Origin of the sequence: Kitasatospora sp. NPDC059599 (assembly GCF_042735125.1) — a bacterium.
GTDB lineage: Bacteria > Actinomycetota > Actinomycetes > Streptomycetales > Streptomycetaceae > Kitasatospora.
Window position 1 is genome coordinate 23,790 of the sequence record NZ_JBHWCL010000014.1, and the last position, 56,769, is coordinate 80,558.

Annotated in this window: 49 protein-coding genes; 28 read left to right on the forward strand and 21 right to left on the reverse strand. The window is 74.0% G+C overall.

Annotation, left to right across the window (positions count from 1 at the left end; genetic code table 11):
• Positions 1–463 precede the first annotated feature (463 nt).
• Positions 464–2,443 carry a hypothetical protein gene (locus ACFV04_RS07705; RefSeq protein WP_380527515.1) on the reverse strand — a complete coding sequence of 660 codons (1,980 nt, stop codon included), beginning with the start codon at positions 2,441–2,443 and terminating at the stop codon, positions 464–466.
• A 329-nt stretch (positions 2,444–2,772) separates the two neighbouring features.
• Here ACFV04_RS07705 and ACFV04_RS07710 point away from each other — a divergent pair, with 329 nt between their 5' ends.
• From ACFV04_RS07710 to pth, 4 genes are all read left to right on the forward strand, one after another.
• Entirely contained in the window at positions 2,773–3,339 is a 567-nt protein-coding gene (locus ACFV04_RS07710; protein WP_380527517.1) for a hypothetical protein, read from the forward strand.
• A 102-nt stretch (positions 3,340–3,441) separates the two neighbouring features.
• The gene (locus tag ACFV04_RS07715; RefSeq protein WP_380527519.1) at positions 3,442–4,107 is read left to right on the forward strand and encodes a DUF3105 domain-containing protein; all 666 of its coding nucleotides are present in this window, start codon (positions 3,442–3,444) and stop codon (positions 4,105–4,107) included.
• A gap of 122 nt (positions 4,108–4,229) precedes the next feature.
• Positions 4,230–4,859, forward strand: coding sequence for a DUF305 domain-containing protein (locus ACFV04_RS07720; protein ID WP_360264939.1), 630 nt, complete (start codon positions 4,230–4,232; stop codon positions 4,857–4,859).
• 136 nt (positions 4,860–4,995) lie between these two features.
• A complete protein-coding gene (gene pth / locus ACFV04_RS07725; protein WP_380527521.1) occupies positions 4,996–5,622 on the forward strand; it encodes an aminoacyl-tRNA hydrolase in 627 nt (208 codons plus the stop codon).
• Here pth and ACFV04_RS07730 read toward each other — a convergent pair.
• A complete protein-coding gene (locus ACFV04_RS07730; RefSeq protein WP_380527523.1) occupies positions 5,619–7,253 on the reverse strand; it encodes an MFS transporter in 1,635 nt (544 codons plus the stop codon). The genes pth and ACFV04_RS07730 overlap by 4 nt on opposite strands.
• A 144-nt stretch (positions 7,254–7,397) precedes the next feature.
• Here ACFV04_RS07730 and ACFV04_RS07735 point away from each other — a divergent pair, with 144 nt between their 5' ends.
• On the forward strand, positions 7,398–7,922 hold the full coding sequence (locus ACFV04_RS07735; RefSeq protein WP_380527525.1) for a MarR family winged helix-turn-helix transcriptional regulator: 525 nt from the start codon (positions 7,398–7,400) through the stop codon (positions 7,920–7,922).
• A 127-nt stretch (positions 7,923–8,049) separates the two neighbouring features.
• Positions 8,050–8,634, forward strand: coding sequence for a GNAT family N-acetyltransferase (locus tag ACFV04_RS07740; RefSeq protein WP_380345490.1), 585 nt, complete (start codon positions 8,050–8,052; stop codon positions 8,632–8,634).
• Positions 8,635–8,746: 112 nt separating this feature from the next.
• Here ACFV04_RS07740 and ACFV04_RS07745 read toward each other — a convergent pair whose 3' ends face one another.
• Complete coding sequence (locus ACFV04_RS07745; protein ID WP_380345492.1) at positions 8,747–9,328, reverse strand: methylated-DNA--[protein]-cysteine S-methyltransferase; 582 nt, start codon at positions 9,326–9,328, stop codon at positions 8,747–8,749.
• The gene (locus tag ACFV04_RS07750; protein ID WP_380527528.1) at positions 9,325–10,893 is read right to left on the reverse strand and encodes a DNA-3-methyladenine glycosylase 2 family protein; all 1,569 of its coding nucleotides are present in this window, start codon (positions 10,891–10,893) and stop codon (positions 9,325–9,327) included. The genes ACFV04_RS07745 and ACFV04_RS07750 overlap by 4 nt, the downstream gene beginning before the upstream one ends.
• Positions 10,894–11,078: 185 nt before the next feature.
• Here ACFV04_RS07750 and ACFV04_RS07755 point away from each other — a divergent pair, with 185 nt between their 5' ends.
• Entirely contained in the window at positions 11,079–11,558 is a 480-nt protein-coding gene (locus ACFV04_RS07755; RefSeq protein WP_380527529.1) for an ASCH domain-containing protein, read from the forward strand.
• A gap of 163 nt (positions 11,559–11,721) precedes the next feature.
• Here the strand turns inward: ACFV04_RS07755 and rsgA are convergent, their stop codons facing one another.
• Complete coding sequence (gene rsgA / locus ACFV04_RS07760; protein ID WP_380345497.1) at positions 11,722–12,867, reverse strand: ribosome small subunit-dependent GTPase A; 1,146 nt, start codon at positions 12,865–12,867, stop codon at positions 11,722–11,724.
• A 310-nt stretch (positions 12,868–13,177) separates the two neighbouring features.
• The gene (locus ACFV04_RS07765) at positions 13,178–14,269 is read right to left on the reverse strand and encodes a cytochrome c oxidase assembly protein (RefSeq protein WP_380527531.1); all 1,092 of its coding nucleotides are present in this window, start codon (positions 14,267–14,269) and stop codon (positions 13,178–13,180) included.
• A 224-nt stretch (positions 14,270–14,493) separates the two neighbouring features.
• On the opposite strand from ACFV04_RS07765, the gene ACFV04_RS07770 reads away from it, so the two are divergent.
• Positions 14,494–16,188, forward strand: coding sequence for an FtsW/RodA/SpoVE family cell cycle protein (locus ACFV04_RS07770; protein WP_380527533.1), 1,695 nt, complete (start codon positions 14,494–14,496; stop codon positions 16,186–16,188).
• 221 nt (positions 16,189–16,409) lie between these two features.
• Here ACFV04_RS07770 and ACFV04_RS07775 read toward each other — a convergent pair whose 3' ends face one another.
• Entirely contained in the window at positions 16,410–17,756 is a 1,347-nt protein-coding gene (locus tag ACFV04_RS07775) for a YihY/virulence factor BrkB family protein (protein ID WP_380527535.1), read from the reverse strand.
• 177 nt (positions 17,757–17,933) lie between these two features.
• Here ACFV04_RS07775 and ACFV04_RS07780 point away from each other — a divergent pair, with 177 nt between their 5' ends.
• The 11 genes from ACFV04_RS07780 (at position 17,934) to ACFV04_RS07830 (ending at position 27,787) form a co-directional block, all read left to right on the forward strand.
• Positions 17,934–18,017 (forward strand): putative leader peptide, encoded by an 84-nt coding sequence (locus tag ACFV04_RS07780; protein WP_318264789.1) that lies wholly within the window; start codon positions 17,934–17,936, stop codon positions 18,015–18,017.
• A gap of 197 nt (positions 18,018–18,214) precedes the next feature.
• Positions 18,215–19,939, forward strand: coding sequence for a nitrite/sulfite reductase (locus ACFV04_RS07785; RefSeq protein WP_380345504.1), 1,725 nt, complete (start codon positions 18,215–18,217; stop codon positions 19,937–19,939).
• Positions 19,940–19,987: 48 nt separating this feature from the next.
• Positions 19,988–20,170, forward strand: coding sequence for a hypothetical protein (locus ACFV04_RS07790; protein WP_380527538.1), 183 nt, complete (start codon positions 19,988–19,990; stop codon positions 20,168–20,170).
• Complete coding sequence (locus tag ACFV04_RS07795; protein ID WP_380527540.1) at positions 20,151–20,852, forward strand: phosphoadenylyl-sulfate reductase; 702 nt, start codon at positions 20,151–20,153, stop codon at positions 20,850–20,852. Before ACFV04_RS07790 ends, ACFV04_RS07795 begins: the two co-directional genes overlap by 20 nt.
• A 47-nt stretch (positions 20,853–20,899) precedes the next feature.
• Positions 20,900–21,481 carry an adenylyl-sulfate kinase gene (gene cysC / locus ACFV04_RS07800; RefSeq protein WP_360264930.1) on the forward strand — a complete coding sequence of 194 codons (582 nt, stop codon included), beginning with the start codon at positions 20,900–20,902 and terminating at the stop codon, positions 21,479–21,481.
• Entirely contained in the window at positions 21,478–22,434 is a 957-nt protein-coding gene (cysD, locus tag ACFV04_RS07805) for a sulfate adenylyltransferase subunit CysD (protein ID WP_380345508.1), read from the forward strand. The genes cysC and cysD overlap by 4 nt, the downstream gene beginning before the upstream one ends.
• Positions 22,434–23,762, forward strand: coding sequence for a sulfate adenylyltransferase subunit 1 (locus ACFV04_RS07810; RefSeq protein WP_380527543.1), 1,329 nt, complete (start codon positions 22,434–22,436; stop codon positions 23,760–23,762). The genes cysD and ACFV04_RS07810 overlap by 1 nt, the downstream gene beginning before the upstream one ends.
• 245 nt (positions 23,763–24,007) lie before the next feature.
• Entirely contained in the window at positions 24,008–25,183 is a 1,176-nt protein-coding gene (locus tag ACFV04_RS07815; protein WP_380527545.1) for an aliphatic sulfonate ABC transporter substrate-binding protein, read from the forward strand.
• Positions 25,184–25,331: 148 nt separating this feature from the next.
• A complete protein-coding gene (locus ACFV04_RS07820) occupies positions 25,332–26,135 on the forward strand; it encodes an ABC transporter ATP-binding protein (protein ID WP_360264831.1) in 804 nt (267 codons plus the stop codon).
• Positions 26,122–27,048 (forward strand): ABC transporter permease, encoded by a 927-nt coding sequence (locus ACFV04_RS07825; RefSeq protein ID WP_360264828.1) that lies wholly within the window; start codon positions 26,122–26,124, stop codon positions 27,046–27,048. Before ACFV04_RS07820 ends, ACFV04_RS07825 begins: the two co-directional genes overlap by 14 nt.
• A 10-nt stretch (positions 27,049–27,058) precedes the next feature.
• Positions 27,059–27,787, forward strand: coding sequence for a sirohydrochlorin chelatase (locus tag ACFV04_RS07830; RefSeq protein ID WP_380527547.1), 729 nt, complete (start codon positions 27,059–27,061; stop codon positions 27,785–27,787).
• Positions 27,788–27,791: 4 nt separating this feature from the next.
• On the opposite strand, the gene ACFV04_RS07835 is transcribed toward ACFV04_RS07830, so the two are convergent.
• The 5 genes from ACFV04_RS07835 to ACFV04_RS07855 form a co-directional block, all read right to left on the reverse strand.
• The gene (locus ACFV04_RS07835) at positions 27,792–28,103 is read right to left on the reverse strand and encodes a hypothetical protein (RefSeq protein ID WP_380527549.1); all 312 of its coding nucleotides are present in this window, start codon (positions 28,101–28,103) and stop codon (positions 27,792–27,794) included.
• Positions 28,104–28,112: 9 nt separating this feature from the next.
• On the reverse strand, positions 28,113–28,331 hold the full coding sequence (locus ACFV04_RS07840; protein ID WP_380345518.1) for a hypothetical protein: 219 nt from the start codon (positions 28,329–28,331) through the stop codon (positions 28,113–28,115).
• A gap of 186 nt (positions 28,332–28,517) precedes the next feature.
• Positions 28,518–29,267, reverse strand: coding sequence for a ricin-type beta-trefoil lectin domain protein (locus tag ACFV04_RS07845; RefSeq protein WP_380527551.1), 750 nt, complete (start codon positions 29,265–29,267; stop codon positions 28,518–28,520).
• Between the two features lie 53 nt (positions 29,268–29,320).
• The gene (locus ACFV04_RS07850; protein WP_380345521.1) at positions 29,321–30,088 is read right to left on the reverse strand and encodes a ricin-type beta-trefoil lectin domain protein; all 768 of its coding nucleotides are present in this window, start codon (positions 30,086–30,088) and stop codon (positions 29,321–29,323) included.
• Positions 30,089–30,384: 296 nt separating this feature from the next.
• The gene (locus tag ACFV04_RS07855) at positions 30,385–31,398 is read right to left on the reverse strand and encodes a hypothetical protein (RefSeq protein ID WP_380527555.1); all 1,014 of its coding nucleotides are present in this window, start codon (positions 31,396–31,398) and stop codon (positions 30,385–30,387) included.
• 113 nt (positions 31,399–31,511) lie between these two features.
• On the opposite strand from ACFV04_RS07855, the gene ACFV04_RS07860 reads away from it, so the two are divergent.
• Complete coding sequence (locus ACFV04_RS07860; protein ID WP_360264812.1) at positions 31,512–32,384, forward strand: helix-turn-helix transcriptional regulator; 873 nt, start codon at positions 31,512–31,514, stop codon at positions 32,382–32,384.
• Between the two features lie 52 nt (positions 32,385–32,436).
• Here ACFV04_RS07860 and ACFV04_RS07865 read toward each other — a convergent pair whose 3' ends face one another.
• From ACFV04_RS07865 to ACFV04_RS07880, 4 genes are all read right to left on the reverse strand, one after another.
• Positions 32,437–33,150 (reverse strand): ricin-type beta-trefoil lectin domain protein, encoded by a 714-nt coding sequence (locus ACFV04_RS07865; protein ID WP_380345525.1) that lies wholly within the window; start codon positions 33,148–33,150, stop codon positions 32,437–32,439.
• 348 nt (positions 33,151–33,498) lie between these two features.
• Positions 33,499–35,262, reverse strand: a complete 1,764-nt coding sequence (locus ACFV04_RS07870) for a DEAD/DEAH box helicase (RefSeq protein ID WP_380527556.1) — start codon at positions 35,260–35,262, stop codon at positions 33,499–33,501.
• A 68-nt stretch (positions 35,263–35,330) separates the two neighbouring features.
• A complete protein-coding gene (locus tag ACFV04_RS07875; RefSeq protein ID WP_030060364.1) occupies positions 35,331–35,537 on the reverse strand; it encodes a cold-shock protein in 207 nt (68 codons plus the stop codon).
• 340 nt (positions 35,538–35,877) lie between these two features.
• Positions 35,878–38,073: an MMPL family transporter gene (locus ACFV04_RS07880; protein ID WP_380345530.1), complete on the reverse strand. Its 2,196-nt coding sequence runs from the start codon at positions 38,071–38,073 to the stop codon at positions 35,878–35,880.
• Positions 38,074–38,656: 583 nt separating this feature from the next.
• Here ACFV04_RS07880 and ACFV04_RS07885 point away from each other — a divergent pair.
• From ACFV04_RS07885 to ACFV04_RS07905, 5 genes are all read left to right on the forward strand, one after another.
• Complete coding sequence (locus tag ACFV04_RS07885; RefSeq protein ID WP_380527624.1) at positions 38,657–40,894, forward strand: MMPL family transporter; 2,238 nt, start codon at positions 38,657–38,659, stop codon at positions 40,892–40,894.
• A gap of 118 nt (positions 40,895–41,012) precedes the next feature.
• On the forward strand, positions 41,013–41,906 hold the full coding sequence (locus tag ACFV04_RS07890) for a phosphotransferase enzyme family protein (protein ID WP_380345532.1): 894 nt from the start codon (positions 41,013–41,015) through the stop codon (positions 41,904–41,906).
• Between the two features lie 172 nt (positions 41,907–42,078).
• The gene (locus ACFV04_RS07895) at positions 42,079–43,122 is read left to right on the forward strand and encodes a polysaccharide deacetylase family protein (protein ID WP_380527558.1); all 1,044 of its coding nucleotides are present in this window, start codon (positions 42,079–42,081) and stop codon (positions 43,120–43,122) included.
• 100 nt (positions 43,123–43,222) lie between these two features.
• Positions 43,223–44,092 (forward strand): DUF3592 domain-containing protein, encoded by an 870-nt coding sequence (locus ACFV04_RS07900; protein ID WP_380527559.1) that lies wholly within the window; start codon positions 43,223–43,225, stop codon positions 44,090–44,092.
• 16 nt (positions 44,093–44,108) lie between these two features.
• Positions 44,109–45,065 carry a hypothetical protein gene (locus ACFV04_RS07905; protein ID WP_380345538.1) on the forward strand — a complete coding sequence of 319 codons (957 nt, stop codon included), beginning with the start codon at positions 44,109–44,111 and terminating at the stop codon, positions 45,063–45,065.
• A gap of 4 nt (positions 45,066–45,069) precedes the next feature.
• On the opposite strand, the gene ACFV04_RS07910 is transcribed toward ACFV04_RS07905, so the two are convergent.
• From ACFV04_RS07910 to ACFV04_RS07925, 4 genes are all read right to left on the reverse strand, one after another.
• The gene (locus tag ACFV04_RS07910) at positions 45,070–45,540 is read right to left on the reverse strand and encodes a GNAT family N-acetyltransferase (RefSeq protein WP_380527561.1); all 471 of its coding nucleotides are present in this window, start codon (positions 45,538–45,540) and stop codon (positions 45,070–45,072) included.
• Positions 45,541–45,634: 94 nt separating this feature from the next.
• Positions 45,635–46,336 carry an exonuclease domain-containing protein gene (locus ACFV04_RS07915; RefSeq protein WP_380527563.1) on the reverse strand — a complete coding sequence of 234 codons (702 nt, stop codon included), beginning with the start codon at positions 46,334–46,336 and terminating at the stop codon, positions 45,635–45,637.
• 201 nt (positions 46,337–46,537) lie between these two features.
• Positions 46,538–47,476 (reverse strand): GNAT family N-acetyltransferase, encoded by a 939-nt coding sequence (locus ACFV04_RS07920; protein ID WP_380527565.1) that lies wholly within the window; start codon positions 47,474–47,476, stop codon positions 46,538–46,540.
• A gap of 58 nt (positions 47,477–47,534) precedes the next feature.
• Positions 47,535–48,809, reverse strand: coding sequence for an SAV2148 family HEPN domain-containing protein (locus tag ACFV04_RS07925; protein WP_380345544.1), 1,275 nt, complete (start codon positions 48,807–48,809; stop codon positions 47,535–47,537).
• Between the two features lie 441 nt (positions 48,810–49,250).
• On the opposite strand from ACFV04_RS07925, the gene glgX reads away from it, so the two are divergent.
• The 3 genes from glgX to treZ all read left to right on the forward strand — a co-directional run bounded on the left by glgX (position 49,251) and on the right by treZ (position 55,760).
• On the forward strand, positions 49,251–51,374 hold the full coding sequence (gene glgX / locus ACFV04_RS07930) for a glycogen debranching protein GlgX (RefSeq protein WP_380345545.1): 2,124 nt from the start codon (positions 49,251–49,253) through the stop codon (positions 51,372–51,374).
• A gap of 163 nt (positions 51,375–51,537) precedes the next feature.
• Positions 51,538–54,027 carry a malto-oligosyltrehalose synthase gene (gene treY, locus ACFV04_RS07935; protein ID WP_380527568.1) on the forward strand — a complete coding sequence of 830 codons (2,490 nt, stop codon included), beginning with the start codon at positions 51,538–51,540 and terminating at the stop codon, positions 54,025–54,027.
• The gene (gene treZ / locus ACFV04_RS07940; protein ID WP_380527571.1) at positions 54,027–55,760 is read left to right on the forward strand and encodes a malto-oligosyltrehalose trehalohydrolase; all 1,734 of its coding nucleotides are present in this window, start codon (positions 54,027–54,029) and stop codon (positions 55,758–55,760) included. The genes treY and treZ overlap by 1 nt, the downstream gene beginning before the upstream one ends.
• 16 nt (positions 55,761–55,776) lie before the next feature.
• Here treZ and ACFV04_RS07945 read toward each other — a convergent pair whose 3' ends face one another.
• Positions 55,777–56,670: a transketolase family protein gene (locus ACFV04_RS07945; RefSeq protein WP_380345550.1), complete on the reverse strand. Its 894-nt coding sequence runs from the start codon at positions 56,668–56,670 to the stop codon at positions 55,777–55,779.
• Positions 56,671–56,769: the final 99 nt, after the last annotated feature.

The window sequence follows — 56,769 nt, forward strand, 5'->3', positions numbered from 1 at the left end:
GACACACCCGCGCACAGGAAGTCGAACCGGCCGACTTCCCACGCAGGCCGCCCACCACGAGACCGGCAAGAAATATGGAGACCGGTCTACAGACTTACCCGCCAACGCGAGAGCTACGCCCGCACCCGCACCCGCCCCTGCCCCTGCACCAGAAGTCGATCGGGCCGACTTCCGGTGCAGCGCCGACGCTCGACAAAAGCCGAATATGCAGACCGGTCTACTGAATATGCCCCGCGCGACACACCCGCGCACAGGAAGTCGAACCGGCCGACTTCCCACGCAGGCCGCCCACCACGAGACCGGCAAGAAATATGGAGACCGGTCTACAGACTCACCCGCCAACACGAGAGCTACGCCCGCACCCGCACCCGCGCCTGCCCCTGCACCGGAAGTCGATCGGGCCGACTTCCGGTGCAGGGGTGGCCCGCACGGTGAGGAGCAAAATATTTAGACCGGTCTACATCTACTCGGTCCAGACGGCGGCGGCGGTGCGGTCGTCGGCGTAGCCCTTGGCGCGGACCTGCACCTGGCGCAGGAAGTCGACGGTGCCCGGCGGGTGCGGGTGCGCCCAGTGGGTGGAGAGGAAGTGGGCGACGGCCGGTTCGTCGGCGACCGGGCGGGCCAGTCCGGGAGTGCAGAGCAACAGGATGTCCCCCGGTGTGGCGGGGACCAACCGGAAGCGGAACGGGCGCGGCTCCGAGGCCGCAGCCCCCTCCGGCACCGGCGGCTGGCCGTCCGGGTGGTGCAGCAACCGGGCCCCGTACGCGTCGATCCAGTGACCGGAGCGCAGCAGGTAGAGGCCGCCCGGGCCGACGCCGAAGGCGGCGCGGTACCCCACCTCCGGGTCGAGCGACATCATCAGGCAGTGCAGCGAGGCCGGCGACGGGGTGTCGTCCCCCTCTGCCCGGGGCGCCAGCGCGCGCAGCGGAGCGGCGGCACCGGTGGCCAGCCGCTGCAGGCCGTAACGGAGCCGGTCCCGGGCGCCGTCGCGCAGGTCCGCGGCCAGCCCGGCCCGGCTGCGCCCGATCGCGGCGGCGAGCTGGCGGCAGGCCTCGCCCGTCCCGGTGGCGACGGCATCCGGCGTGACCGCGTCGTCCCCGGTGCCACCCACCCGGTCGAAACCGCCGAGTACGGCGAGCAGCAGTCCGTCCGGCCCGTCGCCGAAGCGGGTGACCAGCAGGGAGTCCTGGCGCGGTTCGCCCCGGTAGCGGGCGGAGTCGCCCCTTACGGAGGCGGCCCGCAGGACGGACGGCCCGTACTGCGCCCCCTCCAGCACGGTGTCCGGGACGAGCGCGCGGAGCGACGCCGGGTCCGCCTCCGGCAGGGCCGTCGGCTCGGGCCCGTACGTCGGGGGGCGTTCGCCGACGTGCGGGACGGCGACCCCGCCGTCGGCGAGCGGCGAGCGGCCAGCCGGACGGGGGTCGGGGACGGTCGCGGCGGGCGCCACCGGTTCCGGAGCGGGCTCGGGCGCCGGTCCGTGGTCGGGCTCCGGTTCGGGCGCCGGGACGGGGGTGGAGGCGGGGGCAGGGGTGGGGGCGGGAGCAGGGGTGGGGGCGGGGGCCGGCCGGCTGGCCGCTGCGGGGGCGTCGGGCGTCCCGGGGGCGTCGGCGGCTTTTGCGGCAGCGGCGGTGGCGGCGGCTTCCGACCGTTCGGATTCCTCGGCGGCTTCGGGCAGCTCGGAAACCTCCGGGACCTCGGCCGCGACGGGCTCGGGCTCGGGCTCGGGATCGACCACCGGGTCCGTCCCGGCCACGGGCTCCGGCTCAGGGGCGGACGGCGAGTCGGTCTTCTCCAGCGAGACCGGGTCGGCTTCCGACCTGGTCGCTGGCTCCGGCTGCGGCTCGGGCGCCGGCTCCGCCTTCGGTGCGTCATCGGCGAAGGCGGGCGCCGGGAAGCGGTGGGTCACCGCGGGCGTCCGCCACGACCCGGTCGTCTCGGTCGCCTCGGTCGCCTCGGTCGCCTCGACCGACCCGGTCGACCCCGTGCCGTCGATCACGCCGACCGCGGTGGCGAACCAGTCGTCGAGGCTGTCCCCGCTGCCCCCTTCGTCCTGCGCAGGCGGGCGAGTGGGCGCCTGCTCGGCTTCCGGCGCGGCCGCTTGCTCCGGTACCCGGGCCGGAGCCGGCCCGGCTTCCGGCGCCGCGGTCGGCACTGCTGTCAGGGGCACGGTCGGCTCCCTGGTCGGCTCCCCGGTCGCGGCCGGCTCCGCGGCCAGGGCCGGGGCCTCCTGCACCGTCGGCTCCGCCGTCGTCGCGGCCGCCGGCTCCGGCGGGCGCTGTTGCCCGATGAGCCCGACCGCCGTGTCGAACCAGTCGTCGACGCTGCCGTCCCCCGGGTCGGCGTGCGGGGTGTCGGGGAGGGTGCCCGCCGGGCCGTCGTAGACGGTGTCCCACCAGCCGTCGTCGGGCCGGTGCGGCTGTGCGGGTGCACCCTGCTTGCTCATCTGGCGGCTCCTGCTCGGGTCCGTGGTCGCGCCGCCCCCGGCGGGCCGGGCACGACGTCATTGTTCTCCACGTGCAACGACCCTGTCCGGGTTTCGGCGACAACCGGTCACCCAGCGGAGTATCCCGGCCACCGCGCCGACCAGCCGGTTCGCGGTCCGCGCCCCGGGTCCCGGCCGTGGGCGTCACCGCCCCGTCCGCTTCCGTTCCGTCCGTGCTTGCCGGATGTGCCCGGAGCAGGGTGTTTCCTGGACATCCGGGCGTGCTGATGCCCGAAAATCAGGGCCGATGGGGGGCATCGCTTCACACGTTCGGCTGATTAAATGTCCGCATGACCGCGTCGGCCCCCAGCTCACCCCGACCGGGGAGGGCCGCACCGGCGGGCCGCCCGGCGGGTGCGCTGTTGGTCCTGCTGCTCGTGGCCCTGCTGACGATGCTGCCCTGCGCGGGCCAGGCGAAGGCGTTGGACGGGCCCGCCCTTCCGGTGCCGGCCGCCGCCCCGGTCACTGCCGTCAGCGTCGTCAGCGTCCAGGTCGCGACGGGACAAACGCCCCACGCCGGCCACGCCGCGCAGGCCACCAGGCCCGCCAGGGCCGCGAAGATCGCCGAGGTCGGCAAGGCCCCGAACGCCTCCGACCAGCGCCGGATCGCCGAGGAGCAGGGGCACTGGATCCTCTGCACCGCCGACGGCGAGCCCCCGCGCAACAACGGCTGCTCCAGCCACCCGTACTGCCCGCAGGACGCCCAGCTGCCCAATCCGCCGCCGCAGCCGCAGCCCGCCGTGTCACCCGTGACCCCGGCCGCGCCCGAGGCGCCGCCCCGGGTGGTGCCCGCAGGCCTGCTGGACGGTTCGCACCCGGCGCCCGACCTGCACGAGCTCCAGGTCCACCGGTCCTGAGCGGAACCCACCGTCGGCCCAGCCGCCGACGGATCCGCCACGCCACACACTCCAGCTGACCGCCGCCACCGACCCGTGCGCGGCGGAGACAAGGACACCGTCATGGGTTCCGCTTCGAAGCAGTCCAACAAGTCCGGCGGCAAGCAGGCCGGCCTCGACCGCCGTGCCCGGATCGCCGAGCTGCGCGCCGCCGAGCAGCGCCGCGACCGCCGCAACAAGGTCGTCGCCTCGGTGGTGGCCGGTGTGCTGGTGATCGCCGCGATAGCCACCGGCACCTGGGTCGTCATGGACCAGAACCAGAAGAAGAAGGACAAGGAAGCCGCCGCCAACGCGGACATCCCCGGTGTGAAGACCTTCGGCGAGCTGACCCGCAACCACGTGAAGGAGAAGGTCACCTACCCGATGACCCCGCCCGTCGGCGGCGACCACAACGCGGTCTGGCTGGACTGCATGGGCCACGTCTACGACCAGCCGGTCGAGAACGAGCGCGCCGTCCACTCGCTGGAGCACGGCGCCGTGTGGGTGACCTACAACGGCAAGGCCACGCCGGACGACATCAAGACCCTCTCCGACAAGGTGAAGACCACCCAGTACTCGCTGATGAGCCCGTACCCGGACGAGCAGGGCACCATCACCCTGAACGCCTGGAGCACCCAGCTGGTCGTGGACAGCGCCAGCGACCCGCGGGTGAACGAGTTCTTCACCAAGTACGTCCAGGGCAAGCAGACCCAGGAGCCGGGCGCCTCCTGCACCATGGGGCAGATGTGACCGCCGACGCGGACCGCTCCGGGGGCGCCGCGGCCGAGGACGCCGTCGGGACGGCCGCGGAGGCCGTCACCGGAGCCGTCACCGCCGAGGACGGCGGAGCAGCGGCCCCGCGCCGCCGGCGCATGTGGTGGCCGGCCGCGCTGGCCGCCGCCGTGGCGCTGGCGCTGGGCGTGCCGGCGCTGGTCGCGAGCGGGACCTCCGCCTCCGGCACCTCGCTGTCCGTCCCGGCGGACGATTCGCCCGAGGCCGGCTTCGCCCGCGACATGGCGACCCACCACCAGCAGGCGGTGGACCTGTCGTTCGCAGTCCGGGACCGGACCGGCGACGAGCCGACCCGCACCCTCGCCTTCGACATCATCAACACCCAGGCCAACCAGCGCGGGATGATGATGGGCTGGCTGGACCAGTGGGGGCTGACCCAGCACTCGACCGCCAAGCCGATGGCGTGGATGAAGATGGGCCACGACTACCCGGCGCACGACGGTTCGCTGATGCCCGGCATGGCGACCAACACCCAGATCGCGAAGCTGCGTTCGCTCAGCGGGCGGGACGCCGAGGTGTTCTACCTGCAGCTGATGATCGAGCACCACAAGGGCGGCGTCGAGATGGCCCAGGGCTACGTGGACCTGGCCAGGAACGACACCGAGAAGCGGCTCGCGCAGTCGATGGTGGTCGCCCAGACCTCCGAGGTGCAGCTGATGACCGACATGCTCCAGGAGCGCGGCGCCGCCCCCGGCGTGCCCGCCTCCTGAGCCGGCTCCCCGACCGGCCTTCACCGCCTCGTTCCCCGGACGGCCGAGGCGCGGCCGACGGTCCCGTACCGTCACCACCGCGCCCCGGCCGTCCGCCGTTCCCACCCCCAGCCCCGCCCCCGCCCGGAGACCCCAGATGACCCCCGCCGCCCCCGACACCCCCGCCTCCGCCGGCGCTGGCGCCCCCGACACCCCCTGGCTGATCGCCGGACTCGGCAACCCCGGACCGTGGTTCCGGCAGACCCGGCACAACGCGGGCTTCCTCGCCGCCGACCGACTGGCCGAGCGGCACGGCGCCCGGTTCCGCCGGCGGGGGATCGCCACGCTGGTCGCGGAGATCGAGGTCGACGGCCGCCCGGTGCTGCTCGCCAAGCCGCTGTGGTTCATCAACCTGTCGGGCCGTCCGGTGGCCGCGCTGATGCGCCGGTACGGCGTGCCCGTGGAGCGGCTGGTGGTCGTGCAGGACGACCTGGACTTCGCGTTCGGCTCCGCCAAGCTGAAGCGCGGCGGCGGGCCCGGCGGCCACAACGGGGTGCGCTCGGTGGGCGAGGTGCTCGGCACCCGTGACTTCGTCCGGCTGCGGTTCGGCGTCGGGCGGCCGCCGAAGGGGCAGAGCGTCGGCGACTACGTGCTGAAGAGGTTCTCGGACGACGAACTGGCCGCGATGCCCGGCGAGTTGGACCGGTGCGCCGACGCCCTGGAGACCCTGGTGCGACTCGGCCTGAGCCGGGCCCAGGACGCCCTGAACGCCCCGGCCCGCTAGCGACGCTCCGCGCGGGGTGCGCGGGGTGCGCGGTCCGTCCGGGTGGCACGAGCCGTCCCGCCCGCGCGGACCGTACGGGCGGTGCCGGTCGCTCGGGCGGGCCGGGTGAGGACCGCGGCCGCCGCCGCGACCGCCGCGAGGAGCAGCAGCACCGTCCGCCCACCGGACGCGGCGCCCGCCAGGTGGACGCCGAGGACCGACAGTGCCATGCCGAGCGCCGTGCCGAGGCTGCGCGCCATGTTCACCATGCCGCCGCCGACCGCCGAGCACTCCGCCGGGATCGCCCGCATCACCAGCGCGTTGTTGGCGGGCAGCAGCAGGCCCAGCCCGTACCCGGCGACCAGCAGCGGGGCCGCCGACACGGCAGTGGCCGGCAGCAGCGCGAACAGCAGCAGCCCGGTGGCCGCGACGGCGGCGCCGGCCCGGCACCTGGTCACGTCCGACCAGCCTCGGGGCAGCAGCCCGCCGCCGACCGTCGCGGCGAAGGCGAACGCGGCGGGCAGCAGGGTGACCAGCAGGCCCGCGCCGGCGGTCGACACACCGGCGCCGGTGAGCAGCACGGGGCCCAGCACGAGCGGGCAGAACAGCAGCAGGTAGCCGATCAGCGCGACCACCAGGCCGGACCGCACGCCCGGGGTGTTGACCAGTCCGGGCGCCAGGATCGGCCGGGCCGCCCGCCGCTCCTGGCGCACCAGCGCCGCCGTGAGCGCCGCGGCGGCGAGCAGCAGGACGGCGGCGGCCCAGCCGGGCAGCGGCAGGCCGGAGGCGGTGGACAGCGCGAGCAGCAGTGCCGTGGTCGCGCCGCCGAGCAACAGCATGCCGGGCAGGTCGAAGTGGGCGTCGTCCCGGTGCGGGAGCACCGCAGCGGGCGCGAGGGGCTCCGGAACCGCTCGCCCCCGGGGCCCCGGTACCGCCCGCACCCCGAGCGTCGGCACGGCCCCCGGCCCGGGCGTCGCTACGGCCCCTGGACCGGGCGTCGCTACGGCGGCCGGGCCCGTCCGCTCCGTCCGGGTGCGCGGCAGCAGGTACCAGCCGGCCAGGATGCCGAACACGGCGATCGGCACGTTGACCCAGAACACCCAGCGCCACGAGGCGTGTTCGACCAGCAGTCCGCCGAGGCTCGGCCCGAGCGCCAGCCCGAGTCCCTGGGCGGAGGCCTGGATGCCGAGCGCCCGCCGCATCGCGTGCTCCGGGACGCCGCGCGCCACCAGCGCGACGCTGTTGGCCTGCATCATCGCGGCGCCGACGGCCTGGACGCCCCGGCAGCCGACCAGGATCCAGAGACTGCCGGCGAATCCGGCGCCGAGTGAGGACAGGCCGAACACGGCGAAGCCGCCGATGTACATCGTCTTGCGGCCCACCAGGTCGGACAGCCGGCCGATCGGGGCCAGCAGGGCGACCAGGACGAGCAGGTAGGCGAGGGCGACCCATTCGACGGCGGCGTAGCCCGCGTCGAAGTGGTGGCCGATGGCGGGGAAGACCAGGGCGATGACGCTGGCGTCGAGTTGGCCGAGGAAGGCGCCGAGGCAGACCGTGCCGACGGCCAGCCAGTGGGCGTGGCGCCAGCCGGCGATGCCGCGGGGCCGGGGCCGCTCGGTGAGCAGCCGTGCGGCAAGGGCGGTGGCGTTCATGGCGCAAATATATCGGATGCAGACATGTTCTTTCTACGAGCAGGTCGTCCTGCGATACGAAGCGTCTCGCAGGCTGTCCGCACCGCGTCCGAGGGACGGACCGCGCCCCCGGCACGCCCCGTACCAGGAGATACGCTGTCCGCCATGCCGTCGTCACCACACGTTCCCGACTCCGCCACCGCAAGCCCCGACCCGGCGGTCGAGCACGCCCGACGGCTGACCGACACCGTCACCCGGCTGCGCCGCGCACTGCGCAGCAGCATCCGCACCGACTACCCGTGGGAGTCCCTGCCGATGGCGCAGGTCGAACTCCTCCAGACCCTCGCCGCCGCGCCGCTGCGGGTCGGCGAACTGGCCGCCCGGCAACGGCTCGCCCCCAACACCGTCAGCGGACTGGTCGGCAAGCTGCTCGAAGCCGGCTTCGTGGACCGCCAGGCCGACCCCGGCGACCGCCGCACCGCCCGGATCGCCCTCACCCCGGCCGGCCGGCGCCAGCTGGACGACTGGCAACACGCCCACGAGCGCCGCATCGCCACCGCACTCGGCAGCCTCGACCCCGCCGACCGCGAAGCGGTCGTCGACGCCCTGCCCGCCCTGGAACAGCTCGCCCGCGCCCTCGCCCAGCCCGGGACCGGCACCGGCACCGGTACCGGCACCGAACAGGGCTGAGCCGACCGCCCGGGGCACCGGTCCCGATCCGGCGGCCCGATCCGACGGCCCGGCCCGACGGCCCGATCCGGCTGCGACGGGGAAAAGCACTGGTCCACGGCCCGGGAGGCCCGCTACCGTCCCCGGCATGACCACAGCGCGGACGGGCACCTCGGCACAGGTGCGGATCGAACCCTGGACGGACGCCGACCTCGCGCTGCTGCGCCGGGTGAACACTCCGGAGATGAAGAAGCACGTCGGCGGGCCGGAGACCGAAGAGCAACTGCTCGTCCGGCACGGCCGCTACCTGGACTTCGTCCCGTCCGGCCTCGGCTGCATGTACCGGATCGTGCTGCTGCCCGGGACCGAGGCGGTCGGTGGCGGGGCACCGAAGAACAGCGCCGCCGCGGACGAGGGCACCGCAGTCGGCACGGTCGGCTACGGCACCCGGACCTGGCGGGGCGGGACCGTCCACGAGATGGGGTGGAACGTGCTGCCCGACTTCCAGGGCCGGGGCATCGCCGTCGCCGCCACCCGCGCCGCGGTCGCGGCCGCCCGCCGCGAGGCCGCCCACCGCTACCTGCACGCCTTCCCGTCGGTGGACAACCCCGCCTCCAACGCGGTCTGCGCCAAGGCCGGGTTCACGCTGCTCGGCGAGACGGAGTTCGAGTTCCCGCCCGGGCGGTTCATGCGCAGCCACGACTGGCGGGTGGACCTGCGCGCTTCGGAGTGACCGGGGGGAAGCGGAGGAACCAGAGAAACCAGAGGAACCGGGGGAACCGGGGGAACCGGGGGAACCGGGGGAACCGGGGGAACCGGGGGAACCGGGGGAACCGGGGCGGCACTCAGAACAGCGTGCCGCTCTCCAGCTCCAGCAGCCGGCGCTTGCGGTCCACGCCCGCCGCGAACCCGGTGAGCGAGCCGTTGGCGCCGAGCACCCGGTGGCAGGGGCGCACGATGAGCAGAGGATTGGCACCCACCGCGCCGCCGACGGCGCGCACCATCCGCGGCTCCTGCCCGGCCAGCTCGGCGAGTTCGCCGTACGTCACGGTCGCCCCGTACGGGATCTCGTCCAGCGCGGCCCAGATCCTGCGGCGGAACTCGGTGCCCACGGGCGCGAGCGGCAGGTCGAACTCGGTGCGCTCGCCGGCGAAGTAGGCGGTCAGCTGGGCCACCGGCTCGGCGAGCGCCTCCGGGTCGAGGACCCAGTCGTCGGCGGGCTCGGCCAGCGCGTACTTCTGGCCCGGCGCCGTGACGGTGGCCAGCGCGGCCGGCCCGCCGTCCTCGGGCAGGACGCCGCTGAGCAGCAGCGGGCCGAAGGGGCTCTCCATCGTCGTGTAGACGGTGGCGGGGTGGGCCGCGGTGGGGTGCGCCGTGTCGGCGGGAGCCGCGGTGGGGGCGGTGGCGGGGTGGGTGGTGGTGCTCATGCTCGTTCGTTCTCCGTTCCGGTGCTGGTGATCGCGGGGCCGGCCCACAGTCGGTGGACCGCGTAGGAGCGCCACGGCGCCCAGGCCTCGGCCGCGCGGCCGGCGGACGTCGGGTCGCCGGGGGCGCCGAGCCGGACGAGGCCGTGCTTGACGCCCACGTCGCTCGGCAGGAAGACGTCGGGGTCGGCGAGGGCCCGCATCCGCAGGTAGCCGACCGTCCAGGGGCCGATGCCGGGCAGGGCCAGCAGGCGGGCCGCGGCCTCCTCCCGGTCGACCCCGCTGTCGAGGCTCACCACGCCCTCCGCCAGTGCGGCGCACAGTCCGGTGAGCGCGCGGCGGCGGGCGGCGGGCATCGCGAAGTCCTCCGGGTCCGCGGTGGCCAGCGCGGCCGCGGTCGGGAAGAGCAGCCGCAGACCCCCGCTGGGCTGGGGCAGCGCGGTGCCGTACTTCTCGGTGAGTCGGGCCGCCAGGGTGCGGGCGGCGACCACGCTGACCTGCTGGCCGAGGACGGCCCGGACGGCGAGCTCGTGCGGGTCCACGTGGCCGGGCGAGCGCAGGCCGGGACGCTCCCGGACCAGCGGGCCGAGCACCGGGTCGGCGCCGAGCTGGTCGTCGACGGCGAGCGGGTCGGCGTCCAGGTCGAAGAGGATGCGCAGCCGCTGGACGGCGGTCGGCAGGTCGCGCAGGTCGGCGAGGAACAGCCGGCAGTCCAGCCAGCCGCGGGTGCGCGGCTCGCCCGGCGCCAGGCCGTCGACCTCGGCGATGCCGTGCCCGTACGGGAGCGCGAGGGTGCGCCGGTAGGTGCGCACGCCGGGGCGCTCGCCCTGGACGACCTCCTCCACGCCGGGGACGGCGCGCAGGGCGAGGAAGTCGATCAGGTGGTCGCTGTCCAGCGGTCCGCGGTAGGCGAGACGCAGGGTCAAGCCACCGGCCGGGGTCCCGGTGCGACGACCGGCGGTGACCTCGGCGCGCAGGCCGCTGGGAGTGCGGTCGTAGACCTCGCGGACGGTGTCGTTGAACTGGCGGACGGAGGCGAAGCCGGCCGCGAACGCGACGTCGGTGACGGGCAGTTCGGTGGTCTGCAGGAGGAGCCGGGCGGTCTGGGCGCGACGGGCGCGGGCCAGCGCGATCGGGCCGGCGCCGAGCTCGGCGATGAGCTGGCGCTGCAGCTGGCGGGAGCTGTAGCCGAGTCGGCCCGCCAGGCCCGCGACGCCCTCGCGGTCCACCACGCCGTCGCCGATCAGCCGCATCGCGCGGCCGACCAGGTCGGCCCGGTGGTTCCACTCGGGCGAGCCCGGCACGGAGTCGGGGCGGCAGCGGCGGCAGGCCCGGAAGCCCGCGCCCTGGGCGGCCGCGGCGCTCGGGTAGAAGACGCAGTTGACGCGCTTGGGGGTCACGGCCGGGCAGCTCGGTCGGCAGTAGATGCCGGTGGAGGTGACGGCCGTGAAGAAGACGCCGTCGAAGCGGGCGTCGCGGCTGTCCACAGCTCGGTACCGGATGTCGTCGTCGATCACGTTGTCCAGTTTGCGGGATCGGACGGGGGGTGACTGGCGGGAATCGGACATCGCCGTTCGGCGGCCCTCCCCTCCCCCGGCCTGCGGCCCACGGAGCCGTCCCCCGCCACCCGTCGGCCCACAGCCATGCACGCCCACCGTCCGCAGCCACGCCGGCCCCGGGCCCACCGCCCCGGCCCGCCGCCCGGGCCTGAAATTCGCGGGCCGTTCGGCCACGCCCCGGATACGCTCGGCCCATGATCGAGCAGCCGGGCGGCCAGCCCTCCGACCACCCGTACGCCGGCCCGGACGACCCGCGCGTGGCCGCCCTGCCCCCGGAGGAGTTCGCCTTCCCCGGCCCGCTGCGCGACCAACTGGTCGCGGCCGTCCTCAGCGGCGCCAAGACGAGCACCACCGGTCTGATCGCCGACTACGAGCACGAGGGCGAGCCCCTGCCGCAGCCCGGCGAGCGGGCCGCCGTCCTCGATTCCGACGGCCGCCGGGTCGCGGTGATCGAGACCACGGACGTCCGTGTGGTCCCGCTCGCCGAGGTCGACCTGCAGCACGCCCTGGACGAGGGCGAGGGCTACGGGAGCGTGGCCGACTGGCGTGCGACGCACGAGGGGTTCTGGCGCAGCCCGGAGATGCTCGCCGCCCTCGACGACCCGGACTTCGCCGTGGACGACGCCACCCCGGTGGTCCTGCAGCGCTTCCGCCTGGTGGCCGACCTGCGCTGAGTTCGACGGCCCCGGCGGAGGCCGACCCCGGAGGCCGACCCCTTTGGTGGTCGTCCGGCCGTGGTCGTCCGGCCGTGGTCGGTCAACCGTCGTCGATCGATCGTCGTCGTCGACCGGCCACCGGCGCCGCAGCGCGACGACGGTGGCCGACGACGCCTGCGGATCAGCGCTTCACCGGACCTCCCGTGGCACGCATCGACTTGGTGATCGTCTTCCACTTCTGCAGCCGGGCCTTGGCCACCCGGGCGTCCGACCGCGAGGCGATCCACTCGTTCTCGCGCTGGAGCTTGAGGTAGCTGTCCATCCGGCGCTGCGGCAGGGTGCCGTCGGCCAGCGCCGCCCGCACCGCGCAGCCCGGCTCGGTGTGGTGGCCGCAGTCGTGGAAGCGGCATTCCTCGGCCAGTTCGGCTATGTCGGCGAAGGCCAGGTCCACGCCCTCACCGCCGTAGAGACCGACCTCGCGCAGCCCGGGAGTGTCGATCAGCACGCCCCCGCCGGCCAGCGGGATCAGCTCGCGGGTGGTCGTGGTGTGGCGGCCCTTCTGGTCGACCTCGCGGGCCTCCTGGACGGTCATCACCTCGGCGCCGGCCAGCGCGTTGGTGAGCGTGGACTTGCCGACGCCGGACTGGCCGATCACCGCGGTGGTGCCGGGGGTGCAGGCGCGGAGCACGTCCATGCCCTCGCCGGTCTCGGCGCTCACCACGACCACCGTCACCCCGGGCGCCACGGCCTCGACGTCGGCCCGGATGAACTCGGCGTCGTCCACCAGGTCGGCCTTGGTGAGGGCGACCAGCGGTTCGGCGCCGGACTCCCAGGCGAGGGCGAGGAAGCGCTCGATCCGCCCGAGGTCGGGGTCGGTCGCGAGCGAGGAGGCGATCAGGACGGTGTCGACGTTGGCGGCCAGCACCTGGCCGTCGGAACGCTTGCCGGCCACCTTGCGGATGATCGCGGTGGAGCGCGGCAGCAGCGCGACGACGGTCGCCATCGGCCGGGCATGGAGGTCCACGGCCGCCCAGTCGCCCGTGCACGGGCAGTTGATCATGTCGGCGTCGCCGACCGGCCGGGTGTCGAACCGAACGGTGCGCGGCTCGCCCGTCTCCGGGTCGGCGATCACCGCGTCGCACTGGCCGCGGTCGACCCGGACGATCCGGGCCGGGAGCAGCCCGGCCTCACCGAACGGGGCGAAGAGCTCGGCGAGCTCAGCCGTCCAGCCGTAGCCCGTCAGCGCGGAGCCGGCGTCGGGGAGGGAAGAAGAAGAGGGGGAGAAAGAAGGGGTGGAGAAAGACGGAACGGAGGCAGCGTCGAACAACGCAGTGGCCCTTCGGGAGGAAATGGTCCCGGCGGGCTACGGCTGGCGCGAAGGGCTCAGCCGGCGGCCGGGAAGAGGAGGTGAACGCGCGTGCTGCCCTGGGCAGCTATCGGGGCGACAACGACCACGGGGGTCACCTCCTGCTCTCTACTCCTCGGGCAGCCCAATGGCCCCCGAACTCCTCGGGCGGCCCAATGGCCTCCGAACCGGACACGTCACACGCTAGCGAAGCGGCCTACCCCCGCCAACCCATTTTTGACCTGTGGAAACGCGCTCCACGGACCGCCAGGAGGCCGAGGCAGGGCAAAAATCAGCCCCCGTACCGGTGCTTGAGGTTCGGGTCGTCCAGCCACCACGGCCGCATCCCCGTCTCCTCCTCCTCGGGCCGCCCCGCCGCCCGCGCCTCCTCGGCCGCCGCCTCGAAGCGCGCGTCCAGCTCGGCGTCCACGGCCCGGATCTCCTCCCGCCCCTGCACCACCATCCGCCGCACCAGCGCGGCCAGGAACGGCAGTCCGACCAGGTCCCCCAGCACCCAGAACGCGTTGCCGCCCCAGGTCTGGTCCTGCACCAGGCTCGGCCCCCACGGCCGCCCGAGCGCCACGTAGTGGTGCTCGGCGACCAGGTGACCGCCGTAGATCAGCACGATCCCGAGCCCCGCGTCGAAGATCACTTCGGCGAAGGTGATGAACAGCCCGACCAGGTGCGGGTACTCGTGCCCGACCGGGTCGATCTGCAGCCGCGGCCAGAAGTAGGCGAGCCCGAGCAGCACCAGCGCCAGGTGCAGCAGCACGTTCCCGGCCGCGCTGGACACCGACTCCTCGTACCAGGGCGTGAAGTACAGCAGCCACGGCGGCGCCATCAGCAGCGCGGTCGAGACGGCCGGGAACATCAGCACCTTCGACGGTCGACTGCGCAGCGCCCGCAGGATCCGCTCCCGCCGGGCCGGCGGCGCGGCCGCGACCAGCAGCGAGACCGGTGCGCCGAGCGCGAGCAGCAGCGGGACGACCATCAGCAGCAGCACGACCTGCACGGCCCGGTCGGTGAAGAGGATCCGCTCGTACACCCCGAGGCCGGAGCAGGTGCACCAGATCCACAGCAGCAGTCCGCCGAGAAACGCGGTGGTGCGGGTGGGCTGCCACCGCTCGCCGCCGGACCGGTGGACGGTGCGCACCGCGGTCAGGTACCAGGCGCCGAGCAGCACCGAGAGCGCGAGCACCAGCGGTTCGGCCGTCCAGGCGGTGGCCAGGTAGGACCACTGCCACGGGGGCGGGCCGTCGTAGGCGAGTACGGAGACCGCGCCGTCCACCGCGCCGTTCATCCGTCCGGTCACCTCGCTCGCACCCGTCGCCACCGAGGCGGGGCGGTCGTCCGCGCCGTCGCCGTCGGGCACCGCGGCGGACACCGCGGCGCCCGGCCATGATGTCGCCGCGCCACCGGCCCGGAGCGCGCGGGGCCCTCCTCTATACCCGGTTCTGAACAAAGCTTTACCGGGGCCCGGCAAAGCTTTGCCCAGGCAAAGTTCTGCCCCCGGAGCCCCTCCGTTCGCAACCGCGGCCACGACACAAACGTCTGGCAGGATGCCCGTCGGCGATACCCGCCACGTGGGTGACAAGGGGACGACACGAGGTGCACAGCACTGCACGCGGCGAGGGCCGCCGGCTGGCCGCGCGCCACCGCAACATCGAGCTGGGACTGCTGGCGCTCGCGGTGGCCGTCTGTCTGGCCGGACACATCGAGGCCGATCTGGCGCTGACCGGCAAGCTGCCGCCCGGGCTGCTGGTGCACGGTCTCTCGCTGGGCGCGCTCGCCGGGGTGGCGCACCTGGCGGTGCGGCGGTTCGCGCCGTACGCGGACCCGCTGATCCTGCCGCTCGGCGTCTTCCTGACCGGCTTCGGGCTGGTGCTGCTGGACCGGCTGGACATCAGCTACAAGGCCGCGCACAGCGCCAAGGGCGACTACCAGAAGCTCCCGGCCGCGCCCTCCCAGCTGATGTGGGTGTTCCTCTCGGTGGCGGCGGCGATCGCGTTGATCGTGCTGGTCAAGCACCACCGCTTCTTCCAGCGCTACGTCTACCTGCTGATGGCGGGCGCGCTGATCCTGCTGGCCGCGCCGGTGGCCTCGCCCAGCGACAGCTTCGGCGCGAAGCGCTGGATCCGGCTGTTCGGGCTCTCCTTCGAGCCGGACGAGTTCGTGAAGGTCGCGATCACGATCTTCTTCGCGGGCTACCTGATGGCCTCCCGGGACGCGCTCGCGCTGGCCGGACGGAAGATCTGGGGAATGACCCTGCCGCGCGGGCGGCACGCCGGCCCGGTGTTGGCGATCTGGGTGGTCAGCCTGCTGGTGCTGATCTTCGAGCGCGACCTGGGCACCTCGCTGATCTTCTTCGGCGTCTTCATCGTGATGCTGTACGTGGCCACCGAGCGCACCAGCTGGGTGGTGCTCGGCCTGCTGATGGCGGTCGGCGGCGCGGCGGTGGTCGGCACCGTGGAGCCGCACGTGCACGGCCGCGTCGAGGCCTGGCTGCACCCCCTCGACTACTACAAGCCGGTGCACGACCAGGCGATCTCCGAGCAGCCCGCCGAGGCGCTGTTCAGCCTGGGCACCGGGCACCTGACCGGGACCGGCCTGGGATCGGGCCGGCCCTGGCTGATCGGGTTCGCCGGGCGCAGCGACTTCATCTTCACCACCATCGGCGAGGAGCTGGGCCTGGCCGGGGTGACGGCCGTGCTGATGGTCTACGTGCTGCTGATCCAGCGGGGCCTGCGCACCGCGGTCGGCCTGACCGACCCGTTCGGCAAGCTGCTGGCCACCGGCCTGTCGGCGGCGCTGGCACTGCAGATCTTCGTGGTCGTCGGCGGGGTGAGCGGGCTGGTCCCGCTGACCGGCAAGGCGCTGCCGTTCCTGGCCGCGGGAGGTTCCTCGCTGCTGGCGAACTGGCTGATGGTCGCGCTGCTGATCAAACTGAGCGACTCCTCCGGGCGCACCGCCCTGGAGCCGGCCCAGCCCTCCCCCGAGCCGCTGCCCGCCCGGGCCGCCCCGGCGCCAGCCGACCGGGCACCTGACGGTCCGGCACCGGCCTGGGCCCCGACGGACCCCGGCGCGACCGACCCCTCCGCCGTCACCGAGCTGCACCCCGCCCAGGGCCGCACTCCCGCCGCGTTCCGGCCCGCCACCCCGGGCGGGGCCGATCCCTCCGCCGTCACCGAGCTGCGCCCGGCGTACGGTCACACGCCCGCCGCCCCGCTGCCGTCCGGTCCACAGGGCGGTCACACGCCCGCCGCCCCGCAGTACGGCCACCCCCCGGGCCCGGCGACCACCTGACCCGTCCACCCCACCGCGGACCACCCGACGAGGGCCACCCACCGCGGACCACCCGACGCGGGCCGCCCCGACGGAGACCATCCCGAGGAAGACCCCCGCACCGAAGCCGACAGGGCCTCCCCCGCACCTCGGGGGAGGCCCTGCGCGTTCCACCACGGCCCGGCCGGCAGTGCCCGGCTACCGGTGCCCGGCCACCACGGCCCGCTTCGCCGCCGTCCGCGTCACCGCTGTTCCCACGGCGGCCGGGGCGGCCGCGGCGGGTACCCCGGCACCTCCTGCCCCGGCGGTCCGAGCGGTTCCGGGGGGCCCTCGGGCCCGGTGGGCTCCGGCGGCGGCCCGCTCGGCCGGTCGCTGTCCGGCGGCGGCGGGGCGGGCCGGTGGTGCGGCCCGCCGCGGGCGGTGAGCCGGCCGCGCACGTTGTCGGCGGCGAGCACGTCGGCCCACCGCTCCGGGTACTCGGAGGGCACGTCGACGTCCTCGCCCTCGTCCTCGCCCCACTCCTCCTCGACGCCCTCGGCGAGCCCGAGTGCGCGGGCGCGGCGGGCGCGTTCGACGGCCCGTCGGGCGGCGACCTCGCGGACCACGGCGGCGGCCGCCTCCTCGTGGGCCCGCTCGTTCTCGGCGCGGGCGTCGGCGGTCTCCAGGGTGGGCCAGCGCCGGTCTATCGCGGCGTTCATGGCGGCGCCGATGAGCACCGCCAGCGCCACCACGAAGATCCACAGCAGGACGGCCACCGGCGCCGCCAGCGAGCCGTACACCGAGGGACCCTCGACCGAGCTGACCAGGTAGAGCCGCAGGCCGACGCTGCAGAAGACCAGCACCACCAGGGCGACCAGGGCGCCGGGGATGTCCTCGCGCCACGGCGTCGAGACCGGGACGGCCAGGTGGTAGAGGGTGGTCAGGGAGACGATCAGCAGCACGATCGCGACCGGCCAGTAGGCGGCACCGACCAGTCCGGCGATGCCGGGCACGGCGTTCTCCACCAGTCCGGGCCCGGCCATCAGCAGTGGCAGCACCAGGGAGCCGATCACCAGGGCGCCGAGGTAGAGGCCGAGCGACATCAGCCGGGTCTTGACGATGCCCCGCTTGCCGTCGAGCCCGTACATGACGGTGATGGTGTCGATGAAGATGTAGAGCGCCCGGGAGCCGGACCACAGCGACAGCAGGAAGCCGATCGAGACGAGGTCGGGCCGGGTGTGGTCGAACACCTGGTTCAGCAGCGGGACCACGACCTCCTTGACGGAGGAGTCCGACAGGACCGTCCCGGAGGCCGAGACGATGTCGTGCTTGAGCCGGTCGATGGTGCCCGCGCCGAGGAACTTGTCGAGGTAGCCGAGGGTGCCGGCCAGGCCGAGCAGCAGTGGTGGGATCGACAGCAGGGTGAAGAACGCCGCCTCCGCGGCGAGACCGGTGACCCGGTACTCGACGCAGGTGTTGGTGGTGTCCCTGATCAGCTCCCACGCCGTGCGGCGCCAGGTGGCCTGTTTGGCCGCACGCCGGGCGCCCTTGCCCCGGCGCCGGGAGGGCCGCTCGGGGTTCGCTCTGCTCGTATCGCCTGCTGCTTGCACAGGGCTAACGGTATCGGGCCGGGACCCGCCGGTTGATCTCCCCGGGGTGCGGGGGCGTTCCCGGACACCCGGGCCGGGAGCGGCGGGAACCTCCAGGCGTCCCACATGACGAAACATCAGCGTCCAGTATCTGGATGTTAGTGGACCGCGAGTCCCGCGCCGTGCGAATCTCTTGCCATGTCTAGCGCCGGAACCACCCTAGTAGGTCGACTCCACGTCGATCTCCTTCGCGTGTCCAGCGCCATCTGTCCGGTGACCTGAGCCCATCCCGCCGCACCACCGCACCCGGCGCCACCCCTTCCCGCCATCCCCGCCGCAGCGGATGTGCAGGCGCCCGCCACGGCCTCGGTCACTGTCTTTCGGTCCTGAGAAACCCGCAGGTCAGAGCAGCACCGCACGGCTGAGCACGCCCCCGCGACCACCCGGCACCAGCGCCACCTGCCCCGAAGGACTTCACCATGGCCACCTCCCCCGAGACCGTCGAGCCCACGGCCGACAGCCCCGCCGCGCGCCGCCCCGCCGCGGCCCGCAAGGTGACCCGCCACCGTGGCGAGGGCCAGTGGGGCATGGGCCACCACACTCCTCTGAACGCCAACGAGCAGTTCAAGAAGGACGACGACGGTCTCAACGTGCGGACACGTATTGAGACGATTTACGCGCACCGCGGCTTCGACTCGATCGATCCCGCCGACCTGCGCGGCCGGATGCGCTGGTGGGGGCTCTACACCCAGCGCAAGGAGGGCATCGACGGCGGCAAGACCGCGATCCTGGACCCGCACGAGCTGGACGCCGAGTACTTCATGCTCCGCGTCCGCATCGACGGCGGCCGGCTGACGGTCGCCCAGCTGCGAGCGGTCTCCGAGGTCTCCGAGCAGTACGCGCGCGGCACCGCCGACCTGACCGACCGCCAGAACATCCAGTACCACTGGATCCGGATCGAGGACGTCCCGGCGATCTGGCAGAAGCTGGAGGCCGTCGGCCTGTCCACCACCGAGGCCTGCGGCGACACCCCGCGCGTCATCCTCGGCTCCCCGGTGGCCGGCATCGCCGAGGACGAGATCATCGACGGCACGCCCGCCATCGAGGAGATCCAGCGCCGCTTCATCGGCAACAAGGACTTCTCCAACCTGCCCCGCAAGTTCAAGTCCGCCGTCTCCGGCTCCCCGCTGCTGGACGTCGCGCACGAGATCAACGACGTCGCGTTCGTCGGCGTGGTCCACCCCGAGCACGGGCCCGGCTTCGACCTGTGGGTCGGCGGCGGACTCTCGACCAACCCGAAGCTGGGCGTGCGCCTGGGCGCCTGGGTCCCGCTGGACGAGGTCGCCGACGTCTACGGCGGCGTCATCGGCATCTTCCGCGACTACGGCTACCGCCGCCTGCGCAACCGCGCCCGGCTGAAGTTCCTGGTCGCCGACTGGGGCGTGGAGAAGTTCCGCCGGGTGCTGGAGGACGAGTACCTGAAGTACCGGCTGGTCGACGGCCCCGCCCCCGCCGAGCCCGCCGCCCGCTGGCGCGACCACGTCGGCGTCCACCGGCAGAAGGACGGCCGGTTCTACATCGGCTTCGCGCCGCGCGTCGGCCGGGTCGACGGCAAGCTGCTCGGCGAGATCGCCGACCTCGCCGCCGCCCACGGCAGCGACCGCCTGCGCACCACCGCCGAGCAGAAGATGCTGGTCCTCGACATCGCCGAGGAGCACGTCGAGTCCGTGGTGGCCGGACTGGAGGCGCTCGACCTGCGGGTCACCCCGTCGCCGTTCCGCCGCGGCACCATGGCCTGCACCGGCATCGAGTTCTGCAAGCTCGCCATCGTCGAGACCAAGGAGCGCGGCCGCACGCTCATCGACGAACTGGAGCACCGCCTGCCGGAGTTCGCCGAGCCGCTGACCATCAACATCAACGGCTGCCCGAACGCCTGCGCCCGCATCCAGGTCGCCGACATCGGCCTCAAGGGCCAGCTGGTCACCGACGAGAACGGCGAGCAGGTCGAGGGCTACCAGGTGCACCTCGGCGGCGCGCTCGGCCTGGAGGCCGGCTTCGGCCGCAAGGTCCGCGGCCTCAAGGTGACCAGCGCCGGCCTGCCCGACTACGTCGAGCGCCTGCTGACCCGCTACCAGGCCGACCGCACCGAGGGCGAGCGCTTCGCCCAGTGGACGGCCCGGGCGAGCGAGGAGCAGCTGTCGTGAACGGGCGACACCGGCGGACGGAGCGGGACGGACGGAACGGAGCCGGCCATGAGTGAGCGAGCAGCCCCCTTCTTCTGCCCCTACTGCGGGGACGAGGACCTGCGCCCGTCCGAGGCCGGGCACGGCGCCTGGGAGTGCCACGGGTGCCGCCGCGCCTTCCAGTTGAAGTTCCTCGGCCTGCTGTCACCGACCAACCACGGGGGTACGTCCGATGAGCGGCGCCACGACTGACCACGAGGCGGCGGCCGTCCGGGCCGGCCGCGAGCTGGAGGAGGCGACCCCGCAGGAGATCCTGCGGTGGGCCGCCGACACCTTCGGCAAGCGGTTCTGCGTCACCTCCTCCATGGAGGACGCGGTCGTCGCCCACCTCGCCTCCTCGGTGTTCCCCGGCGTGGACGTGGTGTTCCTGGACACCGGCTACCACTTCCCGGAGACCATCGGCACCCGTGACGCGGTGGCCGCGACCATGCCGGTCAACGTCATCACGCTCACCCCGCTGCGGACCGTGGCCGAGCAGGACGCCGAGCACGGGCCGCACCTGCACGACCGCGACCCGGACCTGTGCTGCTCGCTGCGCAAGGTCGAGCCGCTGAACCGCGGCCTCGGCGGGTACGACGCCTGGGCGACCGGGCTGCGCCGCGACGAGTCGCCGACCCGGGCGAACACCCCGGTGGTCTCCTGGGACCCCAAGCGCCGCAAGGTCAAGATCGCGCCGATCGCCCGGTGGACGCAGGAGGACGTGGACGCCTACGTCGCCGCCAACGGGGTGCTGCTCAACCCGCTGCTGTGGGAGGGCTACACCTCGATCGGCTGCTCGCCGCTGTCCTGCACCCGCAAGCCCGCCGAGGGCGAGGACGCCCGGGCCGGCCGCTGGTCCGGCTCCGGCAAGACCGAGTGCGGCATCCACCTCTGACCAGCCCCCACCCCCCACGTAAGGAAGAACCCGTGACAGTTCACGCCCTGGCAGCCGACGGGACCGCAGAGGCGGCCCCCGCGGTCGCCCCCTGCGAGCGCGGCGCCACCGTGTGGCTGACCGGGCTGCCGAGCGCCGGCAAGACCACGCTGGCCTTCGCACTGGCCGAGCGGCTGCGCGGCGAGGGCCACCGCGTCGAGGTCCTGGACGGCGACGAGATCCGCGAGTTCCTCTCCAAGGGCCTCGGCTTCTCCCGCGAGGACCGGCACACCAACGTCACCCGGATCGGCTTCGTCGCCGAGAAGCTCGCCGCCAACGGCGTCAAGGTGCTCGCCCCGGTGATCGCCCCCTTCGCCGACTCCCGCGCCGCCGTGCGCGAGCGGCACGCCGCGGCCGGCACCGACTTCCTGGAGATCCACGTCGCGACCCCGGTCGAGCTGTGCGCCGAGCGGGACGTCAAGGGCCTCTACGCCAAGCAGGCCGCCGGCGAGATCTCCGGTCTCACCGGCGTGGACGACCCGTACGAGGCTCCGGAGAACCCGGAGCTGCGGATCCAGACCCGGGGCCGCGAGGTGGCCGACTCCGCCGCCGAGCTGCACGCCTTCCTGACCGAGAAGGGACTCGCATGACCACCGCGACCGACCGTCCCGTCCGCACCGACGACCCCGACCGCACCTCCGGGGGGCCCTTCGCCCTGTCCCACCTGGACGCGCTGGAAGCCGAGTCGGTGCACGTCTTCCGCGAGGTCGCGGGGGAGTTCGAACGCCCGGTGATCCTGTTCTCCGGCGGCAAGGACTCCATCGTCATGCTGCACCTGGCGCTCAAGGCCTTCCACCCGGCGCCGGTCCCCTTCTCCCTGCTGCACGTCGACACCGGGCACAACTTCCCCGAGGTGATCGCCTACCGCGACCGCGTCGTGGCCGAGCACAACCTGCGCCTGCACGTCGCCCACGTCCAGGACTTCATCGACCGCGGTGTGCTCCGCGAGCGCCCCGACGGCACCCGCAACCCGCTGCAGACCGTCCCGCTGCTCGACGCCATCGAGAAGAACCGCTTCGACGCGGTCTTCGGCGGCGGCCGCCGCGACGAGGAGAAGGCCCGCGCCAAGGAGCGCGTCTTCTCGCTGCGCGACGAGTTCGGCGCCTGGGACCCCCGCCGCCAGCGCCCCGAACTGTGGTCGCTGTACAACGGCCGGCACGCGGTCGGCGAGCACGTGCGGGTCTTCCCGCTGTCCAACTGGACCGAGCTGGACGTCTGGCAGTACATCGAGCGCGAGGGCATCGAGCTCCCCGAGATCTACTACGCCCACGAGCGCGACGTCTTCGCCCGCAACGGCATGTGGCTGACCGCCGGCGAGTGGGGCGGTCCCAAGGACGGCGAGCCGGTCGAACGGCGGCTGGTCCGCTACCGCACCGTCGGCGACATGTCCTGCACCGGCGCCGTCGACTCCGACGCCACCACCATCCGGGCCGTGATCACCGAGATCGCCGCCTCCCGCCTCACCGAGCGCGGCGCCACCCGCGCCGACGACAAGATGTCCGAGGCCGCGATGGAAGACCGCAAGCGCGAGGGGTACTTCTAATGAGCACGACCATCGAGAACACCGCCACCTCGCTGCTGCGCTTCGCCACCGCCGGCTCCGTCGACGACGGCAAGTCCACCCTGGTCGGCCGCCTCCTGCACGACTCCAAGTCGGTCCTCGCCGACCAGCTGGAAGCCGTCGAGCACGCCTCCCGCAAGCGCGGCCAGGAGGCGCCCGACCTCGCACTGCTCACCGACGGCCTGCGCGCCGAACGCGAGCAGGGCATCACCATCGACGTCGCCTACCGCTACTTCGCCACCCCCCGGCGCCGGTTCATCCTCGCCGACACCCCCGGGCACGTGCAGTACACCCGCAACATGGTGACCGGCGCCTCCACCGCCGAACTCGCCGTCGTCCTCGTCGACGCCCGCAACGGCGTCGTCGAGCAGACCCGCCGGCACGCCGCCGTCGCCGCGCTCCTGCGCGTGCCGCACGTCGTCCTCGCCGTCAACAAGATGGACCTCGTCGGCTACGCGGAGCCCGTCTTCGCCGCCATCGCCGCCGAGTTCACCGCCTACGCCGCCTCGCTCGGCGTGGGCGACGTCCTCGCCGTCCCGATCTCCGCCCTCGCCGGGGACAACGTCGTCGAACCCTCCGCGCAGATGGACTGGTACGGCGGACCGACCCTGCTGGAACACCTGGAGACGGTGCCGGTCGGCAGCGACCCCAGCGCCGAACCGGCTCGCTTCCCCGTGCAGTACGTGATCCGCCCGCAGACCGAGGAACACCCCGACTACCGCGGCTACGCCGGCCAGCTGGCCTCCGGCGTGCTGCGCGTCGGCGACCCGGTCACCGTCCTGCCCTCCGGACACACCAGCACCGTCGCCGGCATCGACGCGCTCGGCCGCGAGACCGACATCGCCTGGGCCCCGCAGTCCGTCACCGTCCGGCTCGCCGACGACCTCGACGTCTCCCGCGGCGACCTCCTCGCCGCCGGCCCGGCCCCCGCGCCGACCAAGGACATCGAGGCCACCGTCAGCCACCTCAACGAGCGCCCCCTGCGCGCCGGGGACAAGGTGCTGCTCAAGCACACCACCCGCACCGTGCGCGCGCTCGTCAAGGAGATCTCCTACCGCATCGACATCGACACCCTCGAACAGCGCTCCGGCGCCGACGGGTTGAACGTCAACGACATCGGCCACGTGGTGCTGCGCACCGCCGAACCGCTGGCGCTCGACACCTACACCGACAACCGTCGCACCGGCTCGTTCCTCCTGATCGACCCGGCCGACGGCACCACCCTCACCGCCGGCATGGCGGGCGAGGCCTTCGAGACCGTACGCACCACCGACGCACCCGACGCACCCCAAGAGGAGGACTGGGTCTGATGCCCAGCGAGGCGTTCTCGGGCATGGACAAGGAAGGCGGCCGCATCGGCAGCGGCGTCCTCGGCAGCGGCCAGGGCGGCCTGACCCGATGTGCGGGCCGACAGGGCTGAGAACGCCCTGTCACCGGGCTGTCTTCCCCCACAGCCGCCCGGCTTGCCCCGGCACTCCGCTGCCGCGCGCACCACCTTCCGCACCTTCCGTCCCGAGACCGCCTCCTGACGGTCCGTCCGCGAACAGGACTCACCATGGCACCGAACCAGGCACCTTCGCGCCGCACCTCCTCCCATGGGCGCACCCGCCCCAACGCCGGCCGGATCAGACGCACCGCGGCGGCCGCCGCGGCCGGCCTGACCGCGGTGGCCCTGCTGTCGGCCTGCAGCTACGGCTCCAAGGCCGACAAGTCCGCCGACGGCAAGGCCGGCGCCGCCGCCACCGCCGGGGACTCCGGGACGAAGCTCTCCGCCGACTCCGTGAAGATCGGCTACTTCGCCAACCTGACCCACGGCACCCCGCTGGTCGGCCTCCAGGAGGGCTTCTTCCAGAAGGAGCTGGGCGCCACCCAGATCAAGACCCAGGTCTTCAACGCGGGCCCGGCCGAGATCGAGGCGCTCAACGCCGGTTCGATCGACATCGGCTGGATCGGCCCCTCCCCGGCGATCAACGGCTTCACCAAGTCCGACGGCAAGTCGCTGAAGATCATCGGCGGTTCGGCCTCCGGCGGGGTCAAGCTCGTGGTCAACCCGGACAAGGTCTCCTCCCTGGACGACCTCAAGGGCAAGAAGATCGCCACCCCGCAGCTGGGCAACACCCAGGACGTGGCACTGCTCAACTACCTTGCGGGCAAGGGCTACAAGGTCGACGCGGCCTCCGGCGCGGGCGACGTCTCGGTGGTGCGCACCGACAACAAGGTCACCCCCGACGCCTACAAGTCCGGCTCCGTCGACGGCGCCTGGGTGCCCGAGCCCACCGCCTCCAAGCTGGTCACGCTCGGCGCGAAGATCCTGCTCAACGAGAAGGACGTCTGGCCGGACAAGAAGTTCGTGATCACCAACATCATCGTCTCCCAGAAGTTCCTCAAGGAACACCCGGACGTGGTGGAGGCCGTACTGCGCGGCTCGGTGAAGACCAACGCCTTCATCAAGGCCGACCCGGACAAGGCCAAGGCCGACGCCAACGAGGCGATCAAGAAGGACGCCGGCAACGCGCTGGAGCCGGCCGTCCTCGACCCGGCCTGGGCCGACATCGACTTCCTGGACGACCCGCTGGCGAACACCCTGCAGGCCGAGGCCGACCACGCCGTCACCGCCGGGCTCCTCAAGAAGCCCAACCTGAACGGCATCTACGACCTCACCCTGCTGAACAAGGTCCTCGCCGCCCAGGGCCAGGCCGCCGTGGCGGACGCCGGTCTCGGCGCCAAGTAGCGCCCACCGAAAGGCCGTTCACCGACGACTCCGCGGTCCGGCCCCCGTCCTCCCGGTCGATCCCCGATCGATGCCCACCGGGACGGGCGGGGCCCGGGCCCCGGCCCCGACCCGCAGCCCCGCAGACCACTCACCAGGAGGTGCCCGGATGACCTCGGCACTGACCACCTCGGCGGACGCCCCCGGCGCCGACGCCCACGGCGGCGCGCCCGCCGTCCGGATCTCGCACGTGCACAAGTCCTTCGGCCGCCCCGGCGCGCAGACCCACGTCCTGGACGACATCACGCTCGACGTCGCGCCAGGCGAGTTCGTCACCCTGCTCGGCGCCTCGGGCTGCGGCAAGTCCACCCTGCTCAACCTGGTCGCCGGCCTCGACGAGCCGACCGCCGGCAGCATCGAGGTGCCCGGCGGCCGCCCCGCCCTGATGTTCCAGGAGCACGCGCTGTTCCCCTGGCTCACCGCCGGGAAGAACATCGAACTGGCCCTCAAGCTGGCCGGTGTGCCCCGCCCCGAGCGCCGCGCCGAGGCCGAGCGGCTGCTCGAACTCGTCCGCCTGAAGGGCTCGTACGGCAAGCGGGTGCACGAGCTGTCCGGCGGCATGCGCCAGCGCGTGGCGATGGCCCGGGCACTCGCCCAGGGCAGCAAGGTCCTGCTGATGGACGAGCCGTTCGCCGCGCTCGACGCCATCACCCGGGACGTGCTGCACGACGAGATCACCCGGATCTGGGCCGAGCGGCAGCTGTCCGTCCTCTTCGTCACCCACAACGTGCGCGAGGCCGTGCGACTGGCCCAGCGGGTCGTACTGCTCTCCTCCCGCCCCGGCCGGGTCGCCCGGGAGTGGCGGATCGACCTGCCGCAGCCGCGCCGCATCGAGTCCGCGGGCGTCGCCGACCTGTCCATAGAGATCACCGAAGAACTGCGTGGGGAGATCCGTCGCCATGGCCAGCACTGACACCACCCCCGTCCTGGACAAGACCGACGCGGCCCGCACCGGCGGGACGGGCACGAGCGACAGTGCCGACGTCGGTGCGGGCCTGGACGCGCTCGACTCCGTCACCGCGCAACGCGGCTCGCTCGGTGAGGCGCTGCGGACCAAGGCGCTGCCGCCGCTGATCGGCGTGCTCGTGGTGCTCGCGCTGTGGCAGGGCGCGTACAGCCTGCACGTCACCTCCTCGTACAAGCTGCCCAGCCCCGCGGACGTGTGGCGTTCCGCGCAGGACCTCTGGTACCAGGGCACGCTGTTCTCGATCATCTGGACCAGCGTCTGGCGCGGCCTGTCCGGCTTCCTGCTCGCCGTGGTGATCGGCACCCCGATCGGGCTGGTGGTCGCCCGGGTCCGGCCGGTGCGCACCGCGATCGGACCGGTGCTGCAGGGCCTGCAGTCACTGCCCTCGGTGGCCTGGGTGCCGGCCGCCGTCATCTGGCTCGGCATCAACGACTCGATGATGTACGCGGTGATCCTGCTGGGCGCCGTCCCGTCGATCGCCAACGGGCTGGTCGCCGGCATCGACCAGGTGCCGCCGCTGTTCCTGCGGGCCGGGCGCACCATCGGCGCGACCGGCCTGGCGGGCGCCCGGCACGTGCTCATCCCGGCGGCGCTGCCCGGTTACCTGGCCGGTCTCAAGCAGGGCTGGGCGTTCTCCTGGCGCTCGCTGATGGCCGCCGAACTGGTCGCCTCCTCCCCCGACCTGGGCCGCGGGCTGGGCCGGTTCCTGGAGGACCAGCGCGAGTTCTCCGACATGTCCGGGGTGCTGCTCGGCATCGTCCTGATCCTGTTCGTCGGCATCGCCATCGAGCTGCTGGTGTTCACCCCGGTCGAGCGCCGGGTGCTGCGCAACCGCGGCCTGCTGGCCACCGGCAAGTGAGGCACCGCTGATGTCCGCCCTCCTCCTCATCGCCCACGGCAGCCGCGACCCGCGGCACGCCGCGACCGTGGCCGCGCTCGTCGAGGAGGTGCGGGCCCGGCGGCCCGGTGTCGAGGTCGCCACCGCCTACCTGGACCACTGCGCGCCGCGGATCCCGCAGGTGGTGGGACGGCTGACGGACGCGGTCGCCGTCCCGCTGCTGCTCAACCGGGCGTTCCACGCCAAGCACGACATCCCCGCCGCCCTGCGCGCCGCCGGTTCCCGGCTGCCCGTCGCGGACGTGCTCGGCCCCTCCCCGCTGCTGCTCGCGGCGCTGGACCGCCGCCTCGCCGGGGCCGGCCTGGACGTCTCCTCCCCCGCGGTCCGGGCCCGTACCGGCGTCGTGCTCGCCGCCGCCGGGTCCTCCGACCCGGCCGCCGACGCCGCGACCCGCGCGGTCGCCGCCGAGTGGCGGCGCACCCGCGGCTGGGCCGCCGTCGAGGTCGCCTACGCCTCCGCCGCCGGCCCGCGCGTCCCCGACGCCCTCGCCGCGCTGCGCGCCGTCGGCGCCGAGCGCACCGCCGTCTCCCCGTACCTGCTGGCCCCCGGCCTCCTGCCGGACCGCATCGCGGCGGCCGCCGACGGGGCGGACGTCCTGGCCGACGTCCTGGGCGCCGCCCCGGAGCTGGCCGCCCTGCTGCTGGAGCGCCACGACGAGGCCCGTCTCGCCGAGCGGTCGGCCCCGGCGCTCACCGCCTGAGCGGTCAGGACGCCTTGCGGTGCTGGTACTCGGCGACCGCGGCGGTGATCACGCTGAGCGGCACCGGTTCGTCCAGGTCGGCGACGGCCGCCTCGATCCACTCCCGCATGATGGCAGTCGGCTTCAGTCCCCGTTCCCGCGCGCGCCGCCGCACCTCGTCCATCACCGGCTTGGGCAGCCGCAGCGAGGTGGTGATCATCACGGAGTCCGCCGTCGCCCGCTCGCCCGGCGCGGCGCTCATGACCTCGTCCTCGGTCAGCTCGTGCGTCTCGTAGTACTCGGCGATCGCTTCAAGCTCCGCACCGTTGTCAGTCATCTGCCACCTTCAACTCGTCCGCTTGAGGAACAGGCGCCGTTCGACAGCCGTCATGTCACGCGCGGTCGCGCAGTACCACGCCGATGCCACCGTGGTGCTGTCCGCCAGAACCACCAACAGGTAACGACCTGCCCGCGTCACGCCGAAGCAGAGCATCGTGTCGGCCCGGCCGCCGGAGAACCAGTGAGGGCGGGTGAAGACGACGTCCTCGACCTCCTCCGGGTCCACGCCGTGTCTGGCGATGTGCTCCTCGGACCGCGGACCGCTCGTTCCAGTAGATCTCACTATGCACGAGCCTCAGCGTGTTGCAAACGCAATGCACCGAGCCGGTTGCGTCCACTCCGTCGGGTGACGGCGCGCTGAAGCACCGACGGCGCGCACGGCGGGGGCCGCGCGCGCCGTGGGGGGGGTGGGTCAGGCCGGGAGGTTCCACTTCTGGTTGGCGGCACCGTTACAGTCCCAGATGCCGAGCTGGTTGCCGTTGGTGGTGGAGTAGCCCAGGTCGTCCAGGCAGCGGCCGGACTGCGGGTTGAGCAGCGAGCCGTCCGGACGGGCCTGCCACTGCTGGGCACCGGTGCCGTTGCAGTCGTAGATCTGCACCCGGGTGGCGTTGCCGGTGTTCCCGCCCGAGACGTCCAGGCACTTGCCGAGGGCCCGGATGGTGCCGTCGGTGCCGACCTTCCAGGTCTGGGCGGCGTTGCCCAGGCAGTCGTAGATCTGGACGGGGGTGCCGGCGCCGCTGTTGCCGCCGCGCACGTCCACGCACTTGTTCGCGTAGCCGCTGATCGGGCCGACCGGGCCCGCCGGGACGGGGGAGCCGGTGACGATCCAGCCGTAGGACGGCATCATCGGGTAGAAGCAGCCCGCGGAGGCGCTGGTGTTACCGGTGACCCAGTTGCTGCTCGAACCCATGCTGGTGGGGAACCCGTTGCTGTCGAAGCCCTGGCAGGAAACCGTGAGCCGCCAGGTCTGCTGCGGGTCGATGCCCGTGCAGGTGCCGAGGTAACCGTTGCCGCTCCTGACGACGGAACAGCTCCCGGTGGCCTGGGCCCCGGCGGACGGCGCGTTCGGGGTGGTGCTCTCGGCGGCTCCGGCAGCGGGTGCGGTGAGCGCGGCGGCTCCGGCGAGCAGGCCGGTGGCGAACAGGGTGACGGTACGACGCATGGCGGGGCTCCTCGGGGGTGGGGGTGATCCGGTGGACGGGGCTGCCGCGGGCATCAGGCGGGCAGGTGCCAGACCTGGTTGGCGGCGGTGGCGCCGAAGCAGTCCCAGATCTGCAGGACCGCGCCGTTCGCGCTGGAGACGTCCCGGACGTCCAGGCAGCGGCCGGACTGCGGGTTGACGAGCGAGCCGTCGGCCCGGGCCTGCCACTTCTGGGCACCGCTTCCGTTGCACTCCCACGTCCGCACCAGCGTCCCGTTGCCGGTGCGCCCGCCTTCGACGTCCAGGCAGTTGCCGACCGCCCGCACGGTGCCGTCGGCCCCGACCTTCCACGTCTGGTTGACGTTGCCGAGGCAGTCCCAGATCTGCGTCTGCGTCCCGTTCGCGGTGCTGCCGCCGCGCACGTCCAGGCACTTGCCCGCGATCCCGGTGATCCGGCCGACCGCACCCGCCGGAACCGCCGGACCGAACTCGATCTGGCCGGCGCCCGGCATCAGCGGGTACATGCAGCCCGCGGCGACGCTGGTGTTGCCGGTGACCCAGTTGCTGGCCCAACCCGAGTAGATGGGCACGTGGTTGTTCCAGTCGTAGCCCGAGCAGCCGACCACGACGCGCCAGGTCTGCTGCGGGTCGATGCCCGTACAGGTGCCGGTGGGGGCCGGGTTGGCGTCGGTGACGGTGCAGCTCCCGACGCCGCCCGGGCCCGGGACGGTGGTGGACGCCGCGCTCCGGGCAGTGCTCTCGGCGGCACCGGCGGCCGGCGCGGTGAGCGCGGCGGCTCCGGCGAGCAGGCCGGTGGCGAACAGGGTGACGGTACGACGCACGGGGAGAGTCCTTCCGGAGAGGGTGAACCGGCCGGCCCGCATGTGAAGCACCGGTGATGACGGTGTGACGTTTGCGCGGGCCGCGCGAAAGCATCGGGCACCGCCTGTTCACGGTCAACGGGCAGGGGTGAAGATCACGCCACCGCTCCGTCCACGGAGGATTGGTGTACGACACGGTCCGGGACGGACCCCGGCAGGCCGGACGCGCGGCCGATCCGGCCGGATCGCGTACGGCCCGGCCCCCGTGTGAGCGAGGGGCCGGGCCGTCGGACGGTGCGGTGCCGGGCGGTGCCGGGTCAGATCCGGCGCAGGGTGAAGGCGTCCGACGGGTGGCCCGCGACGGCGTCGGCGAGGCCGGCGGAGAGCTGGTAGAGGCTGCCGGCCGGGCCGGCGAGGAGCGCGGTGGGGGTGGCGTCGACGGAGGGCCGGACGGCGGTGAGGCGGGCGGTGCGCCAGTGGTCGTCCGAGCGCAGTTCGACCTCGGCGTCCCGGCCGGCGCCCAGGAGGGCGTTGGTGACGCCCGCGACGGAGCCGTCCGGGCGGCCGAGCAGGCCGTCCAGGTGGAGCAGGGACGCGCCGCCGGCCACCTCGACCCGGCGCACCCCGGCCGGGTTCCACAGCGGGACCTGCCACAGCGTGCCGTCGTCCCACTTGCCGACGACCAGACGGCCCTCGCGCAGGACGATGCCGTTGAGGCCGTACGAGCCCGGGGCGGGGGCCAGCCGCGGGTCGCGCAGCAGCACGGAGGCGGTGCCGTCCGGCGCCACCCGGTAGACGACGGGGGCGAAGGAGTCGGTGACGTAGGCGGTGCCGTCAGGGCCGACCGCGATGTCGTTGGCCAGGTGGTTGCCGCCGTCGGCGGCGACGGCGGCGAGGTCGGTGTGGAAGATCCGCCGGCCGGTGTCCAGGTCGTAGGCGCCGATCCCGGCGATCTTCCCGAAGGTCGCGGCACTGCTGCGCTCGCCGACGCCGTTGTCGAGGTCGGTGACCAGGACGCGGTGGTGGACGGGGTCGATCCGCAGGCCGGCGATCTCGGTCAGCGCGGGGTCCTGCACCAGGGTGCGCACGCTCCCGTCGGTGCCGACGGCGGAAACGGTGCCGTGCCGCAGCGAGCCGAGCAGGAAGCGGTGGTGGGAGGCGTCCCAGACGCCCGACTCGGGCACCAGGGTCGGCGCGTGGCCGGTGATCACGGCCGGGGCCGGGCAGTCGGCGGCCGCCGCGGCGGGCAGCGTGCCGGCCGTGCCGACCAGCGCGGCGAATGCGGCCGCGACCAGGGTGCGGCGGAGGGTACGGTGCTGACGGTTGCTCATCGGGATTCCCTTGCGCGTGCGATCCGTTGACGTGATCAAGCCTCGCGCGGACGGGCGGGCCGCAGCAGTGCGTGGGAGTACTGGTAGTCGGACTACCAGGGAGGACGGGGGACATGGTGGACGTGGTGGACGTCGACGACGCCGGGGAACGCCGGACGGCACTGTCGAGCTTCCTGCGCACCCGCCGGGCGCGGCTGACGCCGCAGGACGTCGGGCTGGCGCCGGGGGTGCGGCGGCGCACCCCGGGGCTGCGGCGGGAGGAGCTGGCGCTGCTCGCCGGCGTGGGGGTGACCTGGTACACGTGGCTGGAGCAGGGCCGCGACATCCACCCGTCGCCGGAGGTGCTGGCCAGCCTCGCCCGGACGCTGCGGCTGGACCGGGCGGAGACGGCGTACCTGTTCCGGCTGGCCGGCAGCCACCCCCGGGACGGCGAGGTGGCCGCGCCGGGGGACGTCCCGGTCCCGCTGCTGCGGCTGATGCACGCGCAGTGGCCGGCGCCGTCGTTCGTGATGGACGCCAACTGGGACATCCGGGCCTGGAACCCGGGCGCGGACGCACTGTTCGGCCTGACCGAGCGGCCGCCGGAGGAGTGCAACCTGGCCTGGGTGGTGTTCGGCAACCCCGTGCACCGGGCCCGGGTCGAGCACTGGGAGGCACACGCCCGCCGCTTCCTGGCGCAGCTGCGCTCCGCCTACGCCGAGCGCGGCGGTGAGGCGACGGCCGTGGGGCGCCACCTGGCCCGGATGATCCAGCAGGTCCGCGGCGAGTACCCGGAGGCGGACGCCTGGCTGGAGGAGCACCAGGTCGCCGAGCGCTCCGGCACCGAGAAGGTGATCCGGCACGAGGCGGTGGGCCTGGTACGGATCGACCAGCACGTGCTGCTGGCCGCCGAGGGCCTGCAGCTGATCGTGATGGCCCCGCGCGACGCCGAGTCGGAGGAGCGGTTGCGCGCGCTGGCGCCGGCCTCCGCCGCCGTGGCGGTCTGACGCGGGGTGCGCCGCCCCGGCGGGGTGCCGGGGCGGCGGACCGGACCGGCCGTCAGGCCGGGAGGTTCCACTTCTGGTTCTCGGCGCCGTTGCAGTCCCAGATGCCGAGCTGGTTGCCGTTGGCGGTGGAGAAGCCCAGGTCGTCCAGGCAGCGGCCGGACTGCGGGTTGAGCAGCGAGCCGTCCGGGCGGGCCTGCCACTGCTGGGCGCCGGTGCCGTTGCAGTCGTAGATCTGGACCTTGGTCCCGTTGCCGGTGTTGCCACCCGAGACGTCCAGGCACTTGCCGATGGCGCGGATCGTACCGTCGACGCCGATCCGCCACTTCTGGGCCCAGGTGCCGTTGCAGTCGTAGATCTGGACCGGGGTCCCGTTGCCGAAGTTCGCGCCCTTCACGTCGACGCACTTGCTCGCGTAGCCGGTGATCTGGCCGGTCGGGCCGGCCGGCGGCACGGCGCCGAGCATGACGCGCGGGAACATGATCGTGTCGCCGAAGCCGCAGGACGCGGAGACGGTGCCGTCGCCGATCCCCAGCCCGCCGAACGCGGGGCGGGAGAACTGCATCGTGTGGTCGGTGTTCCAGTAGAGGCAGTTGGCGGTGACGGACCAGGTCTGCATCGGGTCGAGGCCGGTACAGGTGCCCATGGCGTTGAAGCCGGCCGCGTAGGCGGAGCAGGCGGGGGCGGCCTGGGCGGAGGTCGCGGGGGCCACCAGGGCGGCGGCTCCGGCGAGCAGGGCGGTGGTCAGCAGTGCGGAGGTGCGGCGCATGGGGAGGGTCGTCCTTCCGGTCGGCGAATCACGTCGGCCCACGCCCGGTCGCACCGCGGTGACGGTGCGGCAGGTGTGTGGGATGCGTGAGAGCTTCGTGGCTGAACGGTTCGCCGTCAACCGGCAGTTGGGCGGGTTCTGCCGGTGTCCGGGGCGCTGAGCTGCGCGGTCCCGCCGAACGGCATTTTCCCGCGGCCCCCGGCTCCGGCTCCGGCTCCGGCCCTCGCTCCTCGGAACACCCCCGGCCCCGGAAGACCCCCGGAAGACCCGGGTACGCAGCCCCCGGAACGCCGAACGGCCCGGCGCCCCCTCGTGGTGAGAGGGCGCCGGGCCGTTCGGTTCCGGACGTCAGTCGAACGTGCGGCGCTGGCGCCCGGTCCCGTAGTTGGAGCCGGACTTGGCGCCGCTGCCGGGCTTGGAGCGCCCGGAGGAGCGGCCGATGAAGCCGGCCGCCTGCGGGCGGTCGCCCTGGGTGGCGGCGCCCGTCCGCTGCTTGGGGCGGGGGCGGCGCGGGTTGCCGTTCATGTCGACGTCGGTGGGCAGTCCGGAGCGCTTGCCGGGGCGGCGGCGCTGGCCGCCGTTCTTGGCCCCGGCGCGCCCGCCGGCCGTCTCGTCCGCCGGACCGGCCGCGGCGGCCTGGGCCACCGGCACCGCCAGGGTGACCGGGACGCCGCTGGGCGTGCGGGCGCCGGTGATCCGGGTCAGGTCGGCGTCGCCGGGGCGGATCTTGGTGACGGTCGGGCGGATGCCGGCGACCGTCATCAGCCGGTTGACCTCGCGGCGCTGCTCGGGCAGCACGAGGGTGACGACCGTGCCGGACTCGCCGGCCCGGGCGGTGCGGCCGCCGCGGTGCAGGTAGTCCTTGTGGTCGATCGGCGGGTCGACGTTGACCACGAGGTCCAGGCCGTCGATGTGGATGCCGCGGGCGGCGACGTTGGTGGCGATCAACGCGGTGACGTGGCCCTCGCGGAACTGGTCGAGGACCCGGTTGCGCTGCGGCTGGGACTTGCCGCCGTGCAGGGCTGCGGCCTTCACGCCGTTGGCGAGCAGCTGCTTGGCCAGCCGGTCGGCGCCGTGCTTGGTGTGCACGAACATGATCACGCGGCCGTCGCGGGAGGCGATGTGCGCGGTGGCGGAGGCCTTGTCGGTCTGGTCGAGCTGGAGGACGTGGTGGTCCATGGTGGTCACCGCGCCGGCCGACGGGTCGACCGAGTGGGTCACCGGGTCGGTCAGGAAGCGCTTGACCAGCCGGTCGACGTTGCGGTCCAGGGTGGCGGAGAACAGCATCCGCTGCCCGCCCTCGGCGACCTGCTCCAGCAGCTTGCTGACCTGCGGCAGGAAGCCCATGTCGGCCATCTGGTCGGCCTCGTCCAGGACGGTGATCGCCACGTCGGAGAGGTTGACGTCACCGCGCCCGATCAGGTCGTCCAGCCGGCCCGGGGTGGCGACCAGGACCTCGGTGCCGCGGCGCACCGCGCTGGCCTGCCGGTTGATCGACATGCCGCCGACGACGGTGGTGATCCGCAGGTTGACGGCGGTCGCGTACGGGGTGAGCGCCTCGGTGACCTGCTGGGCCAGCTCGCGGGTGGGCACCAGGACGAGCGCCAGCGGGTGCCGGGCGACGGCGCGGCTGCCGGCGGTGCGGGCGAGCAGCGGCAGGCCGAAGGCCAGGGTCTTGCCGGAGCCGGTGCGGCCGCGGCCGAGCACGTCGCGCCCGGCGATCGAGTCGGGCAGCGTGGCGGCCTGGATCGGGAACGGCTCGGTGACGCCTTCGCGGCCGAGCGCGGAGAGGATCGCCTTGGGCAGGTCCAGCTCGGCGAAGGTGGCCGCCGGGGGGCGCGGCGGGGTGCCCTGGACGACGGTGAAGTCGGCGGCCTCGGGTGCGGCGGTCCGGGTCTGCTTGGGGGCGCCGGAGCGGCCGCGCGGCTTGCGCGAGCGGTCGCCGCCGCCGGCGGCGGTGCGGCGGGACTGGTCGGTGGTGCGGGCGCCGCGGTCGCGGGGCGGGCGGGCAGGGGTGGTCACGGGATCTCCGTCCGTCGGTCGGCAGCCCGCTGGTCGCGGGCCGTGTCGGCCGTCGGGGGTGAGTCCGCCGCCCCGGCCGTACGGCGGCATGAACAGGGGCCCGCACCGTGCGGTGCGGGCCCCGCTTCGCGATCTTCGCGAGTCAGCGTGGGCTGACGTCAGCCGATGATCTGGATGTTCTCGGCCTGCGGGCCCTTCTGGCCCTGCGTGACGTCGAACTCGACCTTCTGGCCCTCGAACAGCTCACGGAAGCCCTGAGCCTGGATGTTCGAGTAGTGGGCGAACACGTCGGCGCCGCCGCCGTCCTGCTCGATGAAGCCGAAGCCCTTTTCGCTGTTGAACCACTTCACGGTGCCGGTAGCCATAACCGTCTCCTCTAAAACTGGGGCATCAGGGATCCACACCTCGTGAATCCCCAAGTAGCCGCGATCCCCATCCGGAGACTGAAACACCGGACAAAACAAATGCGCCTGTTGGTTGGAACCAGCAGGCGCACATACACGTTCATGGGAACCAAAACTGCAACTGCCTCGACTGTAGCACGGCGACACCCCGCGCGACCGGGGATTTTCCGCCGAACAGATCACGTTTGACGCCCTCGGAACAAGGGGACGCGGCGCCCCGCCGGAGCGGGGCGCCGCCTGTGGACCGGGCCGGTCCGGGTCGTCCGGGGTCACCCCCGGGCGGGCCCGGACCGGCGCCGCGTCAGTGCCGTCCGGCCGGCTCCGGCACGCCGTGCGCGCCCGCCAGCGGGGCCGGCCCCTCGCCGTGGCCGTGGCCGGGGCTGTCGGCGTGGCCGGGCCACCAGGCGCGGTGGCCGAGCAGCGCGGTCAGGGCCGGGGTGAAGAACATCGCCATCACGAAGGCCGCCAGCACGATGCCGAAGGCCAGCGAGAAGCCGAGCTCCATGAAGAGGACGTTGCCCGCGAGCATGAAGGTCGCGAACGAGGCCGCCAGGATGAAGCCGGCCGCCGCGACGGTCGGGCCGCCGTGCTTGATGGCCTCGCTGGCCGCCTCGCGCGGGTTGCGGCCCTCGCGGGCCTCCTCGCGGAGGCGGGAGATGATCAGGATGTTGTAGTCGGTGCCGATCGCCACCACGAAGAGGTAGATGAAGATCGGCAGCATGAACATCAGGCCCTGCTCGCCCTTGATGTTCTGGAACACCAGGGTGGTGGCACCGAGGGTGCCGCCGAAGCCGAGGCCGACCGAGGCCATCAGGTACCACGGCGCGACCACGCTGCGCAGCTGCAGGCCCAGGATGAGCATGATGATCAGGGCCGCGATCGGGAAGACCAGCGTGTAGTCGTGCACCATCGCGGTGTTGATGTCCTTGTACACCGAGGTGATGCCGCCGACCAGCGTCTTGGTGTCGGCCGGGGCCGAGGCGTGGGCGGTGTCGCGGACCTTCTCGATGGTGTCGATGGCCTTGTTGGAGGCCGGCGCGTCGTTGAGCATCACGGTGAAGTCACCGGTGGTGCCGTCGGCGCTGATCGCCTTGTTCTCGGTGCTCGGCGTGACGACGGAGGCCACTCCGGGGACGCCCTGGAGCTTGTCGGCGAAGTCCTTGATCGCGGATTCGCCGAGCTTGGCGCCGTTGGTGCTGGTCAGGTAGACGTGGCTCGGGTCGGCGGCGCCGGCCGAGAACGCGGTCATCAGCTTGTCCTGGACGACCATCGACTCCTTGCCCTTGGGCATGGAGCTGCCCGCCAGGTCGTAGGTGCCGTTGTAGTTGACGCCGGCCAGGGTGAGCACCAGCAGGATGCCGCCGGAGACCAGGGCGACCAGGCCGGGCTTCTTGCCGGTCATCCGGCCGAGCGCGGCGAAGCGGGCGTTCTTCGGCTCCTGCATCCACTTCTTGCCGGGCCAGAACACGGCCTTGGACGGGAGGACGGCGAGCACGGCCGGGGCCAGGGTCAGCGAGACCAGGGCGGTCGCGATGACCGCGATGGCCAGCGCCGGGCCGAGCGCGGTGAACATGCCCAGGCTGGAGAGGATCAGCACGGCGAAGGCGACGGCGACGGCACCGGCGGCGGAGGCGATCGCCTCGCCGACCCGGCCGACGGCGTTGGCCACGGCCGTCTTGCGGTCCTCGCCCAGGCGCAGCCGCTCGCGGTAGCGGAAGGCGAGGAAGAGGAAGTAGTCCGTGCCGACGCCGAGGACCACGATGATCAGGATCGCGGAGGTCATCGGCGAGGACTTCAGGTCGAACATCTTGATCGCGTCGGCGATCAGGCCGTTGGCCACCGGCATCGCGATGACCAGCGAGAGCAGGACCGGCAGCAGGCCGGCCAGGACGCTCCGGAAGATGATGCCGACGATCAGGATGACCAGCAGCAGGCTGCCGAGCATCACGATGGCGTCGGTGGCGCCGGAGGCGTCCTTCTGGTCCAGGGAACTGGCGGCCTGACCGCCGACCTGGAACTTCAGGCCGCTGCCGTCGGCGAGCTTGGAGCCCTCCTCACGCAGCTTCTTGGCCGCGTCGGGGTACTCCTCGGTCTGCATCTTGGTCTTGTCGATGGCGACCATGGACAGCGCGTACTTGCCGTCCTTGGACTTCGACGTCTTGGGGTCGACCGGCAGGATCTTCTCGACCGCGGGGATGTTCGCGGCGGTCAGGCCGTTGACGACCTTGTCCATCGAGGCCTGGTCGGCGTCGTTCAGCGCCTGGCCGTCGTTGCGCTCGAAGAGCAGCAGTGCGGCGGGGGTGAAGCTCGACGGGAAGGCCTGCTCCTGGAGCTGCGCCGCCTGGATGGACTCGTAGTGCTTGGGCAGGAACGCGGACTCGTCCGTCTGGGAGGTGACCTTCGGGGCCGACGCGACGATGGCGAGCATCGCGACGACCCAGGCGAGGATCACCCACCACGCACGGCGAACGACGAAGTGTCCTAGTCGGTGGAACATGCTCGATGCCTCCTGGGCATGGTTCACCGCAGCCCTTGGGGGACGGGACGCTGGGCGACGGCAGGACCGGCCCGGACGTGTCGGCGACACGCCCTTGCCGGTCGGCAGGTAAGTGGTGTGGGGCATCATCTTACGAGCACTTGCTTGCCGCCCGGCAAGGAGCCCCCGTATTCCAACCCCCCGTACAAGGGCCCCCCGAAACGGCCCCGACCCAGTTTCCCCCGGGCCCGACCCCCTTGACCTCGTGCTCCGGGTGGAGTCATCTCCCCCTCAGGGTGGAGTCGGGTCCCCTACCCCCGAGGAGGAGTTCTCGGGGTCGGAGGGTAGGGATAACCCCACCCCGCCCCCGAGGCCAGCCCCAGGGCAGCGTCACCCGCCAGCCGGATTACCCACCAACCCCCGCTTCCCTACTGTCTGTTGGGACGCCGGATCCGCACCCGGCGCGCAGCGGCAGGCGGCACCGGTGACCACGGCAGCCGCCGCCGCTCCCGTCCGGCGACGACCGCCGCACTCCCAGGGGGGACCTCCCGTGAAGCCCGTACCGCCCGCACCCGGCAAGGCCAGACTCGGCGTGGCTGCCGCGATGGGCGTCTGGAGCGCCCGGCACCGGAAGACCGCCGTCTTCGGCTGGCTGCTCTTCGTCGTGCTGGCCGCCGCGCTCGGCGGCATGCACGGCAGCACACAGGTGACCGACGCCGAGTCGATGCCCGGACAGGTCTCCCGGGCCGCGAAGATCCTCGACGAGGCCGGCCTGAAGAGTCCGGCGAGCGAGACCGTCCTCGTCCAGAGCGCCACCCGCAGCGCCGACGACCCCGACTTCCGTGCCGCCGTCGGCCAGGTGGTCACCGCCGTCGACGGCACCGGCAAGGCCGCCGAGGTCCGCTCGCCGTACGACACCAAGGCGGTCTCCCCCGACGGCCACTCCGCGCTCGTCCTGGTCACGCTCAAGGGCGACCGGGAGCAGGCCGTCGAGAACGTCACCTCCGTGATGGACGCGGTGGCCGGCGTGCAGACCCGCAACCCCGGCCTGACCGTGGTCGAGCTCGGCGACGCCAGCTCCGACAGGTGGATCCAGGACCAGTTCAAGAACGACTTCTCGCGCGCCGAGTGGACGGCCGTGCCGCTCGCCCTCGGCATCCTGCTGATCGCCTTCGGCGCGCTGGTCGCCGCCGTCCTGCCGGTGGTGCTCGCCCTGACCGCCTTCGTCGCGGCGTCCGGGCTGGTCGCGCTCAGCAGCGGCCTGCTGCACACCAGCAACGACGCCGGCTCGGTGATGCTGCTGGTCGGCCTCGCCGTCGGCGTCGACTACTGCCTCTTCTACCTGCGCCGCGAGCGCGAGGAGCGGGCCGCCGGGCACGACGCGCACACCGCGCTGACCGTCGCCGCCGCCACCAGCGGCCGGGCCGTGCTGGTCTCCGGCGTGACCGTGGTGGTCGCCATGGCCGGCATGTTCCTCACCGGGATCGCCGACTTCCGGGCGATGGCCTTCGCCACCATCCTGGTCGTGGTCACCGCCGTGCTCGGCTCGCTGACCGTGCTGCCCGCACTGCTGTCGATGCTCGGCGACCGGGTCGACCGGGGCCGGGTGCCCCTCCTCGCCGGGCTCCGCCGCCCGGACGCCGCGCGGACCGGCGGACGGTTCTGGAACGCCGTGCTGACCCCGGTGCTGCGCCGCCCGCTGGCCTCCACCCTGCTCGCCGGGGCCTTCCTGCTCGCCCTGGCCGCACCGCTGCTCACCATGCGCACCGCCAACCTCACCTTCCAGCAGCAGCTGCCCGCGGGAAACCCGCTGGTCACCGCCTCGCAGAAGATCGAGGCCGCGTTCCCCGGCAGCCCGGCCCCGGCCACCGTCGTCATCAAGGCCGCCGACATCGACTCCCCCGCGATGACCGCCGCGATCGCCGACCTCAAGGCGAAGGCGCTGGCCGGCGGACGGATGCACGGCCCGGTCGAGGTCACCGTGCACGCCGACCGGAACGTCGCCACCGTCGACATCCCGCTCAACGGCACCGGCAACGACGCCACCAGCAACGACGCGCTGAAGTCCCTGCGCGAGGACCTGGTGCCCTCGACCGTCCTCACGGTGCCCGGCACCGAGGCCCCGGTCACCGGGCGCACCGCCGGTTCGTACGACTTCAACGCCAAGATGACCGGCGCGATGCCGCTGGTCTTCGGCTTCGTGGTCGCCTTCGCCTTCCTGCTGATGCTCACGTCCTTCCGCTCACCGGTCGTGGCCGGCACCGCCGTGGTGCTCAACCTGCTCTCGGTGGGCGCCGCGTACGGGGTGCTGACGCTGGTCTTCCAGCACGGCGTGGGCGCCTCGTTGCTGGGCACCGCCGGGGTCGGCGCGGTGGAGTCCTGGGTGCCGCTGTTCCTCTTCGTGATCCTCTTCGGGCTCTCGATGGACTACCACGTCTTCGTGGTCTCCCGGATCAAGGAGGGCCACGACCGCGGACTGCCGACCCGGGAGGCCGTCGCCCACGGCATCCGCTCCACGGCCGGGGTGGTCACCAGCGCCGCGGTGATCATGGTCGCGGTGTTCGCGGTCTTCGGCACCCTGTCCATGCAGGCGATGAAGCAGATGGGCGTGGGCCTGGCGGTCGCCGTGCTGATCGACGCCACGGTGATCCGCGCGGTGCTGCTGCCCGCGGTGATGAGCCTGCTCGGCGACCGCAACTGGTACCTGCCGCGCTGGCTGAACCGGCTGCCGGACCTGTCGCACGGCGGGTCCGTCCCGCCGCCCGCCACCGCGACCGCCGGCCCCGGACGGCCCGCGGGCCCCGCGGACGGCACCGCCCGGCACCGGAAGGTCACGGTCTGAGCCCCCACCGGTGACACCGGTCACGCCGGGCCCCGCCACCCGCGGAGCCCGGCGTCCGTGCGTCATGATGATCACCGCCCGGGCCCCCGGGCGGACACCGCCGGAACGGAGCCCCGTCATGCCCCCCTTCGACGAGGGCCGCGCCCGGCTGCTGCTCGCCCGCGCCTGCGAGTCCGCCGGCCTGCCCGGCCCCGACGACGCCCGGCTGCTCGCGCTCGGCGAGAACGCCGTCTTCGACCTCGGCGACCCGGCCGTCGTCGCCAAGGTCGGCCGCGGCCCCGAGCTGTCCGAGCGGGCGCACCGCGAACTGGCCGTCGCCCACTGGCTGGCCGGGCAGGGCGTCCCGGTGGTGCGCCCGTACGACGCGGTGGCGCCCGAGCCACAGCTCGCCGACGGGCACCCGGTCACCCTCTGGCACCGGCTCCCGCCCGCCGTCCGCCCCGCCCGCCCGGTCGACCTCGCCCCGCTGCTGCGCGCCCTGCACCGGCTGCCGGTGCCGCCCGTCCCGCTCGGCCGGCGCGACCTGCTCGCCCCGGTGGAACGCTGGCTGGCCTCCGCCGAGGGCCACGTCGACCCCGCGGACGTCGCGTTCCTGCGCGAGCGCCGGGACGCCTTCGAAGCCGCCCTGCCCGGCCTCGCGCCGCGGCTGGGCCCCGGCGTGATCCACGGCGACGCGCTGCCGCGCAACGTCCACGTCGGCCCGGACGGGCCGGTGCTGCTCGACCTCGAATTCGTCGCCGACGACCTGCGCGAACACGACCTGGTGGTCCTCGCGCTCGCCCACGACCGCTACGGCGTGCCCGGCGAGGAGTACGACGCGTTCACCGCGGCGTACGGCTGGGACGTCCGCGACTGGCCCGGCTTCACCGTGCTGCGCGGCGCCCGGGAGACCGCCAGCGCCTCCTGGGTGGCGCAGCAGGCGGCGAGCAACCCGGCCGCCCTGGCGGAGTTCCGGCGGCGGGTCGACTCCCTGCGGGACGGCGCCACCGAGGTGCGCTGGTACCCGTTCTGACGGCCGGGCGATACCCCGGTCCGCGGCCGGACGCCAACCGGGGCGGGTGTGAGAAGAGTCCTGAAAGGGAGGGGTCCGGCGGGCAACCGGGGCACGTACGGTGGGCGTCCTACCGGACAGTCATCCTGACCCGAGGGATCGGCACCGAACTCGCACCTCAGGAGCCGCCACCATGCACAGGACCGCCCGACACCCCTTGCCCACGACCCGCCCGTCCCGCTCCCGGCACAGGCTGATCGCGGGCTGCGTCGCGGTGGCCGGCCTCCTGGGACTGACCGCGTGCGGCACCGCCAGCGGGGCGCTGCAGCCGTCGGGCGGCAGCACCGCCCGCTCCCCGATCGCCACCCGGCCGCCGGCCGCCGCCCAGCCCGGCACGGCCGCGGCCACCATCGCCCCGACGCCCGGCTCCGACGGGATCCCGCCCGCCCCCGGGGCCTCCTCGTCGGCTGCGCCGGCCGCCCCCGCGAAGCCCCGCACGCCCGGACCGGCCCGTTCCTCCTCCCCGGCCGCGCCGGCCACCACCCCCGACGCACCACCGGCCGCGGCCCCCATAGCCGGCTCCCCCGTCGCGTCCACCGCGCCCGCCGGGCCCGCCGCACCGCCCGAGCACCCCCGCGCGGGCACGGTGATCGGCTCCACCGCCTCCGGCGGCCGCACCGTCGCGCTCACCTTCGACGACGGCCCCGGCCCCGCGACCGGGCAGATCCTCGACCTGCTCGCCCAGTACCACGTCAAGGCCACGTTCTGCGAGATCGGCCAGAACGCCGCCGCCGACCCGGCCACGGTCAAGCGCGTCCTGGCCGCCGGACACCGGCTCTGCGACCACAGCGTCCACCACCCGCAGCCGTTCGCGAAGCTCCCGCACGACAAGGCCGCGTACGAGATCACCGCGGCCCGCGACATGATCGTCCAGGCCGGCGGCCCCGGCACCCGGGTCACCTGGTTCCGCGCCCCGGGCGGCGGCTTCAACGCCGACAACGAGCACATCACCGCGGGCCTCGGGATGTCCTCGCTCGGCTGGTCCGTCGACCCGCGCGACTGGTCCCGCCCCGGCGTTCCCGCCATCGTCTCCACCGTGCAGAACCAGCTCAGGCCGGGCGGCGTGATCCTCATGCACGACGGCGGCGGCGACCGCAGCCAGACCGTGGCCGCGCTCAAGCAGCTGCTGCCCTGGCTGATCGCCCAGGGGTACACCTTCGACTTCCCCGCAGGCTGAACCCTGTCCGGCCGAGAACTGCCCTCTGTTCGCCCGCCGTTCACCCCCTGAGCAGCGGGCGGCCGCGCTGCGCACCCGGACTCCGCCCTAGCATCCGGCCATGACGACGGACGGGCCCACGGGCGATCGACTCGCCCTCCGGGAACTGCGGATGGGCTTCGGCCGGACGCTCGCCACCGCCTGCAGCGGGCTGCTCTGCGCGGGCGCCGGATGGCTGCTGTCCACCGCCGTCGTCCTGATCGGCGGCCCCGACGACTGCGAGGTCCCGCCCTGCCACGGCGGCCCGATCACCGTCGTCCAGCTCCTCGGCGGAATCCTCGCCGCCGTCCTCGGCACGGTCGGCACGGCCCTCGGCACGGGCCGCGCGACGCCCGGATCGCCCCGGCGGCTGCCACTCGCCCCGGTGCTGCTCGTCTCCCTGGCCGTCGCCCTGCTCGGCGCCGCCCGAACCGGGGGCCGCACCCACCCCTGGCTGCTCGCCACCGCCGCACTCGCCCTCGCCGTCGCGGCGCCCGCCGCCGTCCTGGCCCGGCCGCGGCTCGCTCGGCAACGCCGCGCCTACCTCGCCGCCCTGGCCACCGCGCGGCGCCTGGAAGCGCACGGCGTCAGCACCGTCGGCACCGTCACGGCGACCGAGACGCTGCGCCCCGCCGAGGACCACAAGGTCGAACTCCGGCTCACCGTCCGGTACTTGACGCCCGACGGCACCGGGCACACCCGCAGGCACACCGGGACCTACCCCGTCCACGACGCTCCCCGCGCCGGCAGCCGGATCGCCGTCCGCTACGACCCCCGCGACCCGGCCACCGCCGCCGTCGGGGCCCCGCGGCCCGACACCGCTCCCCCGCGGGACGCCCGACCGCCGCTGACCGCCGAACTGGAACGCCTGGCCGCGCTCCACCGCGAAGGCTCCCTCGACGCGACCGAGTTCGAGCGCGCCAAAGCCGCCCTGCTCGACGGCCGGGGATGACCGTAGGGTGGCTGCCATGACCGGCCCCACCCCCACCGAACTCGTCGCCGCCGTACCGGGCCTGGCCCCGTACCTGCGGCCCGCCACGCTGCTCCACCCGTACGCCGCGACGCCCGACCCGCAGGCGAGCCGGATCGGCGGCCCGGCGCTGTGGCCGGCCGGCGAGCCCTGGCCGCACTGCACCGCGGGGCACCTGGTCGACGAGTACCGGGAGGTCCCCGCGGCCGACCGCGCCGTCTGGGAGGGCATCGACCGGGCACTGCGCGAGCGTGCCCGGGCCGGCGGCGACCCGCACGTCCTCACCGCCGACGAGGCCGCGGAGCGGCGCCGCATCATGGACGGCGGCAGCCTGGACCTGACCGACTGGCGCACCCACCGGACGGTCCCCGAACAGCCCGCCGCCGGGTGTGCCCTGGTGCCCCTCGCGCACCTGCGTGCCGAGGACGCCCCGCACCTGCCCTGGCCGGAGGGAACCGACCGGCTGCAGGTGCTCTGGTGCCCCAACGACCACCGGGACCTCCCGAACACGCGCCACTACTACGGCCCGAACGTCGAACTCCACTGGCAGCGTGGCACCGACCTCGCCCCGACCGTCCCCCCGGCACCCCGGCGCAGCGACGAGCGGTACCTGCCGACCCCGTGCGCGGTGCGCCCCGAGCAGATCGTGGACCTGCCGGACCAGGACGAGCTGCCCACAGAACTCCACGACGCCGCCGAGGAGTTCGCGCAGCGGTACGGCCTGGAGTACCACCGCGCGCTGTCCTGCGCAGAGGGCTGGAAGCTCGGCGGCTGGCCGTCCTGGCATTCCACCGACCTGGTCCCGGTCGACTGCGGCTGCGGCGCCCGGATGGTCCACCTGCTCACCGTGGACAGCAGCCTGGACCCGGACGTGTCCGTCGGGCGGTTCGCGGAACTGCACGTCTTCGTCTGCCCGGTGGACCTCGGGCACCCGGTCGGCCTGGACCTGCAGTAACCCCTCAGGCCAGGTCGAGCCGGTAGACCTGCCGGGAGCCGCCCTCCGGGCCCGGGTCGGCGGCCTCGGCCTGGGTGAAGCCCAGCCGTTCGTAGAAGACCCGGGCGCCGCTCGCCACCGCACCCGGGTGGTCCGCGCCGAAGGTGACCACCTCGACGACGGCCGGGGCCCGGACGTGGCGGCGCAGCGCGTCCGTGACCAGTTCCCGGCCGACGCCGGTTCCCCGGGCGCGTCCGGCGACGACCAGCCAGTGCAGGTGGTGCCGCGCGGGCCGGGCCCGGTCGGTCCCGAAGAGCAGGCCTCCGAGCAGCCCCCGGTCGTCCTCGACCACGGTGGCCAGGCCCCGGTCGGCACTGCGGACGACCGCGCGGTGGAAGCCGGGTTCGGCGACCATCGGGCCGAACCAGTGCTCGACCTCGGCGGCGAGGGCGAGGAAGCCGGGCAGGTCCGCAGGGCGGGCGAGGCGTACCGTCACCCGGGCAGTATGCCGGGAACGGCCGGGCCTGTCCGGCTGGGCTTTCCGGGCCTGCCGGGCCCTCGACGCCGGACGGGACCGGCCCTGTCCGGACCTAACGGGCGGGCCAGCGCGGGTCGACCACCGCCTGCGGGTCCTTGCCGCGGCGCAGCCAGGCCTGCAGGCCCTCCGCCCACGTCCGGTACCAGCCGATCTGCCGCCGGTGCAGTTCGGCGGGCGCGACCTCCCCCACCTCGGCCGGGTAGCGCTCGGCCAGGGCGACCGCGACCCGGACGGCGGCCAGCGCGTCGCTGCCCGCCTCGTGCGCGTCCGTCAGCTCCACCCCGTACACGTGGCAGACCCGCTGCAGGGTGCGCGAGCCCTTGCGGTACTTGTCCACGGCGCGGTCGATCACCAGCGCGTCGAGCACCGGCCCGACCGGCCCGCCCAGGCGCTCCGCGAGCGTCGCCAGCCCGTACCGCCGCAGCTCGGCGTCGAGCAGCGACAGGTCGAACGGCGCGTTGAACGCCACCACCGGCCGGCCGGCGGCGATCCGCTCGCACAGCGCCGCGGCTATCTCCTCCACCGCCTCCTCGGCCGGCCGCCCCTTGCTCCGCGCCACCTCGTCCCCGATCCCGTGGATCGCCTCCGCCTCGGCGGGTATCGGCACCCCGGGGTCGAGCAGCCAGTGCGCGGCGCCCGCCCGGGCGGCCCCGACCGTGTCCACGAGCGCGGCCGTGACGATGCGGTCCACGGCCGGGTCGGTGCCCGTGGTCTCCAGGTCGAAGCCGACCAGTGGCTGCTGCCACCAGCTCATCAGGTGTGTCCTTCCGTCCTACGGCTCGAAACAGCCCCTATCATCACCCGCCCCACCGACAACCCGGCCCACGGGTCGCCCGCTCCCCCGTCCGGCGGGCGGACGTTCCGCATGCGCAGGACGGTCGGGGGCGGCCGGGTGGCGGCCTCGGGAGGCCTCGGGGGCGACCGGGCAGGGCCCCTCCGGCAGGGCCCGGCGGGCCTACGGTGCGCCGACCAGTCGGCGGGCCTCGGCGAGGACGTCGGCGTCCACTTCCTCCCGGGAGCGCGGGCCGTACGCCAGGATGTCGTACTCGTCGTCGAGACAGGAGAGCGGATCGGCCTCGTCCAGCTCGTGCCCGAAGCACTGGTGGACCAGGCGGGTCAGCTCCCGGGCCGTCATCTTCCCGTCCAGGAACCGCGCGGCGAGCGCCCGCAGCGCGGCCCCGTCGGCGGAGCGGCTGCCGTGGGGGTGGAAGACCAGGCCCTGTTCGGCCAGCGCGGGCGGCAGCAGGTCGTCCAGGTCGGTGAAGGCCTCGCCGTAGGAGCAGGCGGCCAGTTCGCGCAGGGCCGGGCCGTCGAGCCCGGCGACCAGGGCCTCGCAGGCCGCGTCGATCACCGTGCGGCCGGTGGCGGCACCGGTGCTCCACAGGTCGGACTGCTCCTGGAGGCGGGTGCGGGCCCGGTCCGGGGTGGTCGCGGGGCCTGGTCCGGGGGCCGGGCGGTACAGGTGGACGTCGACCGGGTCCTCGTCGACGACCGTGAAGCCGTGCCGCTCGTAGAACCGTCGGGCGGCGCTGCCCCGCAGGACGGTCAGGCGCACCGGTTCCCGAGCGGCGTCGGCGTCGGCGAGGAGGCGGCGCAGCACGGCGGTGCCGAGGCCGCGGCCCTGCAGGTGCGGGGCGAGGTAGAACAGTTCCAGGTGGCGTCCGCCCCTCCCGTCGGGGCGGACGGTGACGGAGCCCGCGAAGGCGCCCTCGACCAGCAGCACGGACGTCCACCTGGTGGAGAAGGCGTCCGCCACCCGCCGTCGGGACCGGTCCGGGTCCCAGCGGCCGAGGCGTTCCAGGTCGGCGCGCATGACCTGGTCCTTGAGGTCGGTGATGCGTGCGAGGTCGTCCGACGCGGCGGGTACCAGGGTCCAGGCGGGAAGGCTGTTCACGGCCCGCAGTCTGGCAGCCGGGCCACCCCGCGACCAGGGGGTTTCCGGGCCGCGCGGCTCAGGACACCGGCCGGGAGTCCGCCCAGATCCCTTCGAACTCCTCGCGGTAGACCTCCAGCAGCCCGGGTTCGGTGCCGCCGGGCTGCTGGCCGGCGCCGCCGCGCAGCACCAGGGCCGGGGACTCCATGCCGCGGGCGCGGCGCAGGTAGGGCTGGACGACGCCGAGGTCGCGGCCCTGCCGGCGGCCGCCCGCCGGGCCGCCGGCCCGGGGGCCCTCGACCAGGTAGGCGGTGAAGCGCGGGGTCTCGTCGAAGACCCGGATCTCGAAGCCGCCCTGGTCCCGCAGCCGGGCCCTGACCCGCCGCACGTGCATGATGTTCATCTCGATCGAGCGCGACAACTCGTTCCGCCCGAGGCCGAGTTCGCGTTCCCGTCGGCGCACCGCGCTGCTCGCCGGGTTGAGGAAGAGCAGCCGCACCCGGCAGCCCTCCCCGGCCAGTCGCACCAGGCGCTTGCCGGTGTAGTTCTGGCAGAGCATGCCGAGGCCGATGCCGAGCGCGTCCAGCCGCCGGGCGCCGTCCAGCAGGTCCTCGACCGGCAGGTCGCGCTGCAGCCGCACCCGGTCGGCGTGCACCGCGACCACGTCGGCGTAGCGGCCGGCCACCAGGGACTCGACCACGTCGGCGGGCACTCCGCCCGCGCCGCCGTCCAGGACGGCCAGCAGCCGGGCGGCGGCGCGCTCGGTCTGCGCCAGGACGGTCTGGGTGAGCACCCGGTTGCGGGAGACCACGTGGCGGGCCACTTCCAGTTCGTCCAGCGCGAGTTCGATCTCGCGCCGGTCGGCCAGGTAGGGCTCGAAGCAGGGCCAGTGCTGGACCATCAGCTCGCGCAGCTGGGGGAGGGTCAGGAAGACCAGCGGGTCGTCGTCGGCGGGGTCGAGCAGGTAGCCCTTGCGGCGGCTGACCTCGCGCACGGCCCCGGCGCGGTGCGCCCACTCCTCGCCGGCCGGTCCGGCGGCGGCGGTGACCCAGTCCTCGCCGTGCGCGGGGGCGTAGATCGGGTGCAGCACCTCGTCGACGAGGGAGCGCAGCCGCTGCTCGACGAGGTTGAGCCAGACGTAGGCGCGGCCGGACAGCCGGACCCGCTGGTAGGCGTCCTCCCACTCGGCGGCGGACCAGGCCAGCGCCGGTATCTCGACCGGTCCGCTCTGGGCGGGCACCAGCGCGCGGCCGGTCATGGCGGGGCGCATGACCACCGTGGGGGCCTCGGCGCGGGCCGCGCCCCGGTCGGGGCCGTCGGGGCCGGAGCCACGGCCGCCGGCGGGGAACACCATGCGCCACCTCATCTGCTTGCTGCGGCCGACCCCCGCGGGTGCGGGGACCGTTGACGGGCTGTCGAGAGTCCGTAAGGCCGGGCGGCCGGACGATCAAGGGTACTGCCCGTCGCGAGCCGACCGCAGCCGGATCGTCGACGGCCGCGCCCCGCAGCGCGGGGCCTGAGGCCCGCACCGGTGGCCCCGGCGGCCCCGCCCCACCCGCACCACTCTTCACACGAATGCCCGCCGGACACTCGTTCGGACCAACCCTGGCCGGTTCTCCCGGCCGCCGGGGAAGGGCTCCGGAATCATGCGGGCTGTGCCGTGCGTCACGGCACGCGAACAGCGCACATGCCCGGCCGCCCGGCCGGGAAGAGAGCGTCCGGGTCCGGGCACATGATCGGACCGATTGTCGGACTACCTGTCAGTTTCCATATGCAGTAAGGAAGTTGAGGAGTCATGCAGGTCTGGCCCGGTACGCCCTACCCGCTCGGCGCCACCTACGACGGGGCCGGCACCAACTTCGCCGTGTTCTCCGAGGGCGCCGACCGCATCGAGCTGTGCCTGCTCGACGAGAACGGCTCCGAGACCGCCGTCGAACTGCGCGAGACGGACGCCTTCGTCCGGCACGCCTACCTCCCGGGCGTCCAGCCCGGCCAGCGCTACGGCTTCCGCGTGCACGGCCCGTACAACCCCGGCCTGGGCCAGCGGCACAACAGCGCCAAGCTGCTCCTGGACCCGTACGCCAAGGCGATGAGCGGGCACATCGACTGGGACGAGTCCGTCTACGGCTACCACTTCGGCGCGCCCGAGCGCCGCAACGACCTCGACTCCGCCCCGCACACCATGCACTCGGTGGTGATCAACCCCTACTTCGACTGGGGCACCGACCGGCCGCCGCGCACCGACTACCACCGCACCGTCATCTACGAGGCCCACGTCAAGGGCCTCACCCGGCTGCACCCGGGCATCCCCGAGGAGATCCGCGGCACCTACGCCGGCCTGGCCCACCCGGCGGTGATCGAACACCTGGCCAAGCTCGGCGTCACCGCGATCGAGCTGATGCCGGTCCACCAGTTCGTCCGCGACCACCGGCTGCGCGACCTCGGCCTCGCCAACTACTGGGGCTACAACACCGTCGGCTTCTTCGCCCCGCACTCCTCCTACTCCTCCACCGGCGACCGCGGCCAGCAGGTGCAGGAGTTCAAGTCGATGGTCAAGGCACTGCACGCGGCCGGCATCGAGGTGATCCTGGACGTCGTCTACAACCACACCGCCGAGGGCAACCACCTGGGCCCGACGCTGTCGCTGCGCGGCCTGGACAACGTCTCCTACTACCGCCTCGCCCAGGACCAGCGCTTCTACGAGGACACCACCGGCACCGGCAACAGCCTGCTGATGCGCAGCCCGCACGTGCTCCAGCTGATCATGGACTCGCTGCGCTACTGGGTCACCGAGATGCGCGTCGACGGCTTCAGATTCGACCTCGCCGCCACCCTCGCCCGTCAGTTCCACGAGGTGGACCGGCTCTCCTCGTTCTTCGACCTGGTCCAGCAGGACCCGGTGGTCTCCCAGGCCAAGCTGATCGCCGAGCCGTGGGACCTCGGCGAGGGCGGCTACCAGGTCGGCAACTTCCCGCCGCTGTGGACCGAGTGGAACGGCATGTACCGGGACACCGTGCGCGACCTGTGGCGCGGCGAGAACGCCACCCTCGCCGAGTTCGGCTCCCGGCTCACCGGCTCCTCCGACCTCTACCAGGACGACGGCCGCCGCCCGATCGCCTCCATCAACTTCGTCACCTGCCACGATGGCTTCACGCTGCGCGACCTGGTCTCCTACAACGAGAAGCGCAACCAGGCCAACGGCGAGGACAACCGCGACGGCGAATCCTTCAACCGCTCCTGGAACTGCGGCGTCGAGGGCCCCGCCGACGACCCGGCCGTCGAGGAACTGCGGGCCCGCCAGCAGCGCAACTTCATCGCCACCCTGATGCTCTCCCAGGGCGTGCCGATGCTCTCGCACGGCGACGAGCTGGGCCGCACCCAGCTGGGCAACAACAACGCCTACTGCCAGGACAACGAACTCGCCTGGGTGCACTGGCCGGAGGGCGACGGGGCGCCGGCGCGGCTGCTGGAGTTCACCCAGGGGATGATCTGGCTGCGCCGCGACCACCCGGTGTTCCGGCGGCGGCGGTTCTTCCACGGCCGGCCGGTGTCCGCCTCCGGCGGGTTCGACGACCTCACCGACATCGCCTGGTTCACCCCGACCGGGGCGGAGATGACCAAGCGCAACTGGGGTGCCAGCTACGCCAAGTCGCTGACCGTCTTCCTCAACGGCCACGCGATCTCCGAGCCGGACCGGCGCGGCGGGCGGATCGTCGACGACTCCTTCCTGCTGATGTTCAACGCGCACTTCGAACCGCTGGAGTTCACCGTGCCCGCCGGCCACGGCCAGGAGTGGCAGGTCGTGGTCGACACCGCGCAGCCCCGGCTGCCCGCCCCGGGGACGGGGGCGCGGGTCAAGGCGGGGGACACGCTGTGGCTCGTCGACCGCTCGCTGATGGTGCTGCAACGGCCGGCGTAGCGGACGCGGCGCAGCACGGCAGCGCTGCAGGCCGGCAGCACTGCAGCACGGCAGGCCGGCAGCACGACGGGCCGGGCGGTCGGCGAACCCGGCGGCGACGCGGTCACCTGTTCGGGTCAGCAGCGGGTCTTGGCGGCGGGCTCCCCCGGGTACCTATGGAGCTATGACCTCCGCCGCCGAGCCCGCGCAGCCCCGCCCGGCCGCCACCGTCCCGACCACCCCCGCACCGGCCGCACCCGTCCGGACCACCGCCGTCCCGACCGCCAGCTACCGCCTCCAGCTCCAGCCCGGCTTCACCCTCCGCGACGCCACCGCCGCCGTCCCCTACCTGGCCGCCCTCGGCGTCTCCCACCTGCACCTGTCCCCGCTGCTGGAGGCCGTCCCCGGCTCCACCCACGGCTACGACACCGTCGACCACACCCGGGTCGCCGAACAGCTCGGCGGCGAGGCGGCGCTGCGCGCGCTGGCCGCCGCCGCGCACGGGCACGGGCTGCGGCTGATCGCCGACGTGGTGCCCAACCACATGGCCGTGCCCGTCCCCGAGCGGCTCAACCGCCCGCTCTGGCAGGTGCTGCGCGACGGCCCCGACTCGCCGTACGCGCGCTGGTTCGACATCGACTGGACCGCCCAGCCCGGCCCCGCCGACGCCCCCGGGCGCGGCCGGGTGCTGCTGCCGCTGCTCGGCGACCGGCTCGGCGCCGTCCTGGACCAGCTCACCGTCGACGGCGGGACCCTGCGCTACCACCGGCACGAGCTGCCGCTGCGCCCCGGCACCGCATCGCTGCCGCTGCCCGAGCTGCTCGCCCGCCAGTGGTACCGGCTCGCCTGGTGGCGCCTGGCCCGCACCGAGCTCAACTACCGGCGCTTCTTCACCGTCAACGAGCTGATCGCGCTGCGGGTCGAGGACCCGGAGGTGTTCGCCGCCACCCACGCCGTCCTGCTGGGGCTGCACGCCGACGGCGTCCTGGACGGCTTCCGGATCGACCACCCGGACGGCCTCGCCGACCCGCGCGGCTACCTGCGCCGGCTCGCGGCCGCCACCGGCGGGGCGTACGTGGTGGTCGAGAAGATCCTCACCGGTGAGGAGCGGCTGCCCGAGGACTGGCCGGTCGCCGGCACCACCGGCTACGACGCGCTGCGCCGCATCGACGGCGTGCTCACCGACCACGCGGGCGCCTGCCGGCTGGCCGGGGCGTACGAGTCGTTCCTGCGCGGCGGCCCGGTCCGGGACCCGTGCGAGGACCCGCACCCGGCGGTCGCCGCCGCCCGGCGCGGCCGGGCCGACATGACCGGGGCGGACGGCGAACTCGCCGCCGAGATCGAGCGGCTGGTGCGGATCGCGCTGCGGATCGGCGCCGCCGAGCCGGCCCACGCCGACCACGCGCCCTGGCAGCTGCGCGCGGCGCTCGGGCGGCTGCTCACCGGCTACCCGGTGTACCGCCCGTACGCGCGGCCCGGCGAGGCCGCGCCCGCCGCCTCGCAGGAACAGCTGCGGACGGCCCTGGACGGCTCCGAGGACCCCACCGACCGCCTGGTGGCGGCGCTGGCCCTCGGCGGGCTGGGCCGCGGGGAGGACCACGACGAGTTCTGCGTCCGCTTCGCCCAGACCGCCGCCGCGGTGGCCGCCAAGGGCGTCGAGGACACCGCCTTCTACCGCTGGAACGCGCTGCCCGGCCTCAACGAGGTCGGCGGCGAGCCCGCCCGGCCCGGACTGGGCCCGGCGGACTTCCACGACTGGTGCCGCCGGCAGGAGCGCGACTGGCCGCACGGCATGACCGTGCTCTCCACCCACGACACCAAGCGCAGCGCCGACGCCCGCGCCCGGCTCGCCGTCCTCGCCGAGCAGCCGCAGTCCTGGGCCTCCGAGGCCGCCGCCTGGTCCACCGCGGCCGGCCCCGCCGCGCCCGGCCTCGACCGCGACGCCGACTGGCTGCTCTGGCACACCCTGGTCGCCGCCTGGCCGATCACCCCGGACCGGCTGGTCGCCGCCCTGCTCAAGGCCGTCCGCGAGGCCAAGCTGCACACCTCCTGGACCGCGCCCGCCCCCGGGTACGAGCGGGCGCTGGAGGAGCGGGCCCGCGCCGTCCACGGCAATCCCGGGCTGCTCCCCCGGATCGAGGGCACGGTGCGGGCCATCGCCCCGCACGCCCGGTCCAACACCCTCGCCGCCGCCCTGCTGCACCTCACCGTGCCCGGCGTGCCCGACCTCTACCAGGGCAGCGAGGAGCCGCTGTACACGCTGGTGGACCCGGACAACCGGGGTGTGGTGGACCTCGGCGCGCTCGCCGTCCGGCTCACCGACTCGGCGGCGGCGCGCCCCGGCGACCTCGCCCGCGAGAAGCTGCACCTCACCACCACCGCGCTGCACCTGCGCCGCTCCCGCCCGCTCGGCCCGTACCGGCCGCTGTCCGCCACCGGACCGGCCGCCGACCACCTGCTGGCCTTCGCCCGGGGGGACGACACGGTCACCGCCGTCACCCGGCTGCCGTACGGGCTGGAGCGCGCGGGCGGCTGGCGGGACACCGTGCTGGAGCTGCCGGCGGGCGGGCCGTGGACGGACGAGCTGACGCTGCGCGCCTTCCCCGCCGGGGCGGTCCCGGTGGCCGAGCTGCTGACGGGGTACCCGGTGGCGCTGCTGACGAGGAGGGGCTGATGCCGGTCCGCGAGGTGTGGGCACCCCACGCCGTTTCCCGGGTCCAGGTCGAAGTCGACGGCGTGGCGCACGAGTTGGACCGCTGCGCCGACCGCGACGGCTGGTGGTCCGGCGAGGCCCCGGGCGGCGACTACGCCTTCCGTCTCGACGACGGTCCGCCGCTGCCCGACCCCCGTTCGGCCCGCCAGCCGCACGGCCCGGACGGCCCCAGCCGCCCGGTGGACCACACCGCGTTCCACTGGTCCGAGACCGGCCGGCAGGGCCGCGCGCTGCCCGGCGCGGTGCTGTACGAGCTGCACGTCGGCACCTTCACCACCCGCGGCACCTTCGACGCCGCCGCCGAACGCCTGGACCACCTGGTCGAGTTGGGCGTCGACTTCGTCGAACTGATGCCGGTCTGCCCGTTCCCCGGCCGGCACGGCTGGGGCTACGACGGGGTCTCCCTCTGGGCCGTCCACGAGCCCTACGGCGGGCCCGAGGGCCTCAAACGCTTCGTCGACGCCGCCCACCGCAAGGGCCTCGGCGTGATCCTGGACGTGGTGCACAACCATCTCGGCCCGTCCGGCAACCACCTCCCCGCGTACGGCCCGTACTTCACCGACCGGCACCACACCCCGTGGGGCTCCGCGGTGAACCTGGACGCGCCCGGCTCGGACGAGGTGCGCGCGTACCTCATCGGCAGTGCGCTGGCCTGGCTGCGCGACTACCGGATCGACGGCCTGCGGCTGGACGCCGTGCACGCCCTCGCGGACGACCGGGCGGTCCACTTCCTGGAGGAACTCTCCCACGAGGTCGACACCTTGGCCGTCACCACGAACCGCCCGCTGTTCCTGATCGCCGAGTCCGACCTCAACACCCCCCGCACCACGGCCCCGCGCGAGGCCGGCGGCCAGGGCCTCGCCGCCCAGTGGAGCGACGACTTCCACCACGCCCTGCACTGCGCGCTGACCGGCGAGTCCCAGGGCTACTACGGGGACTTCGCCCGCGCGCCGCTCGCCGCCGTCGCCAGGACGCTCACCCGCGGGTTCTTCCACGACGGCACCTGGTCCTCCTTCCGCGGACGCAGCCACGGACGACCGTTCCCCACCGGGGAGGGCCACCGGCTGCTCGGCTACCTGCAGACCCACGACCAGGTCGGCAACCGGGCGCTCGGGGACCGCCTCTCCACCACGCTGCCCGTCGGCCGGCTCGCCTGCGGCGCCGCGCTGGTGCTCACCTCGCCGTTCACCCCGATGCTGTTCATGGGCGAGGAGTGGGGCGCCGCCACCCCCTGGCAGTACTTCACCGACCACACCGACCCGGATCTCGCCGAGGCCGTCCGCCGCGGCCGGCGCCGGGAGTTCGCCGAACACGGCTGGGCCGCCGAGGCCGTCCCCGACCCGCAGGAGCCCGCCACCGTGCTGCGCTCCGTCCTCGACTGGACCGAGCTCCGGCGCGCCCCGCACACCGAACTGCTCAGCTGGTACCGGACGTTGGTCCGCCTGCGGCACGAACGTCCGGAGCTCGCCGACCCCGACCTCGGCGCGGTGCGGGTCGAGTACGAGGAAGCGGCCGGCCGGCTGGTGGTGCACCGCGGACCGTACCGGGTCGCGGTCAACCTCGGGCCCGCGGAGGCCGCGCTGCCGCTGGGGGCCGCGGGACGCGAGGTGGTCGCGGCCTTCGGACCCGCGGCGCTGGACGGGACGTCGGTACGGCTCGGCCCGGACGCGGCGGCCGTGGTCCTGACCGGCTGACCGGCTGGACGACCGGTCACCGGAGGAAGGCGCCGATCCGCTCCCGCAGTGCGGGCGCGTCCAGGCCGTAGGCGGCCAGGTGCTCCGGGATCGAGCCGTAGTGCCGGTGCTCCTCGCGCGGCACCCCCAGGCCCAGCACCCGGTGCGGACGGTCGGCCAGCGCCTCGTGCGCCTCGTGCGCCGAGGTGCCCGCCAGGTACGGCTCGACCAGCACCACATCCGCCCGCTCGCCGACCGCCGCCCGCAGCCCGGCCGCGTCGAAGGGGCGCACCGTCGTCGCGTACAGCACGGTGACGTCCAGGCCCTCGGTGGCGGCGAGCACCGCGTCCAGCATCGGGCCGACCGCCAGGACCACGCCGCGCGAGCCGGTGCGGACGGTGGTGAAGCGGCCGGGCTCGACCGCCACCGGCGCCGCGTTCTGGTGCGCCGAGAGCCGGACGTACACGGTGCGGTCGCCGTCCGCGTAGGCGTGGCGCAGCAGTTGCTCGGCCTCGTCCGGGTGACCGGGGACGTGGACGGTCCAGTCCGGCAGGGTGTCCAGCAGGGCGACGTCCCCGGGGGACATGTGGGTGCGGCCGCCGGCCGGCCAGTCGTACGAGCCGGCCGCGCTCACCAGGACGGCGCCGACGCCCTGGTGGGTCAGGTCCAACTTGACCTGCTCGAAGGGTCGTTCGATCAGGAAGCTGGCGAACGTGTGCGCGATCGGACGCATGCCGCTCAGCGCCAGACCGCCCGCGGCGCCGATCAGCAGCTGCTCCCGGATGCCGACGTTGACCACCCGGTCCGGGTGACGCTCCTGGGCCGGGGTGAAGGCGGCCGCGGTGATGTCGGCGAGCACGACGGCCAGCCGGGGGTCCTCGTCCAGCAGGCGGGTGGTGACGTCGACGAAGCGGTCGCGCATGGTGTCCATCGGGAAGTTCCTTTCACGGGTGCGGTCTTGGCGTACCCGTCCGGGCCCCCTTCGGAGGCCGGACGGTCGGGCGGTCGAACAATCAGGCGGTCGGGCGGT

Coding starts and splice junctions, on each gene's coding strand:
- ACFV04_RS07705 (WP_380527515.1), bottom strand. CDS start 2,443: ATGAGCAAGCAGGGTGCACCCGCACAGCCGCACCGGCCCGACGACGGC.
- ACFV04_RS07710 (WP_380527517.1), top strand. CDS start 2,773: ATGACCGCGTCGGCCCCCAGCTCACCCCGACCGGGGAGGGCCGCACCG.
- ACFV04_RS07715 (WP_380527519.1), top strand. CDS start 3,442: ATGGGTTCCGCTTCGAAGCAGTCCAACAAGTCCGGCGGCAAGCAGGCC.
- ACFV04_RS07720 (WP_360264939.1), top strand. CDS start 4,230: ATGTGGTGGCCGGCCGCGCTGGCCGCCGCCGTGGCGCTGGCGCTGGGC.
- pth (WP_380527521.1), top strand. CDS start 4,996: ATGACCCCCGCCGCCCCCGACACCCCCGCCTCCGCCGGCGCTGGCGCC.
- ACFV04_RS07730 (WP_380527523.1), bottom strand. CDS start 7,253: ATGAACGCCACCGCCCTTGCCGCACGGCTGCTCACCGAGCGGCCCCGG.
- ACFV04_RS07735 (WP_380527525.1), top strand. CDS start 7,398: ATGCCGTCGTCACCACACGTTCCCGACTCCGCCACCGCAAGCCCCGAC.
- ACFV04_RS07740 (WP_380345490.1), top strand. CDS start 8,050: ATGACCACAGCGCGGACGGGCACCTCGGCACAGGTGCGGATCGAACCC.
- ACFV04_RS07745 (WP_380345492.1), bottom strand. CDS start 9,328: ATGAGCACCACCACCCACCCCGCCACCGCCCCCACCGCGGCTCCCGCC.
- ACFV04_RS07750 (WP_380527528.1), bottom strand. CDS start 10,893: ATGTCCGATTCCCGCCAGTCACCCCCCGTCCGATCCCGCAAACTGGAC.
- ACFV04_RS07755 (WP_380527529.1), top strand. CDS start 11,079: ATGATCGAGCAGCCGGGCGGCCAGCCCTCCGACCACCCGTACGCCGGC.
- ACFV04_RS07780 (WP_318264789.1), top strand. CDS start 17,934: ATGTCTAGCGCCGGAACCACCCTAGTAGGTCGACTCCACGTCGATCTC.
- ACFV04_RS07785 (WP_380345504.1), top strand. CDS start 18,215: ATGGCCACCTCCCCCGAGACCGTCGAGCCCACGGCCGACAGCCCCGCC.
- ACFV04_RS07790 (WP_380527538.1), top strand. CDS start 19,988: ATGAGTGAGCGAGCAGCCCCCTTCTTCTGCCCCTACTGCGGGGACGAG.
- ACFV04_RS07795 (WP_380527540.1), top strand. CDS start 20,151: ATGAGCGGCGCCACGACTGACCACGAGGCGGCGGCCGTCCGGGCCGGC.
- cysD (WP_380345508.1), top strand. CDS start 21,478: ATGACCACCGCGACCGACCGTCCCGTCCGCACCGACGACCCCGACCGC.
- ACFV04_RS07810 (WP_380527543.1), top strand. CDS start 22,434: ATGAGCACGACCATCGAGAACACCGCCACCTCGCTGCTGCGCTTCGCC.
- ACFV04_RS07815 (WP_380527545.1), top strand. CDS start 24,008: ATGGCACCGAACCAGGCACCTTCGCGCCGCACCTCCTCCCATGGGCGC.
- ACFV04_RS07820 (WP_360264831.1), top strand. CDS start 25,332: ATGACCTCGGCACTGACCACCTCGGCGGACGCCCCCGGCGCCGACGCC.
- ACFV04_RS07825 (WP_360264828.1), top strand. CDS start 26,122: ATGGCCAGCACTGACACCACCCCCGTCCTGGACAAGACCGACGCGGCC.
- ACFV04_RS07830 (WP_380527547.1), top strand. CDS start 27,059: ATGTCCGCCCTCCTCCTCATCGCCCACGGCAGCCGCGACCCGCGGCAC.
- ACFV04_RS07835 (WP_380527549.1), bottom strand. CDS start 28,103: ATGACTGACAACGGTGCGGAGCTTGAAGCGATCGCCGAGTACTACGAG.
- ACFV04_RS07845 (WP_380527551.1), bottom strand. CDS start 29,267: ATGCGTCGTACCGTCACCCTGTTCGCCACCGGCCTGCTCGCCGGAGCC.
- ACFV04_RS07855 (WP_380527555.1), bottom strand. CDS start 31,398: ATGAGCAACCGTCAGCACCGTACCCTCCGCCGCACCCTGGTCGCGGCC.
- ACFV04_RS07860 (WP_360264812.1), top strand. CDS start 31,512: ATGGTGGACGTGGTGGACGTCGACGACGCCGGGGAACGCCGGACGGCA.
- ACFV04_RS07865 (WP_380345525.1), bottom strand. CDS start 33,150: ATGCGCCGCACCTCCGCACTGCTGACCACCGCCCTGCTCGCCGGAGCC.
- ACFV04_RS07870 (WP_380527556.1), bottom strand. CDS start 35,262: ATGCCGCCGTACGGCCGGGGCGGCGGACTCACCCCCGACGGCCGACAC.
- ACFV04_RS07875 (WP_030060364.1), bottom strand. CDS start 35,537: ATGGCTACCGGCACCGTGAAGTGGTTCAACAGCGAAAAGGGCTTCGGC.
- ACFV04_RS07880 (WP_380345530.1), bottom strand. CDS start 38,073: ATGTTCCACCGACTAGGACACTTCGTCGTTCGCCGTGCGTGGTGGGTG.
- ACFV04_RS07885 (WP_380527624.1), top strand. CDS start 38,657: ATGGGCGTCTGGAGCGCCCGGCACCGGAAGACCGCCGTCTTCGGCTGG.
- ACFV04_RS07890 (WP_380345532.1), top strand. CDS start 41,013: ATGCCCCCCTTCGACGAGGGCCGCGCCCGGCTGCTGCTCGCCCGCGCC.
- ACFV04_RS07895 (WP_380527558.1), top strand. CDS start 42,079: ATGCACAGGACCGCCCGACACCCCTTGCCCACGACCCGCCCGTCCCGC.
- ACFV04_RS07900 (WP_380527559.1), top strand. CDS start 43,223: ATGACGACGGACGGGCCCACGGGCGATCGACTCGCCCTCCGGGAACTG.
- ACFV04_RS07905 (WP_380345538.1), top strand. CDS start 44,109: ATGACCGGCCCCACCCCCACCGAACTCGTCGCCGCCGTACCGGGCCTG.
- ACFV04_RS07915 (WP_380527563.1), bottom strand. CDS start 46,336: ATGAGCTGGTGGCAGCAGCCACTGGTCGGCTTCGACCTGGAGACCACG.
- ACFV04_RS07925 (WP_380345544.1), bottom strand. CDS start 48,809: ATGGTGTTCCCCGCCGGCGGCCGTGGCTCCGGCCCCGACGGCCCCGAC.
- glgX (WP_380345545.1), top strand. CDS start 49,251: ATGCAGGTCTGGCCCGGTACGCCCTACCCGCTCGGCGCCACCTACGAC.
- treY (WP_380527568.1), top strand. CDS start 51,538: ATGACCTCCGCCGCCGAGCCCGCGCAGCCCCGCCCGGCCGCCACCGTC.
- treZ (WP_380527571.1), top strand. CDS start 54,027: ATGCCGGTCCGCGAGGTGTGGGCACCCCACGCCGTTTCCCGGGTCCAG.
- ACFV04_RS07945 (WP_380345550.1), bottom strand. CDS start 56,670: ATGGACACCATGCGCGACCGCTTCGTCGACGTCACCACCCGCCTGCTG.